General features: G+C 32.0%; 48 protein-coding genes, 2 pseudogenes and 2 riboswitches (2 of these 52 running past the window's edge). Of the genes and pseudogenes, 41 read left to right on the top strand and 9 right to left on the bottom strand.

Annotation, left to right across the window (positions count from 1 at the left end):
* Positions 1-613, bottom strand: partial view of a MerR family transcriptional regulator gene (locus CKL_RS05020; protein ID WP_012101394.1) — the 5' portion only. 590 nt of this gene lie to the left of the window's left edge; only the first 613 of its 1,203 coding nucleotides appear in the window; the start codon lies at positions 611-613; the stop codon falls past the left edge of the window.
* A 201-nt stretch (positions 614-814) separates the two neighbouring features.
* On the opposite strand from CKL_RS05020, the gene CKL_RS05025 reads away from it, so the two are divergent.
* The 6 genes from CKL_RS05025 (at position 815) to CKL_RS05050 (ending at position 9,038) form a co-directional block, all read left to right on the top strand.
* Complete coding sequence (locus CKL_RS05025) at positions 815-1,522, top strand: helix-turn-helix domain-containing protein (RefSeq protein ID WP_012101395.1); 708 nt, start codon at positions 815-817, stop codon at positions 1,520-1,522.
* A gap of 522 nt (positions 1,523-2,044) precedes the next feature.
* The gene (locus CKL_RS05030; RefSeq protein WP_012101396.1) at positions 2,045-3,715 is read left to right on the top strand and encodes a glutamine--tRNA ligase/YqeY domain fusion protein; all 1,671 of its coding nucleotides are present in this window, start codon (positions 2,045-2,047) and stop codon (positions 3,713-3,715) included.
* Positions 3,716-3,895: 180 nt separating this feature from the next.
* Positions 3,896-4,735 (top strand): polysaccharide deacetylase family protein, encoded by an 840-nt coding sequence (locus CKL_RS05035; RefSeq protein WP_012101397.1) that lies wholly within the window; start codon positions 3,896-3,898, stop codon positions 4,733-4,735.
* A gap of 158 nt (positions 4,736-4,893) precedes the next feature.
* Positions 4,894-6,735, top strand: a complete 1,842-nt coding sequence (gene asnB / locus CKL_RS05040) for an asparagine synthase (glutamine-hydrolyzing) (RefSeq protein ID WP_012101398.1) — start codon at positions 4,894-4,896, stop codon at positions 6,733-6,735.
* A gap of 172 nt (positions 6,736-6,907) precedes the next feature.
* Entirely contained in the window at positions 6,908-7,507 is a 600-nt protein-coding gene (locus CKL_RS05045) for a nitroreductase family protein (RefSeq protein ID WP_012101399.1), read from the top strand.
* 154 nt (positions 7,508-7,661) lie between these two features.
* Positions 7,662-9,038 (top strand): ATP-binding protein, encoded by a 1,377-nt coding sequence (locus tag CKL_RS05050; protein ID WP_012101400.1) that lies wholly within the window; start codon positions 7,662-7,664, stop codon positions 9,036-9,038.
* 68 nt (positions 9,039-9,106) lie between these two features.
* Here CKL_RS05050 and CKL_RS05055 read toward each other — a convergent pair whose 3' ends face one another.
* The 3 genes from CKL_RS05055 to CKL_RS21490 form a co-directional block, all read right to left on the bottom strand.
* The gene (locus tag CKL_RS05055; RefSeq protein ID WP_012101401.1) at positions 9,107-10,000 is read right to left on the bottom strand and encodes a DUF2156 domain-containing protein; all 894 of its coding nucleotides are present in this window, start codon (positions 9,998-10,000) and stop codon (positions 9,107-9,109) included.
* A 77-nt stretch (positions 10,001-10,077) separates the two neighbouring features.
* On the bottom strand, positions 10,078-10,632 hold the full coding sequence (locus tag CKL_RS05060; RefSeq protein WP_012101402.1) for a GNAT family N-acetyltransferase: 555 nt from the start codon (positions 10,630-10,632) through the stop codon (positions 10,078-10,080).
* A 119-nt stretch (positions 10,633-10,751) separates the two neighbouring features.
* Positions 10,752-10,874: a hypothetical protein gene (locus tag CKL_RS21490; RefSeq protein ID WP_278184184.1), complete on the bottom strand. Its 123-nt coding sequence runs from the start codon at positions 10,872-10,874 to the stop codon at positions 10,752-10,754.
* Positions 10,875-11,067: 193 nt separating this feature from the next.
* Here CKL_RS21490 and CKL_RS05065 point away from each other — a divergent pair, with 193 nt between their 5' ends.
* From CKL_RS05065 to CKL_RS05215, 31 genes and pseudogenes are all read left to right on the top strand, one after another.
* Complete coding sequence (locus CKL_RS05065) at positions 11,068-11,688, top strand: epoxyqueuosine reductase QueH (protein WP_012620304.1); 621 nt, start codon at positions 11,068-11,070, stop codon at positions 11,686-11,688.
* Positions 11,689-11,747: 59 nt separating this feature from the next.
* Complete coding sequence (locus CKL_RS05070; RefSeq protein ID WP_012101405.1) at positions 11,748-12,923, top strand: MalY/PatB family protein; 1,176 nt, start codon at positions 11,748-11,750, stop codon at positions 12,921-12,923.
* A 54-nt stretch (positions 12,924-12,977) separates the two neighbouring features.
* The gene (locus CKL_RS05075; protein ID WP_012101406.1) at positions 12,978-13,985 is read left to right on the top strand and encodes an asparaginase; all 1,008 of its coding nucleotides are present in this window, start codon (positions 12,978-12,980) and stop codon (positions 13,983-13,985) included.
* Between the two features lie 370 nt (positions 13,986-14,355).
* Entirely contained in the window at positions 14,356-16,104 is a 1,749-nt protein-coding gene (locus CKL_RS05080; RefSeq protein WP_012101408.1) for an ABC transporter ATP-binding protein, read from the top strand.
* 128 nt (positions 16,105-16,232) lie between these two features.
* A riboswitch (SAM riboswitch) is annotated at positions 16,233-16,336 on the top strand.
* A gap of 207 nt (positions 16,337-16,543) precedes the next feature.
* A complete protein-coding gene (gene nifH / locus CKL_RS05085; RefSeq protein ID WP_012101409.1) occupies positions 16,544-17,362 on the top strand; it encodes a nitrogenase iron protein in 819 nt (272 codons plus the stop codon).
* A gap of 24 nt (positions 17,363-17,386) precedes the next feature.
* Positions 17,387-18,967, top strand: coding sequence for a nitrogenase component 1 (locus CKL_RS05090; RefSeq protein WP_012101410.1), 1,581 nt, complete (start codon positions 17,387-17,389; stop codon positions 18,965-18,967).
* A 168-nt stretch (positions 18,968-19,135) separates the two neighbouring features.
* Positions 19,136-20,485 (top strand): nitrogenase component 1, encoded by a 1,350-nt coding sequence (locus CKL_RS05095; protein WP_012101411.1) that lies wholly within the window; start codon positions 19,136-19,138, stop codon positions 20,483-20,485.
* Between the two features lie 106 nt (positions 20,486-20,591).
* A riboswitch (SAM riboswitch) is annotated at positions 20,592-20,695 on the top strand.
* Positions 20,696-20,868: 173 nt separating this feature from the next.
* Complete coding sequence (gene nifB, locus CKL_RS05100; protein WP_012101412.1) at positions 20,869-22,140, top strand: nitrogenase cofactor biosynthesis protein NifB; 1,272 nt, start codon at positions 20,869-20,871, stop codon at positions 22,138-22,140.
* A gap of 29 nt (positions 22,141-22,169) precedes the next feature.
* A complete protein-coding gene (locus CKL_RS05105) occupies positions 22,170-22,997 on the top strand; it encodes an ABC transporter permease (protein ID WP_012101414.1) in 828 nt (275 codons plus the stop codon).
* A 41-nt stretch (positions 22,998-23,038) separates the two neighbouring features.
* Positions 23,039-24,118, top strand: coding sequence for an ABC transporter substrate-binding protein (locus CKL_RS05110; RefSeq protein ID WP_012101415.1), 1,080 nt, complete (start codon positions 23,039-23,041; stop codon positions 24,116-24,118).
* A gap of 12 nt (positions 24,119-24,130) precedes the next feature.
* The gene (locus CKL_RS05115) at positions 24,131-24,961 is read left to right on the top strand and encodes an ABC transporter ATP-binding protein (RefSeq protein WP_012101416.1); all 831 of its coding nucleotides are present in this window, start codon (positions 24,131-24,133) and stop codon (positions 24,959-24,961) included.
* A gap of 99 nt (positions 24,962-25,060) precedes the next feature.
* Positions 25,061-26,131 carry an ABC transporter permease gene (locus tag CKL_RS05120; RefSeq protein WP_012101417.1) on the top strand — a complete coding sequence of 357 codons (1,071 nt, stop codon included), beginning with the start codon at positions 25,061-25,063 and terminating at the stop codon, positions 26,129-26,131.
* 36 nt (positions 26,132-26,167) lie between these two features.
* Positions 26,168-26,956 carry an ABC transporter permease gene (locus CKL_RS05125; RefSeq protein ID WP_012101418.1) on the top strand — a complete coding sequence of 263 codons (789 nt, stop codon included), beginning with the start codon at positions 26,168-26,170 and terminating at the stop codon, positions 26,954-26,956.
* A gap of 93 nt (positions 26,957-27,049) precedes the next feature.
* Entirely contained in the window at positions 27,050-28,567 is a 1,518-nt protein-coding gene (locus CKL_RS05130; protein ID WP_012101419.1) for a nitrogenase component 1, read from the top strand.
* Positions 28,568-28,586: 19 nt separating this feature from the next.
* A complete protein-coding gene (locus CKL_RS05135) occupies positions 28,587-30,098 on the top strand; it encodes a nitrogenase component 1 (protein WP_012101420.1) in 1,512 nt (503 codons plus the stop codon).
* Between the two features lie 47 nt (positions 30,099-30,145).
* Positions 30,146-31,512, top strand: a pseudogene (locus CKL_RS05140) (nitrogenase component 1).
* Between the two features lie 66 nt (positions 31,513-31,578).
* A complete protein-coding gene (gene nifH / locus CKL_RS05145; protein ID WP_012101422.1) occupies positions 31,579-32,397 on the top strand; it encodes a nitrogenase iron protein in 819 nt (272 codons plus the stop codon).
* A 221-nt stretch (positions 32,398-32,618) separates the two neighbouring features.
* Positions 32,619-34,091, top strand: a pseudogene (locus CKL_RS05155) (nitrogenase component 1).
* Complete coding sequence (locus CKL_RS05160) at positions 34,084-35,412, top strand: nitrogenase component 1 (protein WP_012101425.1); 1,329 nt, start codon at positions 34,084-34,086, stop codon at positions 35,410-35,412. The pseudogene CKL_RS05155 and the gene CKL_RS05160 overlap by 8 nt, the downstream one beginning before the upstream one ends.
* Before the next feature lie 150 nt (positions 35,413-35,562).
* Positions 35,563-37,182: an ABC transporter substrate-binding protein gene (locus CKL_RS05165; protein WP_012101426.1), complete on the top strand. Its 1,620-nt coding sequence runs from the start codon at positions 35,563-35,565 to the stop codon at positions 37,180-37,182.
* A gap of 43 nt (positions 37,183-37,225) precedes the next feature.
* Positions 37,226-38,164, top strand: coding sequence for an ABC transporter permease (locus CKL_RS05170; protein ID WP_012101427.1), 939 nt, complete (start codon positions 37,226-37,228; stop codon positions 38,162-38,164).
* Between the two features lie 22 nt (positions 38,165-38,186).
* On the top strand, positions 38,187-39,089 hold the full coding sequence (locus CKL_RS05175; RefSeq protein WP_012101428.1) for an ABC transporter permease: 903 nt from the start codon (positions 38,187-38,189) through the stop codon (positions 39,087-39,089).
* Positions 39,082-40,047: an ABC transporter ATP-binding protein gene (locus CKL_RS05180; RefSeq protein ID WP_012101429.1), complete on the top strand. Its 966-nt coding sequence runs from the start codon at positions 39,082-39,084 to the stop codon at positions 40,045-40,047. The genes CKL_RS05175 and CKL_RS05180 overlap by 8 nt, the downstream gene beginning before the upstream one ends.
* A 17-nt stretch (positions 40,048-40,064) precedes the next feature.
* Positions 40,065-41,033, top strand: a complete 969-nt coding sequence (locus CKL_RS05185; protein WP_012101430.1) for an ABC transporter ATP-binding protein — start codon at positions 40,065-40,067, stop codon at positions 41,031-41,033.
* Positions 41,034-41,103: 70 nt separating this feature from the next.
* Positions 41,104-41,673 (top strand): tRNA 5-(aminomethyl)-2-thiouridylate-methyltransferase MnmM, encoded by a 570-nt coding sequence (gene mnmM, locus CKL_RS05190; protein ID WP_012101431.1) that lies wholly within the window; start codon positions 41,104-41,106, stop codon positions 41,671-41,673.
* Positions 41,674-41,750: 77 nt separating this feature from the next.
* A complete protein-coding gene (locus tag CKL_RS05195) occupies positions 41,751-42,464 on the top strand; it encodes a response regulator transcription factor (protein ID WP_012101432.1) in 714 nt (237 codons plus the stop codon).
* A 12-nt stretch (positions 42,465-42,476) separates the two neighbouring features.
* Entirely contained in the window at positions 42,477-43,457 is a 981-nt protein-coding gene (locus tag CKL_RS05200) for a sensor histidine kinase (protein ID WP_012101433.1), read from the top strand.
* Between the two features lie 255 nt (positions 43,458-43,712).
* Positions 43,713-43,838 carry a hypothetical protein gene (locus CKL_RS21495; RefSeq protein ID WP_278184185.1) on the top strand — a complete coding sequence of 42 codons (126 nt, stop codon included), beginning with the start codon at positions 43,713-43,715 and terminating at the stop codon, positions 43,836-43,838.
* The gene (locus CKL_RS05205) at positions 43,819-44,454 is read left to right on the top strand and encodes a cell wall-binding repeat-containing protein (RefSeq protein ID WP_012101434.1); all 636 of its coding nucleotides are present in this window, start codon (positions 43,819-43,821) and stop codon (positions 44,452-44,454) included. Before CKL_RS21495 ends, CKL_RS05205 begins: the two co-directional genes overlap by 20 nt.
* 17 nt (positions 44,455-44,471) lie before the next feature.
* Positions 44,472-45,128 (top strand): cell wall-binding repeat-containing protein, encoded by a 657-nt coding sequence (locus CKL_RS05210; RefSeq protein WP_242649474.1) that lies wholly within the window; start codon positions 44,472-44,474, stop codon positions 45,126-45,128.
* Positions 45,129-45,216: 88 nt separating this feature from the next.
* Positions 45,217-46,953: a sulfite exporter TauE/SafE family protein gene (locus tag CKL_RS05215; RefSeq protein ID WP_012101436.1), complete on the top strand. Its 1,737-nt coding sequence runs from the start codon at positions 45,217-45,219 to the stop codon at positions 46,951-46,953.
* A gap of 124 nt (positions 46,954-47,077) precedes the next feature.
* On the opposite strand, the gene CKL_RS05220 is transcribed toward CKL_RS05215, so the two are convergent.
* The 3 genes from CKL_RS05220 to CKL_RS05225 all read right to left on the bottom strand — a co-directional run bounded on the left by CKL_RS05220 (position 47,078) and on the right by CKL_RS05225 (position 49,640).
* Positions 47,078-48,226 carry a methyl-accepting chemotaxis protein gene (locus CKL_RS05220; protein WP_012101437.1) on the bottom strand — a complete coding sequence of 383 codons (1,149 nt, stop codon included), beginning with the start codon at positions 48,224-48,226 and terminating at the stop codon, positions 47,078-47,080.
* 261 nt (positions 48,227-48,487) lie between these two features.
* Positions 48,488-48,664 (bottom strand): hypothetical protein, encoded by a 177-nt coding sequence (locus CKL_RS20615; RefSeq protein ID WP_012101438.1) that lies wholly within the window; start codon positions 48,662-48,664, stop codon positions 48,488-48,490.
* Position 48,665: 1 nt separating this feature from the next.
* A complete protein-coding gene (locus tag CKL_RS05225; protein WP_012101439.1) occupies positions 48,666-49,640 on the bottom strand; it encodes an SDH family Clp fold serine proteinase in 975 nt (324 codons plus the stop codon).
* Between the two features lie 184 nt (positions 49,641-49,824).
* On the opposite strand from CKL_RS05225, the gene CKL_RS05230 reads away from it, so the two are divergent.
* The 3 genes from CKL_RS05230 (at position 49,825) to CKL_RS05240 (ending at position 53,213) form a co-directional block, all read left to right on the top strand.
* On the top strand, positions 49,825-50,466 hold the full coding sequence (locus CKL_RS05230; protein WP_012101440.1) for an Hsp20/alpha crystallin family protein: 642 nt from the start codon (positions 49,825-49,827) through the stop codon (positions 50,464-50,466).
* Positions 50,467-50,644: 178 nt separating this feature from the next.
* Positions 50,645-52,126: a spore germination protein gene (locus tag CKL_RS05235; protein WP_012101441.1), complete on the top strand. Its 1,482-nt coding sequence runs from the start codon at positions 50,645-50,647 to the stop codon at positions 52,124-52,126.
* Positions 52,080-53,213 (top strand): GerAB/ArcD/ProY family transporter, encoded by a 1,134-nt coding sequence (locus CKL_RS05240; protein ID WP_242652532.1) that lies wholly within the window; start codon positions 52,080-52,082, stop codon positions 53,211-53,213. The genes CKL_RS05235 and CKL_RS05240 overlap by 47 nt, the downstream gene beginning before the upstream one ends.
* Before the next feature lie 66 nt (positions 53,214-53,279).
* Here the strand turns inward: CKL_RS05240 and CKL_RS05245 are convergent, their stop codons facing one another.
* Together CKL_RS05245 and CKL_RS05250 are read right to left on the bottom strand one after the other, a co-directional pair.
* The gene (locus CKL_RS05245; RefSeq protein WP_012101443.1) at positions 53,280-54,287 is read right to left on the bottom strand and encodes a DUF3231 family protein; all 1,008 of its coding nucleotides are present in this window, start codon (positions 54,285-54,287) and stop codon (positions 53,280-53,282) included.
* 59 nt (positions 54,288-54,346) lie between these two features.
* Complete coding sequence (locus tag CKL_RS05250) at positions 54,347-55,519, bottom strand: iron-containing alcohol dehydrogenase (protein ID WP_012101444.1); 1,173 nt, start codon at positions 55,517-55,519, stop codon at positions 54,347-54,349.
* A 362-nt stretch (positions 55,520-55,881) separates the two neighbouring features.
* Between CKL_RS05250 and CKL_RS05255 the strand changes: the two genes are divergently transcribed.
* Positions 55,882-57,671, top strand: partial view of a DNA topoisomerase III gene (locus CKL_RS05255; protein WP_012101445.1) — the 5' portion only. The gene runs 394 nt beyond the window's last position; 1,790 of the gene's 2,184 nt are visible here — the first part of the coding sequence; its start codon is at positions 55,882-55,884; the stop codon falls past the right edge of the window.

Here is a 57,671-nt window from a genome sequence, read left to right on the forward strand (position 1 = left end):
ATCCCTCTGGAATTTTATCTAAATTTTTTTGCCACAATCGTCCATCACCACAGCCTAATTCCAATATGGAAACTTTATCTGGAAGATTTAGATGATTAAAAAACCACTTCATCCAACCCTGCTTATTGGTACTAAAAAGTTCATGAATTTTTATTCTAGATCTTAAATTAGAGGCATTTTCATATTGTTCCATCCACTTCTGATCTGTGTTTATTATGTTTATTATATTTAAAAATTTATTCCAATTGAATTCTTTTTCACTGTCCATCATGTGTACCGCTTCTTCTATGGACTTGATTACAGCTTCTATGTGATATATCTTTTTTTTCATTATTTTTTTCTGTATTTCAAGAGATTTTTTTAAATCTCTGTGATTTACGTCATAGTTCATTATTTTTGATATATCTTCTAGTGAAAGTCCTATGAATTTAAGCGTAAGTATTTTTTGCAGCTTACTGAAGTCCTCAAAGTTGTACAGTCTGTGGCCATATTTAGTATAAGAACAGGGTTTTAAAAGTCCTATTTTATCATAATATCTTAGAGTTCTTAAAGTAACCCCTGATTTTTCAGCAAATTTACCAATGGTGAATAGATTAGATTTTTGCGTACACATTAGTATCACCTCTACCTAAACTATTGTACCATATGACGTAAGGTAAGGCGCAATAGATTTTTAAAAAGTATATTGTAAAATGAAAAGGTAAATTCTTGTTTGCACTACTTAATTCGTGTTTCGAGATTTTAGTCTTGCACGATATTTGCTACAATGAAACCTGGTTAGTGGATTTCCTCCATAATAACTGGAGGTATAATTATGTGCAAAGTGAAAAAGTTTGATTGTAAACACTTAACTACTACACAACGCATTAAAATTGAAAAAGGGTTAATGGATGGTAAATCCTTTGCATCCATTGCCAGAAGTATTGATAAGCATCCAAGTACTGTTTCAAAAGAGGTAAAAAAATACCGTTACTTTCCACGAAGAAAGGATCCGAAAAAAGTGCTACAGTGTGCTCATTTTAAAAGTTGTCAGATGCGCTTCCTCTGCCAGAATAAAGATTGCGTCAGACCATGTAAACTCTGCTACGATACAAAGCTTGGCATTAGACAGTGTTCCCTTATTTGTCCTGACTATCAAGAAACCATCTGTCCTAAACTTCAAAAGGCACCCTATGTCTGCAATGGCTGCTTGAAATTTCGTCGCCGTTGTGAGTTGCAACATGCACTTTATTCGCCCCAGCAGGCTGATGAATCTTCTCATGACCTTCTGGTCTCTTGTAGAGATGGTATTAATCAATCACCCGCTGACATTGCCTTGCTTGATGAGCTTATTTCTCCCTTACTGAAGCAGAGCCAATCACTCGCTCATATTTATGCTCATCATAGTCATGAAATCCCTTGCAGTCGGAGGACTCTTTACAATTATATTGACAGGGGAGTTTTTACTGCCAAAAATATTGATTTAAGAAGAAGTGTTCGTTACAAAATTTCAGATGCCTATTTGCCATGCTTGAACTCATAGAAACAGACATCTTTTACTTATTATACTGCCAGTTCCAGCTCTGGTAATTAGAAAAAATCTGACGTAAGTTCTGCATTATCAATGGCCCGGTGAAAAGATGAATTTACTTTTTCATTTAACCATATTTTATAAAAATGACAACAGAATAATAAAAATAGGTATCGGATAAATAAAATGGCTTATTATTGAATATAAACTTATTATATGGTAATATCATATAAAAGTAATGGAAGTCTTATATAATAATGTCGGATATAGTATTATTTTTTAAATAAAGAGTTATAATTTAATTAATAAAACTTTTATTATAAACTTTTAGTGTGTTTTTTATTAAAAGAGGGATAAGAGCTATAGCCTTCAAGAGTTTGTATGGTTTTTTAAGAAGGGCATTTGTTTATTCAAAATGCCTTTTATTGCGAGCATAGAATTTAATTCTATAGCTGCAGGTAAATGGTTAATTGTCTATAATTGGGCTGAATTGTCTTAAATATAAAAATAAGTTTTAGAAAAGGAAGGTTGTTTATGGGAGATAATAATAATTCATCAAATTTTATTAAAAATATAATTATAGAAGATTTAAAATCAGGAGAATATGAAAAGGTAGTAACTAGATTTCCCCCGGAGCCTAATGGATATTTGCACATAGGTCATGCAAAATCGATAGTCTTGAATTTCAGCTTGGCAGATGAATTTGAAGGAAAAGTTAATTTAAGGTTTGATGATACCAATCCTTCAAAAGAAGATGTGGAGTATGTAGAATCAATAAAAGAAGATGTAAAGTGGCTTGGATATAATTGGGATAATCTATGTTTTGCTTCTAGTTATTTTGAACGAATGTATGAATATGCTGTTTTTTTAATAAAAAAGGGAAAAGCATATGTATGTGATTTGACCGCCGATGAAATAAGAGAATATAGGGGTACTTTAACAAAACCAGGAAAAGAAAGCCCTTATAGAAATAGGGATGTAGAAGAAAATTTTAAGTTGTTTGAAGGTATGAAAAATGGAGAATTTAAAGATGGGGAAAAGGTTTTAAGGGCAAAAATTGATATGGCTTCTCCCAACATAAACATGAGAGATCCCGTATTATATAGAATAGCTCATGCAAGTCATCACAATACTGGAGATAGATGGTGCATATATCCTATGTATGATTTTGCTCATCCCTTAGAAGATGCTATTGAAGGAGTTACTCATTCTATATGTACACTTGAATTTGAAGATCATAGGCCTCTTTACGACTGGATAATACAGGAGTGTGAAATAGAAAATAGACCTAAACAAATAGAATTTGCTAGATTAAATATGACAAATACAGTTATGAGTAAGAGAAAACTTAAACAGCTTGTAGATGAAAATTTTGTAGATGGATGGGATGATCCACGTATGCCGACCATTGCAGGTTTGAGAAGAAGAGGATTTACTCCAGAATCTATTAGAAATTTTTGCAGGGCAATAGGGGTGTCTAAAGCTAGCAGTATAGTAGATTCTCAGATGCTTGATTATTTTTTAAGAGATGATCTTGAGAAAGAAGCTCCTAGGACTATGGCTATATTAAATCCTCTTAAGGTCGTAATAACTAATTATCCAGAGGGAAAAACAGAAACTTTTAAAATTGAAAATAATCCTGATGATGCCAGTGCAGGAGTTAGAGAAGTGCCTTTTTCAAGAGAAATATATATAGAACAAGAAGATTTTATGGAAAATCCACCTAAAAAGTACTACAGATTGTTCCCGGGGAATGAAGTCAGGTTAAAAAGTGCTTATTTTATAAAATGTACTGAAGCAATTAAAGATAAAGATGGAAATGTCATAGAATTACGCTGTACTTATGATCCTGCATCAAAGGGTGGAAATAGCCCCGATGGAAGAAAAGTAAGGGGTACGCTTCATTGGATAAATGTAGATACTGCAATTCCAGCAGAAATAAGGCTTTATGAGCCTTTGATATTGGAACAGCAGGAAAAAGAAGGAGAAGAAGATTTATTTTTGGATCATGTTAATCCGAATTCTCTAAAAGTTGTAAAAGGTTTTGTAGAACCTGATATGAAACATGTAAAATCTGATGAAAAATTTCAGTTTTTTAGACACGGATATTTTGTTTTAGATGGAAAATGTAGTAAAAATGGTGAATTAGTATTTAATAGGATAGTGTCTCTTAAAAGTTCTTTTAAGATACCAGAGAATAAGTAAATAAATTAAACCATTCACTTAAAAAAATTTAAATTTTGTTTATAATTAATTTAGATAAGAATATGATGAATGGATTATTAATGAAATTATATTTTCTTATGATGTGTATAAAAATGGAATGATATAGGTGTTGGCTCAGGATAAGTCTTTTGTAGCATATGGGGTTGGGAGATAGATGTTATGAATAAATATGAATATAGAATTAAAAAGAATAAAATTATTAGAAGAAGAAATAAGATTCTTACTGCAGCTTTTACTTTAATGGTTTTTTCTTGGGGGTTTTACATAGGAAATAAACTTGCTTCTCAAAAAAATACTGAACAAAACGCAGTAGTGGCACAGACAAAAGAACAGGATGCATTAAAGAAGAGGTTCACTACTTCCCAACCGCCAGGAGAGTACAAGCCTTGGGAATTTAAGAGAGAAGATGGTAAAAAAGTGGCATATTTAACTTTCGATGATGGTCCTTCTATAAACAATACTCCAGAAGTACTCAGAATATTAAAAGAGAATGATATAAAGGCAACCTTTTTCTTAATCGGTCAAAATGCTGAGAAGTATAGAGAATTAGTTAAACAAGAAGTAAAAGAAGGACATGTAGTGGGTAACCATACTTATAGTCATAGATTAAGATATAGAGAAGACCCATCAGTGTTTGTAGGGGATGTAAATAAATGTGATTTAGTGTTAAAATCAATATTAGGACAAGATTACAATTTAAAACTGTTAAGATTTCCAGGAGGATCTTTTACTACAGCACATTTAAATATGCAGCCTTTTAAGGATGCTATTACGAAAGAAGGATATCATTTTGTAAATTGGAATGATATGACGGGAGATGCTAATGGAAATAATTTGCCTGTAGATATTCTTATGAATAATTTGAAGAAGTATACTACTGATAATACGGTGGTGATTCTGATGCATGATGCTCCAGCAAAAACTACCACAGTAGAAGCTCTTCCAGAGGTAATACAATATTTAAAATCTAATGGATATATTTTTGAAACTTTAAATTAGCAATGATATAGTTTATGAATTATTTATATATATGTGCATAAATTAATTAATTTATGCACATATATATTTTTAAATCATAAATTATAATTAAGTACGTAAAATAATGGTAAAACATACTTTAATGTTAATTAATAAATTATTTGGAGGTAACTTCTCTTATGTGTGGAATTGCAGGATGGATTAATCTAAAAGAGGATATTTCTAAAAATAGAGATATAATTTTAAATATGACAAATACGTTAAAGGAAAGAGGTCCTGATGATCAGGGATATTATTTTTCCAAAAATGTGCTATTAGGCCATAGAAGACTTATAGTGGTAGATCCTTCAGGCGGCGCTCAGCCTATGTCCAAAAGTGTAAATGGGAAAAAATATATAATTGTATATAATGGGGAACTTTATAATACTGAAGATTTAAGAAAAGTATTTATAAAACAAAATTATTCTTTCAACTCATATTCAGATACGGAAGTACTGCTCACTAGTTATATACATTGGGGAGTAGATTGTGTAAAGCATATAAATGGTATATATGCTTTTGCAATTTGGGATGAAATTGAAAATAGATTATTTATGGCAAGGGATCCTTTGGGAGTAAAACCTTTATTTTATACAATAAGAAATAACTCTCTTTTATTCGGCTCGGAAATTAAAACACTTTTAGTACACCCTTATGTAGAACCAATAGTAGATAAGGAAGGATTAACTGAAATATTTGCTCTGGGGCCTGCAAGATCTTTAGGGGGAGGTATATTCAAGGATATACATGAAGTACCTCCAGCTAATTATGGAATATATACAGAAGATGGGTTTAAATTAAGAGAATACTGGAAGCCTGAGTGCAGGATTCATAATGAAGATATAGAAACTACAGCGGAACATGTAAGAAGTCTTTTGGTAGATGCTATAAAAAGGCAACTGGTAGCAGATGTTCCCATTTGCACATTCCTTTCAGGAGGGCTTGATTCCAGTGCAATATCTGCGGTGGCAGCTTCGGAATTTAAAAAACAGGGAAAAATTTTAAAGACCTATTCTATTGACTATGAAGATAATGATAAATACTTTGAAGCAAATGATTTTGAACCTACCCCTGATAGAATTTGGGCCTTAAAAATGTCAGAATATATAAATAGCAATCATCATGGAATTATAAATACTAGTGAAAATTTAGCCAATGCATTGTATAATTCTGTAAAGGCCAGTGATCTTCCAGGGATGGCGGATATCGACTCATCTTTATATCTTTTTTGTAGGGAAATTAGAAAAGATAATACTGTGGCTTTATCAGGGGAGTGCGCAGATGAAATATTTGGTGGGTACCCATGGTACAGAAGGCCGGAAGATATTAATGCTCATACTTTTCCATGGTCTAAATCTGTAGGTGCTAGAAAAGAAATTCTATCTCATGAATTAAAGTCTCTGAATCTGGAGGAATATTTAAAAGAACAATATGAAAGCAGCATAAGGCAGGTTCCTCACTTAGAGGGAGAATCAAAATTAGAACATCGTATGAGAGAATTATTTTATTTGAATATTAAATGGTTTATGATTACTTTATTAAATAGAAAAGATAGAATGAGTATGTCAAATAGTCTAGAAGTGAGAGTTCCTTTTGCAGACTATAGATTGGTAGAATATGCTTTTAATATACCTTCTGAAATAAAATTTTATAAAGGCAGAGAAAAAGGATTATTGAGAAAAGCCTTAAAAGGAATATTACCAGAGGATATTATTGAGAGAAAAAAGAGTCCTTATCCTAAAACCCATAATCCTGAATATACTAAAAGGGTTCAAAAATGGATGAAAAATATAATGAAGGATAAAACATCTCCTATTCTTAATCTTATAGATAAAAAATCAGTTAAGACTTTAATAGAAACAGGAGGAGCTTCTTTTAAAGCTCCTTGGTTTGGACAGCTTATGAGAGGGCCACAATTGCTGGCTTATTTAATACAGGTTAATGAATGGCTTAAGGAGTATAAAGTTAAAATAGAAATATAATAAAGATAAAAATATGCGGTGCTTATAGTATTTTAGCTATAAGCACTGCTTGTTTTTTATAAGATTATTTTTCATCATCTAGAAAATAATTTTAAATTACTATTGATTTTTTAAAAAAATGATATATAATAAATGCTAACAGATAATAATTATTGAATAGGAGGTATTTCTAATGGCTAAAAATTTTTATGATGCGGTGAAAAATAGAAGAAGTATTTATGGTATAAGTAAGGAAAAAGTTGTTTCTGATGATAGAATAATAGAGATAGTTGAAGGGGCTTTAAAAAATGCACCCTCGGCGTTTAATTCTCAAACTGCTAGAGTAGTAGTTCTTTTAGGACAAAATCATGATAAATTATGGGATATTACAGAAGGAGAGCTTAAAAAAAGAGTTCCGGCTGAAAGATTTTCAAAAACAGCAGAAAAGATTCAATCTTTCAGAAGCGGTTATGGTTCAGTCTTATTCTTTGAGGATGAAGATGCTGTATCTGAACTTGAAAAGAATTTTCCAAGGTATAAGGAAAATTTTCCAATATGGTCCCAACAAGGTTCTGCAATACTACAATATATAATATGGACTTCATTAGAGGTAGAAGGATTTGGAGCTTCAATTCAGCATTATAATCCTCTTATAGATGAAGAAGTAAAGAAAACATATAATATACCAGATAATTGGAAATTAATTGCACAGCTTCCATTTGGAAAACCAACTATACCAGCCGGAGAAAAAGAAATTAAACCATTAAAGGATAGATTAAAAATATTTAAGTAAATGTAAAAGCAGCTTTCTTACAAAAATTTGGAGGAAGTTGCTTTTTATATGAAATTTCAACAGTATATTTTTATTTTAACAAGTATTTGTTTATGTTTTTATGCCCATTGTGTTAAAATAAATTATAAATCTACATTATATTGGGGGGCATTTTATGAAAAATATACATTTTGAAGTTGGATATGAAATAAAGTATGCAAAGTTAAGTTTAAATTCAATATCTATCTACAGGGAACTACTGAGAGATAGGGTAATCTTGGGATTAACAGATTTTCTTGAACTTATTTGTCAGGGTAAGATACATATAGAATCTGTTATCAGGTTATACAATGAATTCTTTTTTATGTTGGTACATAAAGGATATTCTTCTTTAGAAGAATATATTATAGATGAAATAATTTTTAGTGAAAATCCATTTTCAAAAGGAGCAGAAAACAAAAGTTTTAATAAATTTGAAAATTCCATCAAAAGTGCTGCAGCTAATGATTTAGAGAGTTTAAGGTATATTGCAAGATTGAATTTTTCAAATATAAAACAAATGTTATTGAACTATTTTCAAAATGATGAGTTTAAAGAGATAATAGAAAAACTTCCAGAATTGAAGGATACAAATGATTTTAAAGAACATAATTATGCTAATCATATAAGGAATTTAAAGAAAAAGTTTCATTACAGTAGTAATTGGAGTGAATGTATAGAAGATCTTCAAAAGTTTCATGAAGATTATGGCTGCGGCATGTTTGTTCGCTATAGAGCTTTTATATGGGAATATATTGATGGAAAAGGAGAATTTAAAGGTATTGAAAAGCCAGATCCTATTGGCCTTTCAGATCTTGTGGCCTATGAAAGAGAACGTTCTATAATAATAGAAAATACCATTCAATTTCTTAAGGGCTTTCCTGCGAATAATGTTTTAATACATGGAGATCGTGGAACAGGCAAATCCTCTACAGTAAAAGCTATACTTAATAAATATTATACAGAAGGATTAAGGATGGTTGAACTTCCAAAAGCTTATTTAAAGGATTTTGCGGATATAATAAGAGTTTTGAAGACTAGAACTCAAAAGTTTATTATATTTATAGATGATTTGGTATTTGAAGACAATGAAGGGAGTTATACCGCCCTTAAATCCATACTTGAAGGGGGACTTGAGAATAAATCGCAGAATGTATTAATATATGCTACTTCTAACAGGAGACATCTTGTTAAAGAGTATTTCAATGAAAGAGGTGTATTTCCTTCTCCTAATTTTAGTGAAGAAATTCATGGAGGGGACAGTGTTCAGGAAAAGCTTTCACTGGCAGATAGATTTGGAATAAATGTAGTATTTGTATCTCCAGATAAAAATAAATATTTACAGATTGTAGATGGAATTGCTAAAAATAGGAATTTAAAAATAGATAGGGAAACATTACATAAAGAAGCTCTTAAATGGGAAAGATGGTATAATGGACGTTCGGCAAGGACTGCCAGACAATTTATAGATTGGATAGAAGGTCATGAAAGGACAGAAGATTATAAAGTTTAAAGGTAAAACTCAGGAATCAATTTTAGAATTCCTGAGTTTTATTTTTTGTTTCTATAATAATAAATCTATTATATGTTTATACAATATTTTTCTCCCATTTTTACAGGATAATAGGATCTTTTGGCTTTTCTAAGACCTTCAATGCCTAAATCTTGTTCTCTATTTATATATTTAACGTCGGATAAATAATTTTCTACAAAGGTTTTATTAGTAAAAGTGTATATTCCCCGTATAGAAGAACTTCCCTTTTCTATGTGAATAATTGCCATGTTGGAATTTACTTTTTCCCCTATGGTAAAAGCAGATATTTTGTTATCTACGTATACAGCCATTGCCTTTAAATTTAATTTTTCCATGTTAAATACAATTTCTTTAATACCTTCTAATTCATATTTTAAATATTTATTACCACTGTTTTTTTGTTTATACCAACTTTGGGCTGCACTTATAATGTCTGTTTTAACTTCTGAATCATAGAAATCCTTAACGGTATAATTATAGGTTTTTATAAAATAATTATAATGATTTTTTTTGGAATGAAGCTTTTTACCAGATAAGGTAATAAGTTTTTGAGTGGTGTAAATATAATCAAAATTATTTATATCTGGTTTTGAATGGACAGCCTCCCCATAGATTTCTTTTAAATCACTTAAAAATTTTCCTTCAGCATCTTTAAATAAATAGGGCATATTATTTTCTTCTTTATATTCTGTAAGTTTTTTTATTATATTTTTAATATTGTCTTTGGTATATCCTATAGGCTGCATAAAGTGGTAATTACCATTGAAGTCTTTTTTCTTTATAATAAGAGCATTATCATATATGGTATATGTGATATCACATCCTTTTCTCCATATAATTAGACTGGTGAAAGAATATTCGCTTGTATCAAAATTATAGTTAACTAAATATTTATCAAAAATGCTTTTATCGTCAATAGTTATAGGTTTAAATATAAGCATAAAAATTCTGCAACTTAATAAAATAGTGCATACATTAAAAAATGGAGCACATTATTCTACTAGCAGTATACCTCCTTTTAGTATTTTGTATTAAGTTTCCATTCTGATCTTAGTATGCCATAAAGGTACATATCATACCTAATTCCATCTCTATGAATAAATTCCCTATAGGTTCCTTCTTTTTTAAACCCTAATTTTTCATATAGTTTTATGGCTGGCGTATTATAAGATAGAACAGTAAGTTGTATTCTATGAAAATTTAACTCTTGAAAACCAAATTCCATGGTAAGGTATAGTGATTCTTGTCCTATACCATGTCCCCTAAAGTCATCATCCCCTATACCTATGTATATTGTTGCAGTACCATTATTCCAAAGTATATTTTCAAATCCTGTAATTCCAATTATTTTATTCTGTCTTATAGAGTTCACAGCAAAAATGAATTTATCGGAACTTTCTTTTGAATTTTTTATTATACTTTTTAATTCTTCCAAGCTTTTTGGAAAAGCAGCTGTGACATCAAAGTTTCTTAGAAATAATATGTCATTATACCATTTTTCCAGATAATTTAGATGCTCTTCTTTAAAAGAAGTAAGAAATACATTAGAACCTTTCAGCAAATTTTTAATCAAGACGTACTCACCTCTTATCAAATGATTCGGAGGTTCAGATGGAATTTGCTATAGAGAAATGTTTTTTCCATCTGAACCTTATTAACAGTATTCTTAGTGTCTTTAGCATTTAAAATACGTTATCCTTTAGGGAAAGAATTTATCCGGCTGCGCTTATCTCCCATTTTAAAGACCATGGAAGTATTAGCCATGGCAGCGTTGGGATAAAAATTAGAACTAAATAATAATGACTTTTTTGACATAACTATTATAACTCATAAGCTGTATAAAATTCAATTTTGAAATGAGTGGGATATTGTTTATTTTTTATATATTATAATATATTTTTATTTACTATTATATGAAATTAATATAAACTTTAATAATATGTAAAACCTTTCTAGGTTAAAAAACTTAATTTACTAAATCAATAAGTGATATTTTTATAAAGGGCTGATGTATGTGAATGTAAACTACCAAAATGAATTGAATAAAATCATAGATAAAATTATATATGAGAAAAAAACTCCTTCACTATTGCTTCACAGCTGTTGTGCTCCCTGCAGCAGTTATGTATTAGAATATTTATGTAATTATTTTTATATAACGGTTTTTTATTATAATCCTAATATATATCCTTATGAAGAATATATAAAAAGAGTTAAGGAACAAAGAAAATTTATTCTCAATTTTAATACTAATGATAAAATAAATTTTATAGAGGGTTCCTATGACAGTGAAAAATTTTATTTTATATCCGAAGGACTTGAAAAAGAGAAAGAAGGTGGTCTAAGGTGTTTTAAATGCTATAAATTGAGACTTGAGGAGACGGCAAAACTTGCTAAAGAGGCAAATTATGATTATTTTACTACTACTTTAACCATAAGTCCTTATAAAAATGCACAGAAATTGAATTGTATAGGAAAAGATTTAGCTGATAAATATAAAATTAAATATTTGTACTCAGATTTCAAAAAGAAAAATGGGTATAAAAGATCTATTGAACTTTCTAAGGAATATAATTTATACAGACAAAATTATTGTGGTTGTATATTTTCTAAAAATGAGCTATCATAAGGTATTAATTTAAAGGTTGTTTATAAAAAGTATAACAGATAAGGAATGGAGGAATAAAATTGCAGTATAATTTTGACCAAGTTGTTTCTAGAAGGGATACCCATTGTGTTAAATGGGATTTCAGTAAAAAACAATGTGAGGGAAAATATATTATTCCTATGTCTATAGCAGATATGGACTTTGAAACTGTACCTGAAGTTAAGAAAGCAATAATTCAAAGAGCGAATCAGGGCATTTATGGATATACAAAAGTTAATGAGGGTTATTATGAGTCCATAATGAACTGGATGATGAAAAGGCACAGTTGGGAGCTAAAAAAAGATTGGATTGTTGTTAGTTCAGGGGTTGTTCCTGCTATAAATAATATTATAAAAGCTTTTACTCACCCAGGAGATAAAGTTATTTTACAATCACCAGTTTATTATCCTTTTTATAAAGCTATAGTGAGAAATGGCTGTGCAATAGTAGATAATCCTCTCAAGTTTGTTCAGGGAAAGTATTATATGGATTTTAAGGACTTAGAGCATAAGTTAAAACATCCTCGAGTTAAGCTGCTAATATTATGCAGTCCTCATAATCCAGTTGGAAGGGTATGGACTGGAGAGGAATTAAGAAAGTTAGGAGAAATGTGTATAAAAAATAATGTACTTATAGTATCTGATGAGATTCATTCAGATTTGGTATATAAAAATTATAAGCATATACCTTTAGCTGCAATATCAAATGATATTAGAGAAAATTCTATAATATGTACTGCACCAAGCAAAACTTTCAATTTGGCGGGTCTACAGGTCTCAAATATAATTATACCAAAGGATAAATTAAGACGGGAATATATTATACAACTGGAGAATGCAGCAGCATTAAGTATTAATTTATTTGGTATGATAGCTTGTGAAACAGCCTATAAATATGGAGAAGGATGGCTGGATCAGCTTATAGATTATTTATATGAAAATAAAGAGGTTGTAAAAAAATATGTAGGGGAAAGAATACCTAAACTTAAAATTATTGAACCGGAAGGTACTTATTTATTATGGATAGATTGCAGAGAATTAGGTATGAATGGAATGGAGCTTAAAGATTTTATGCTTACCAGAGCGAAAATTCAGTTTAATGAAGGATTTACCTTCGGAAAAAGTGGAGAGGGTTTTGAAAGAATGAATATTGCTTGTCCTAGGGATGTTCTAAGAGAGGCTTTGGGAAGAATTGAAGAAGCTGTAAATAATTTGTAATAAATTTACAAATAGTATAATTGATTATACTATTTTATTTTTGGAGGGGTTCTTGTGTCAGAAATAGCAGTAAAAGTTACGAGAGGATCTTTAGTTGAAAGTATTCATAGAGCAGATATAGCTGTAGTAAACAGTAAAGGTAAACTCCTTTATAGTTTGGGAAACCCATATAAGATTACATATATGCGTTCTGCGGCAAAGCCAATACAAACTTTAAATGTTATATTGTCTGGAGCCGATGAAAAATTTTCTTTTACGGACGAAGAAATAGCCATAATGTGTGCTTCTCATTATGGAGAGGATTTTCATAGAAAAACCGTAAATAACATACTAAAAAAGATAGGACTTGGCATAGATAATCTGTTGTGTGGTTCCACTTTGTCCCTCAATGAGGAATATGCTGAAAAACTGCTATGGAATCATGTGGAAATAAATCCTTCTTATACTGACTGTTCTGGAAAGCATTGTGGAATACTTTCCATATGTGTTTTGAAAGGGTATGATATAAGTAGCTACAATCTTTTGGAACATCCTGTACAAAAAGAAATAAAGAAAATAGTATGTAAAGTTTGTTCTGTGAAAGAGAACGGCATAATTGTAGGTGTAGATGGATGCACTGTGCCCATTTTTGGAATGCCGCTTTATAATATGGCACTAGGATTTTGTAAAATGGCCAACAGCAGTGTATTTACAGAAGAGTATAAAAATGCTGCTGATAGAGTATTTAAGGCCATGACAAGGGCACCGGAGATGGTAGCCGGAACGGGAGGTTTTTGTACCGAACTTATGAAAAACACCGGAGGCAGACTCATAGGAAAACTTGGCGCAGAGGGAGTATACTGTATAGGAGTAAAAGATATGGATTTAGGTATAGCAATTAAGATAGAAGATGGTAGTACACGAGCTTTATGGCCCACAGCAGTTAAATGTCTGGAAGATTTAAAAGTTTTAAAGGAAGAAGAAAAAAGAACTTTAAGTAAATTTAAAATTAAGGATAATATTAACAATATAAAGGAGAAGATAGGAGAAATATTCCCTGATTTTCGTTTGAATAAAAATTAAAAATTAAATTTTTAATTTTATTGAAGCAAGAATGAAATGTATTTCGTCTAATATGTATCGAGGAAGTATTGTTTTGGATTAAGTGGGCGTTATTATTTATAATATTGCCTGCTTTTGTTTTTATGTAAAAATACATCCTATTAAATTTCATAGAAATTTAATAGGATGTATTTGATGAAATCGGGGGTTCTCATTTTTAAGTAAAATTATTGTACTGTTCAGCTTAGGTTATTATTTTGAAGAGACATTAACTAATATTAATAATAACATAATATCATATGATATTCAATATCATTAAATAATATTATTATAAAAAGAAAAATATATATTATGAATATAGTATAATGTAATTTAGAAAGGTGGGATTAAAGTGAATATAATAACAAGATTTTTAAGTTATTATAAACCATATAGATTTCTATTTTTTACAGATATGGTTTGTGCATTTTTAGTTTCAATAGTAGATTTATCTTTTCCTTTAATTTTAAGTTATCTTTCAAAGAATTTTTTTATTAGGGATAAAAGTGTAGTGTTGGAAGGGCTGATTTACATAGGCATAGCATTAGTGGCTATGTACATATTAAAATATTTTTGCCAATATTTTATAGCTTCCTGGGGACATATTATGGGAGCTAGAATGGAAAATAATATGAGAAGTGATTTGTTTAATCATCTTCAAAAGCTGTCATTTTCTTATTATGACAATAATAACACAGGACAGATGATGTCAAGACTTGTATCTGATCTTTTTGATATATCGGAACTTGCACATCATGGACCAGAAAATGTATTTATATCCCTCGTTAAAATTATAGGTTCTTTTGTAATATTATTATTTATAAATGTTAAAATGACATTAATTTTATTTTTAGTTACTATAGCTATGGTAGTATTTTCAGTATGTAAAAATAAAAAAATGCAGTATATATTTTTAGATAACAGGAAAAAAATGGCAAATATAAATGCATCAGTTCAAGATAGCCTGGAAGGAATACGAGCGGTGAAGTCTTTTGGAAATGAAGATTTGGAAGAAAGAAAATTCAGTAAAAATAACGATGAATATCTAAATTCCAGGGCAGATAGCTATAAAGTTATGGGAGAATTTATTGCAGGCAATTCTTTTTTTCAGGGGATATTATATGTTTCTATAATAGTTTCTGGAGGTATATTTTTCACTGAAGGTTCTTTAAGAATATCAGATTTAGCAGTATATGCATTATATGTAAATATTTTTATAAATCCTATAGATATACTTATTAATTTTGCAGAACAATTTCAAAAAGGTTATGCTGGCTTTAGGAGATTTATGGAGATAATAGAAACTGAACCAGAAATAATTGATAGTAAGGATGCTGTAGTACTTGAGAATGTAAAAGGCGATATAGAGTATAAAAATGTATATTTTAATTATCATAGTAAGCACAATGTGTTGAATAATATAAATGTAAGTATAAAAGCTGGCGAAAATATTGCATTAGTTGGTCCTTCTGGTGCAGGGAAGACAACCATATGTTCTCTGCTTCCAAGGTTTTATGATGTGACAGGAGGTGCTGTAACAATAGATGGAAAAGACATAAGAAATTTAACTATTGAATCTCTTAGAAATTCTATTGGAATTGTACAGCAGGAGGTTTATATGTTTTCTGGTACTGTAAAAGAAAATATAAAGTATGGAAGGCCAGATGCTTCTGATGAAGAGGTAATAAAAGCTGCAAAAGAGGCCAATATTCATGAATATATAATGACATTACCTAAGGGCTATGATACTTATATAGGTCAGCATGGAGTAAAACTTTCAGGAGGCCAAAAACAAAGGATATCTATTTCAAGAGTGTTTTTAAAAAACCCTCCTATATTAATATTGGATGAGGCAACATCCGCTTTAGATAATGAAAGCGAGAGATTTATACAAAATTCTCTTGAAAAACTCTCTAAGAATAGAACTACAATAGTAATTGCCCATAGATTGAGTACCATAAGAAATGCAGACGAGATAATAGTAATTGATAATGAGGGAATCAAAGAGAGAGGAAATCATGAGGAACTTTTAAGAAAAAAAGGATTATATTTTTATTATTATAATATGCAGTTTCAAGGATTAAATTCTGTATCAAACTGAATAAATAAATCATATAATAAAATTAATTCTAAATTATAAAAATTAACTATTGACAAAAGAACTAAAAAATTATATAGTACTATCAATAAGTAAAAGTATATTATGTGAATTAAAATTTAATATAAAACTTCTTATCAAGAGAGGCGGAGGGACTGGCCCTATGATGCCCGGCAACCTGAATGTTATTTGTTCAATGGTGCCAATTCCTGCGGGGTAACCTGAAAGATGAGATATTAAGAAAGAGTTAAACTTCTTACATTTCATCTGTAAGAAGTTTTTTATTGTATAATATTAATTTCGATACCTTAGTTGACCAGACACACTGGAGACTAGGTAAACTGAAGTTTATTCGGTTTACTTGGTCTTTTTTTATATTTAAGTTATGCAGAGAGGAGATAAATTTAATAATGATATTTTCAATTTGAGGAGGAACATATATATGAGACAAGTAGCGATTTATGGAAAAGGTGGAATAGGTAAATCCACAACTACACAAAATTTAACAGCAGGTTTATCGGAATTAGGAAAAAATGTTATGGTAGTTGGATGCGATCCTAAAGCTGATTCTACAAGGCTTCTTTTAGGTGGACTTGCACAGAAGACAGTTCTAGATACATTGAGGGAAGAAGGGGAAGATGTAGAATTAGATTATATAATGAAAACAGGATTTGGTGGAATAAAATGTGTTGAATCTGGTGGACCAGAACCAGGTGTAGGATGTGCAGGAAGAGGAATAATTACATCTATAAACATGCTGGAGAGATTAGGAGCATATACTGATGACTTAGACTATGTTTTTTATGATGTATTAGGGGATGTTGTGTGCGGAGGCTTCGCTATGCCTATTCGTGAAGGAAAAGCCAAAGAAATATATATTGTAGCCAGTGGTGAAATGATGGCCCTTTATGCTGCAAACAATATATCAAAAGGAATAAAAAAATATGCTAAAAAAGGTGGAGTAAGATTAGGTGGAATTATCTGCAACAGCAGAAATGTAGACAATGAAAAGAAATTATTGGAAACTTTTGCAAAGGAATTAGGCACTCAGTTAATTTATTTTGTTCCAAGGGATAATATGGTTCAAAAAGCTGAAATTCACAAACAGACAGTAATACAGTTTGATTCTGATGAAGATCAAGCTGCTGAATATAGATCTCTTGCAAAAGCAATAGAAGAAAATGAATTGTTTGTAATTCCAAAACCTATGAGCCAGGAAAGACTTGAAGAAATATTTTTAGAGCATGGACTTATAGATTAAATAGAGAATAGAAAGGGTGATACAATGTCAAAAAAAACAATAAATCTCAACTTAACGGAAGTAGAAAACCGAGAGACGAGATTAGGAACTATAACCGCTTGGGATGGTTCGGCGACTGAGTTGTGGAGGGAATCAAACTATGAATTGAGAAGCCAAAGAAAACATGATGGTTGTGGAAAACAGAAAGCTTGTCGGTTGTGTGAATTAAATTCACCATTAAATCAACAGACCATGTGTGCTAATGCTATTGTTGAATGCCAAATAGGAAATATTACAGACTGTGTACTTATTCAGCATGCTCCAATTGGATGTTCCGCAGATAATCCTTGGTTTAATCTTGCCTTTAATATGGGACTTGGAAGAAGAAATAAACCACCACAGAATTTACAGATTTACAGCACAAATCTTTTAGAAAATGATATGGTTTTTGGTGCTTCGGATAAACTAAAACAAACAATACGAGATGCAAAGGAACGTTTTAATCCTAAGGCAATTTTTATCTCCATGGCGTGTGCTACTGCTATTATAGGTGAAGATATAGAGAGTGTTGCAGAAGAGATGGAAAAAGAAATTGGAGTGACAGTTATTCCTCTGCATTGCGAAGGATTTCGCTCAAAACACTGGAGTACTGGATTTGATGTTTCACAGCATGGAGTTCTACGTCAAATAGTAAAACGTAAACCTGAAAAGCAAAAGGATTTAATTAACATTGTAGCTTTGTGGGGAACTGATTATTTTACAGAAATGTTAAAACCTCTTGGTCTGAGAGTAAATTATATGATAGATATGGCAAGCTATGATGAACTTGCCCAAGCATCGGAAGCTGTGGCTACTGCAACTTTTTGTCACACACTTGGTTCTTATATGGCTACAGCACTTGAGGAACATTTTGATGTTCCACAGATTGATGCACCTCAGCCTTATGGAATTGCAGGTACGGATTCCTGGTTCAGGGCAATTGGTAAAATTGTTGGCAAAGAAAAAGAAACCGAAGAGTATATAAAGAAGGAGCATGAAAAAGTACTTCCTAAAATTGAAGAATTGCGCAAAAAGTTTAAAGGAATTAAAGGATTTGTTATGACAGGTTCATCTTATGCACATAGTCTTATTTCAGTTTTGCGTGAATTAGGAATAAGTGTTGATGGTTCTGTAGTATTCCATCACGATCCTGTTTACGATGGTGGACATGAGAATCAGGATACGCTGAATGAACTTATAAGCACTTACGGAGATATTCCTAATTTTACAGTAAGTAAAACACAGGCATTCCAACTAAATGCTTTATTTAAACGAGTAAAGACAGATTTTGTAATAATTCGACATCAAGGACTTGCACCTGAAGCGGCAAAACTTGGTATACCATCTTTAGCTATGGGTGATGAGCATTTTCCTGTTGGTTATGATGGAATAATTAGGACAGGTGAGGTTCTATTAGATATTCTTGCAAGAAAGAAGTTTAATGAGGTTCTTTCAAGACACGTTAAAAGTCCATATAATGAATGGTGGCTTAGCCAAGATGATCCATTTTTGCTTGCAAGACATCCTGAAGTGCTTGATGAAAGAGTAAAACTTGAAGTGATTGATGAAATAGTAGAAATTGTGTAAGTAAGTTGCACTGACACTTTGGTTATGGACGGGCAGGACGAAGTTAATTTAGGACACTGTGTAAGCAGGTGATCCTCTAACTATTAGCTCTAATAAAGTAATCAAAAAGTAAAAAACTGCGAAAACGCAGTAAAAAAAATTTCTTAAGAATACATGAGGAGGATTAGAGTGGCTGAGACTAAGATAAATAAAAAAAGTAGTACAATAGTACATCCACATTATGCTTGTGCAGTGGGGGGTGCATATACTGCAGTAGCAATTAAGAATGGTGTTCCAATTGCGAACTGTGGTCCGGGGTGTATGTACAAACAATATTTTTTTATGGGATTTGAAAATGGTTTTCAAGGTTCTACCAGTACTGGTGGAGGTAATGTTGCCAGTGTAAATGTAGGTGAGAATGATATAGTATTTGGAGGTGAAAAAAAACTTGATGATTTAATAAAATCAGTTTTAGCAATTTACAATGGTGAATTATTTGTGGTAGCTATAGGTTGTACTGGAGAACTTATAGGAGATGATGTTGGAGCAATTGTAAAGAAATATCGTGAGGCAGGGTATCCTATAGTGCATGCAGATACAGCTGGCTTCAAAGGTTCAAACCTTATAGGTCATGAAATTGTTGTGGAAGCAATCATAGACCAATTTGTTGGAGATTATAAAGGTGAAAAGAAAAAAGGATTAATTAATTTGTGGTTTGAGACACCTTTTTTTAATACAAATTGGCGTGGAGACTATCTGGAGATTGTAAGGATTTTAAAGAATGTAGGTTTTGAAGTAAATGTGCTTTTTGGACCACAAAGTGGTGGAACTAAAGAATGGAAGGAAATTCCTAAAGCGCAATTTAATCTTGTAATATCACCCTGGGTAGGAGTGAATATTGCCAAACATTTAGAAAAAAAATATGATCAGCCTTATTTGCATATTCCTGTAATACCTATTGGTGAGGAAGCTACTACTGCTTTTATAAGACAATTAATTGAATATGCAGGAATAGATGCTAAAAAATCAGAAGCGTTTATTGCAGAAGAAGCAGAATTATATTATTACTTTTTAGATTCTTTTTCACACTTTTTTGCAGAGTATTGGTATGGTTTGCCTTCTCGATTTGCTGTTGTAGGAGACAGTGCATATGCACTTGCCTATACAAAGTTTCTGTCAGATCAGATTGGACTTATACCTGTAAAGCAAATCATTACGGATAATCCGCCAGAGCAATTTAGAGAGAAAATAAGCAAGGAATTTAGGAATCTATCAGAAGGTGTATCTGTGGAAGTAGAATATATTGAAGATGGTTATCTTGCAGAAAGATCACTTTCAGAAGCCGATTTCGGTTCAGGAGTTCCATTGATATTAGGTTCAACATGGGAATCCGATGTAGCACGAGAAAAAAATGCATTACTAATAGAAATAGATCCGCCTTCTTCTGAGACAGTGGTACTGAATAGATGCCATATAGGATATAGAGGTGCCCTGCAGTTGATAGAGAGAATTTATACATCAACTGTAGGTGGAAAATAAAAAATAATAATTATGATAAATTAACTATTGACAAAAGAACTAAAAAATTGTATAGTACTATCAATAAGTAAAAGTACATTATGTGAATTAAAATTTAATATAAAACTTCTTATCAAGAGAGGCGGAGGGACTGGCCCTATGATGCCCGGCAACCTGAATGTTATTTGTTCAATGGTGCTAATTCCTGCGGGGTAACCTGAAAGATGAGATATTGAGAAAGAGTTAAGCTTCTTACATTTCATCTGTAAGAAGTTTTTTATTGTATAATATTAATTTCGATATCTTAGTTGACCAGACACACTGGAGACTAGGTAAACTGAATTTTATTCGGTTTACTTAGTCTCTTTTTATATTTAAGTTATGCAGAGAGGAGATAGAAAAACATGAGCATAGATTTTGCAAAAAGCGTAGAAGAGAGGACATTAACCCATCCCTGTTACAACTGTATTGCCCATAAATATGCAAGAATGCATATTCCTGTAGCGCCAAAGTGTAATGTAAGTTGTAATTTTTGTAATAGAAAATACGATTGTGTGAATGAGACTAGACCGGGTGTTACCAGTGAAGTTTTAACTCCCGAGAAAGCCAGAGATAAATTTAATATAGTAAAAGACAAAGTGAAAAATTTGACTGTGGTAGGTATAGCAGGCCCGGGAGATCCGCTGGCAAATTTTGAAGAAACTAAAAAATCTATAGAACTAATAAAAAAAGAGTCACCAAATATTACATTTTGCCTTTCAACCAATGGGTTGATGCTGCCTTTTTATGCAGATGAGATAATAAGACTGGGAGTAACTCATGTCACTATAACTATAAACGCAGTGGATCCTAAAATAGGCGCAAAGATATATAAATTTGTTAATTATTTAGGAAGTGTTCTTGAAGGAGAAGAGGCAGGAAATGTATTGTTAAATAATCAATTATCGGGTCTTAGGTATATTGCTCAAAAAGGTATAATATGCAAGGTAAATATTGTTATGATAAAGGGAATTAACAGCAGCCATATTCCAGAAGTAGTTAAAAAGGTTAAAGAATGTGGAGCATATATGACAAATATTATGCCTCTTATACCGGTTAAAGGTAGTGTGTTTGAAAATATGCCTACTGTAAGTGATCTGGAATTAAATCATATGAGGAAAAAATGCGAACTGGATTTAAAGCAGATGTATCATTGTAAACAGTGTAGAGCTGATGCAATAGGAACTTTAGAGAAGGATATATCTAGTGAATTTAGAAGTGATACTGAAGATGATTTTAAAGGGAAAAATATAGTTAAGCTTGACGGTAAAGAGAAAATTTATAAGGAGAGTAAGTATAGATTTGCAGTTGCAACTAAATCTGGTGTAAATGTGGATGCACATTTTGGACATGTGTCACAATTCTATATATATGATGTAGTAAACAAAAAGATTGAACTTAAAGAAAAAAGAATTATAAATAAATACTGCGGTGGTATAAGTGAATGTGATGGCCATGATGATAAAATATCAAATATTTTAAAAAGTATAGAGGATTGCAATGCAGTACTTGTATTGAGAATAGGTTTTGAGCCTTTGGCCATGTTACATGAGAAGGGAATAAAGGTATTCCAGATGTATTTTAGTATAGAGCAGGGTATAAAAAAGGCCATAGAATTACTTGAAAAAGATTCATAAATATTCAAGTACAAAGGGGAAGGGTAAATATGAATACAAAAAATGTGACAAAAGATATAAGAATTGTAAATAATAAGAGCGGTTTAAATGAATTGTTAACTAAAGTTTTCAGAAAAAGCCTAGCCATTGTATTGTTTCTGGTTTTTTGGCAGATAGCCCCTATAGTAGGTATAGCTGATCACCAATTTATACCTACTTTTTCAGAAACCATCAGTACAATTTGGGATCTTATATTTAAAAATGAAATGATAGTACATGTTAAGGTAAGCCTTATGAGAGCCATAATAGGGTTCATGCTGGCGGCAGTTATAGCACTGCCATTAGGTTTTCTACTTGGAGGAGGATTTAAAAAAGTTGAGGAATTTTTAGATCCCCTACTTCAAATTTTAGCCCAGGTAAATCCTTTTTCTCTGCTTCCAGTTTTTATTCTACTCTTTGGAATCGGAGAGGTAGCCAAAATATCAATAATATTTTGGGTTTCAATATGGCCTATATTGTTTAGTACCATAACAGGAGTAAAAACTATAGATCCACTTCTGATTAAAGCCGCCAGAGCTATGGGTACATCTAAAGTAAAATTGTTTTGGAAAATCATTTTGCCGGGTTCAGCACCTAATATATTTGCAGGATTGAAATTGAGTTCGGGAAATGCGTTTCTTATGTTAATTGCAGCTGAGATGATTGGTGCAAGTGCAGGACTTGGATGGATGGTGTTAAATTCAGAGGTTAATTTTCAAATTAATAGGCTTTTTGCAGCAGCATTTACAATTGCAGTGTTAGGAATACTTATAAATAAAACAATAACTTTTATAGAAAGGAAAGTTATTGTCTGGAAAGAAGAATCTTTTACAGCTTAAAAATATTAAATAATAAAACACTTTTAAGGGGGAAACTAAGAATGAAAAATAAAAAATTAGCTTTAATATTAAGTACTGTATTTTTATCAACACTAATTTTTTCAGCTTGTGGCAGTAAAAAAGATGAAGCATCTAATGCCGATAAAAGTAAAGAGTTACAAGTTGTTAAAACCTGGAGCAGGAAAGATTGTACAGCAGCACCTATTGTAATAGCGGATAAACTTGGATATTTTAAGGAGCAGGGTTTAAAAGTAGAATATACAGGTGATACCCAGCCTGCGCAAAGGCTTCCATCTATATTAAATGGAAATAATGATTTTGGAGATGCACATCCTAATAATCTAGCCATTGCTGCACAAGGAGGAGCTAAGATAAAAGCTGTAGCAAGATCTATTGTAGAACCATCAAAAGATACAACTGACTACGAGCATCTTCAGCACATGTGGTGGGTAAGTAATAAGAATGGAACTATAAAAACACTAGCGGATATTAAAAATTATGATGGAAAGGTTAAGGTTGGAACCAATTCCAGAAATTCTTGTGTGGATTATTTGTCCTATAAATTGTTTGTTGAACAAAATAATATACCTATAGATAAAATTGAATGGATCCAAATGCCTGATGTAGAACAAGTTTTAGCTTTAAAGAAAGGACTTATTCAAATTGCCGTAGTTCATCCACCATATTATAAATCTATTGAAGACAGCGGAATTGGCAATATACTCACCACAAGCGAACCTATAGCTGGTGAAAATGGAGGAACTTATCTTTACTATTTTTCAGATAGCTTTATAGAAAAACATCCAGAAGAGGTTGAAAAGTTTATAGTGGCAGTTAAAAAAGCAGAAAGATATATAAATGAAAGTATTCCAAATGCGGAAGAAAGGGCTAAAGTAAATAAAATGGTAGAAGAGGCTATAGGAGTACCTGTAAGTGCCAATCATTACTATGCCATTGATGGAACTATAAAAGATAGTGATATACAAGAGTGGATAGATGGGAGTATAAAGAGCGGAGCACTTCCTCAGGATACAAAAGTGAAAGTTAGTGATATAGTCACTCATAAGTTTGATAAATATACTAATTTAGCTTCATCACCAAATTTTATAGTTAAAAATTAGGGGGAAAATTAAATGAGTAAAGTAATTGAAAAATCAAGGCCTGATAATTACAAGATTATAGTTAAAAATGTACAAAAATTCTATGATATAAAATCTGAAAACGGCGAAAAAAGTGAAAAATTTTTGGCACTGGACAACTTTAATTTAAAGATAAAAAAAGGAGAATTTATAACCATTGTAGGGCCTAGTGGATGTGGTAAATCAACATTTTTAGATATTTTAGCTGGCTTATCTAAACCTACATCCGGGGAACTATATATAGATGATAAGTTGATTGAAGGACCAGATCTGGACAGGGGTATTATTTTTCAAGGGTATGCATTATTCCCATGGAGAACTGTAGAACAAAATATTGAATTTGGCCTTGAAATAAAAGGCATACCAAAAAATGAAAGAAAAGAAATAAGTAATAAATTTATTAAACTTGTGGGATTAAGCAATTTTCAAAATAGATATCCCCATGAGTTATCAGGAGGTATGAAACAGAGGGTGGCAATTGCAAGGGCATTGGCATATGATCCGGATGTTTTACTTATGGATGAACCTTTTGCAGCAGTGGATGCTCAAACTAGAGAATTACTTCAGGAAGAGTTGTTGAATATATGGGAAGATACCAATAAAACTATTGTATTTATAACTCATAGTATTGAAGAAGCAATATTTTTAGCAGATAGAGTAGTGGTAATGACCCCTAATCCAGGCAAGATTAAAGAGGTTATTGAAATAAACTTTCCAAGACCTAGAAGTACTGTTAATGTGAGAATGTCTCAGGAATTTAGCTCTAATAGAAATAGGATATGGGAACTGCTCCATGGTAATGATGATAAAAAACATGTAATTTAAAAATTACAATTCCAAAGTCTCTTTACAAATTCAATTTAATTTCTTTCTAAAAATAATATTATTTTTAGAAAGAAATTAAAAATCTTAAGGAGTGTTACAGTGAATAAAGTAGAAAAATATAATAGTTATATTCAATATTATATTTTGAGATATTTAGGTGTGGCAATATTTTTGTTGCTATGGGAAGTTTTCCCTAAATTTGGAGTTTTGGATTCTCAATTTGTTCCACCTCTTTCAAAAGTCTTAGAACAGGTATATAATTTGTGGTTTCATAATGGATTATTTATTCATATTATGGTAAGCCTCTGGAGAGTTTTAATAGGACTTTCAATAGCAATTGTTATTTCTGTTCCACTAAGTTTTTTGCTTGGCGGGTGGTTTACTGGTATTGCAGATATTTTTGATCCTCTTTTTAGGATTCTATCTCAAGTAAATTCTTTTTCATTAATGCCCATATTCATTCTATTTTTTGGAATAGGTGAAGGTGCAAAGTTGGCAGTAGTTACTTGGGTTTGTATATGGCCTCTTTTATACAATACTATATCAGGTGTAAGAAGAGTGGATCCTATTTTAATTAAAACTGCACTATCTATGAAAATAAATAATTTAGATATGGCTAGAAAAGTACTTCTGCCCGGTGCAAAACCTTCTATTTTTCTAGGACTTAGATTAGGTGTTGAAATGTCATTTTTTATGCTTATTGCTGCAGAAATGATTGGTGCTACTGCAGGAGTAGGATGGCTTTTTCATAATTCTGCTATGAACAACCAAATTCCAAGGATGTATGCGGCAGGTATATGTGTTGTAATTCTCGGCATAATTTTAAATAGATTTTTAATTTATATTCAAAACAAAGTATTTTTCTGGAAAGAATCTACACACATATTTAGTTTTGCAAAATGGAAGAATGTTGTAACTAAATTTAAAAAAGCTGAAATTGTGACTATAGTTTTAAGCCTGATTGTAATTATAGGAGTGGGTACTTATCAAGTAAAACTTGCACAATATTCAGATAGTGGGGGCAATTTTCATATGGACATAAATAAAGATACTAAGAATATGGAAGAACACATGAATATGGATAAAGATGATAAAGATATGGAAAAGCATATGGATATGAATAAAAATAATGAGGATATGGAAGAACATATGCATATGGATGGCAAATAAAGCTGTAGAATGAAATTTTTATAGGAGAATGATTTGATGAAATTTAATAAAGATACATTTTATAAATTTTTAGTTTTGTTTATATTTGTTATAGTATGGGAAATAGTCAGCAGATCCAAATTAGTAAATCCTTTGTTTATTCCACCTTTCTCCACAGTAGTGGTGACTCTATGGAATATGTTCGTATCAGAAAATCTTATATTGAGTGTAGCCATAAGTGTGGAAAGAGCATTATTAGGATTTATTATTTCAATTATAATTGGCATACCACTGGGGTTTTTCCTTGGAGGATGGTTTTCTAAATTGGAGCTTATAGCGGAGCCTGTTATAGAGATTTTCTCTCAAGTTAATCCATTTATATTATTCCATGTTGCATTGTTGTTCTTAGGCATTGGAGAGATTACTAAAGTAGTAGTAATTGCATGGACATGTATCTGGCCTATAATGTTTAATACAATTTATGGTATTAGAAATATGGATTCTCTAATACTAAAAGCAGCAAGGGGGTTTGGACTTAAAAGATGGAAACTTTTTTATAAGGTAGTAATACCCTCAATATTACCTTCAGTTTTTGTAGGTATTAGAATTAGTGCTGGATATTCATTTTTTATGCTTATTGCAGCGGAAATGATGGGGGCAAGTTCAGGACTTGGATGGCTGATTCTAAATAATCAAGAAAATTACGCTATAAACAAAATATTTGCAGTGGCCATTGTTATAGCCATTCTTGGGTTGTTTGTGGATATAATAATAAAATTTATTGAAAGTAAGCTTATAGTTAACAAGAATGAGGAGGTATTTAATGGTATTAACTTAAGTATATGATTTAACAAAAATCGTATTTTATTAGCTAAGGTATCTTCAAACTTTGACTTATTATTTATTTTCAGATACCTAAATCAAGGGAGGATATAATATATGAAGAAATTTAATCTTAATACTTCTGTAGTAGATACACGTGAACAGCGTCTTGGAACTATTATTGGCTGGAAAACTGGAAAGGCATCAGAGCTTTCTAAGGATTCTGCATTTACTTGTGCAGGATGCAAGGGAAATGGAGGCAAAAGGCTTTGTGAGGCCACAGGACCTTTTACTCAAGGTTCTACTTGCAGTGAACAAATGGTAGAATGTCAGGCTGGAAATGTAAGGGATGCAGTTTTGATTCAACATGCACCAATAGGCTGTGGAACAGGACAGGTAGCTTACAATTCCATATATAGAAATGGGCTTGCCATTAGAAATTTGCCTATACAAAATATAAAGATAATCAATACCAATATGAAAGAAACAGATATGGTATTTGGTGCACTTGATAAATTGGAACAGTCTATAAGGGATGCATGGAACAGACATCAGCCTAGAGCTATATTTATTGGAACCTCCTGTGCCTCAGGAATAATTGGAGAGGATGTGGATAGTGTAGCCAGTAAAATGCAGGAGGAACTCAATATTCCCGTTATTCCTATGTATTGTGAAGGATTTAGATCCAAGCACTGGAGTACGGGGTTTGATGCCACACAGCATGGAATTTTAAGGCAGCTGGTTAGAAAAAATCCTAAGAAACAGGAGAATTTAGTAAATATAATTAACCTCTGGGGCAGTGATGTATTTACGCCTATGCTGGCAGAGTTAGGACTTGAGGTTAACTATGTTATAGATTTAGCTAAAGTGGAAGATTTAGAAAGGCTTTCAGAAGCTGCAGCTACTGTTACTTTCTGTAACACGTTGGGTTCTTATATGGCGGCTGCTTTAGAAGAACATTTTGGAGTACCTGAAGTTAAGGCACCTCAGCCTTATGGAATTGCAGGAACAGATGCATGGTTAAGAGAACTGGCAAGAGTTACCCATAGAGAAAAAGAAGCGGAAATATATATAGAAAAAGAGCATAAAAGAATAGCACCTAAGATAGAAGAACTTAAAAAATTGTTAAAGGGTAAAAAGGGCTATGCAGCTACAGGTTCAGCTTATTCTCATGGACTTATTGCAGTACTTAAAGAACTTGGAATTCAGGTGGATGGATCCTTAGTATTTCATCATGATCCAGTATATGATAATAATGATCCCAGCAAGGATACTCTGAAATTCTTAGTAGATAATTATGAGGATGTTGCTAATTTTAGTGTAAGTAACAGGCAGCAATTTCAGTTTTATGGGCTGCTTAAAAATGTAAATCCAGATTTTATTCTTATTAGACATAATGGGTTGGCTCCATTAGCTTCACGAATGGGAATTCCTGCAGCTCCATTGGGGGATGAACACCATGCTATAGGTTACAGCGGAATTTTAAATTTAGGTGAAACCATTTTAGAAATACTTCAGCATAAAAAATTCCATCAGGATTTAGCAGAGCATACTAAATTGCCTTATACAAAATGGTGGCTTGAGCAGAGGGATCCTTATATACTTGAGAAAAGTAATTTTGTAAAAATAGAATAGTTATTAGGGGATGATATATATGAAAGTTGATTTAAATACATCTGTGGTAAAGACAAGGGAACAACGTCTTGGTACTATAATTGGATGGAAAACTGGGAAAACTTCAGATCTTTCTAGAGATTCTGCATATACCTGTGGAGGATGTAAAGGTAATGGAGGAAAAAGACTTTGTGAAGCTATAGGTCCCTTTACTCAGGGTTCCAGCTGTAGTGAAAGAATGGTGGAGTGTCAGGCAGGAGAAGTGAGAGATGCAATTTTAATTCAACATTCTCCCATAGGTTGTGGAACCAGCCAGGTGGCCTGTAATTCCATATATAGAAATGGTCTAAAAAATAGAAAACTACCTATAGAAAATATGAAGGTAATTAATACCAATATAAAAGAAACAGATATGGTATTTGGAGCACTTGAAAAATTGGAACAGTCTATAAGAGATGCTTGGGAAAGACATCATCCTAAAGCAATTTTTATTGCAACCTCCTGTGTTACAGGTATCATTGGAGAAGATATAGATAGTGTAGCAAGCAAACTGCATGAAGAGTTTAAAATTCCAGTTGTTCCTATGTATTGTGAAGGCTTTAGATCAAAACACTGGAGTACAGGTTTTGATGCTACCCAGCATGGGATTTTAAAATATATAGTTCGTAAAAGTTCTAAAAAACAGGAAGATCTAGTGAATGTAATTAATCTTTGGGGAAGTGATGTATTTACTCCAATACTAGCAGAATTGGGACTTAGGGTTAATTATGTAGTAGATATGGCAACTGTAGAGGATTTAGAACAGCTTTCAGAAGCTGCTGCTACTGTTTCGTTTTGTCACACCTTATCTTCTTACCTGGCAGCTGGTTTGGAAGAACAATTTGGGGTTCCAGAAGTTAAAGCACCGCAACCTTATGGAATCGCAGGAACAGATGCGTGGATAAGGGAGCTGGCAAGAGTTACGCATAGGGAGAAAGAAGCAGAAGCGTATATAGAAAAGGAGCATAAAAGAATAGCACCGAAAATAAAAGAACTTAAAAAATTATTAAGTGGCAAAAAAGGTTACGCAGCCACAGGTTCAGCTTATTCTCATGGACTTATAGCAGTGCTTGGAGAGCTTGGAGTTCAAGTAGACGGTTCTTTGGTGTTTCATCATGATCCTGTATATGACAATAATGATCCCACTAAGGATTCTCTAAAATTTTTAGTAGACAATTATGGTGATGTTCCTAATTTTAGTGTAAGCAATAGACAGCAGTATCAGTTTTATGGACTGCTTAAGAATGTTAATCCTGACTTTATTATTATAAGACATGCAGGGCTTGCCTCTTTGGCATCCCGTATGGGTATACCGGCAGTTCCTCTTGGTGATGAACACCATGCTGTAGGTTATCAGGGGATTTTAAACTTAGGAGAAACTATATTAGATATACTTGCACGTAAAAAGTTCCACAAAGATTTGTCCTCTCATGTTAAACTGCCTTATACGAAATGGTGGCTTGAACAGAGAGATCCTTATATATTAGAAAAACAACATTATGTTGTATATTAAGAAAATAGCAGTGACTTTATAGAATAGGAGTGGATATAGTGTCCAGTATAAAAGCAGAATTAAAAGATATAAATAAAAGTATAGAAAAATCAAATTCAATTGAACAGATTAGATATGGATGCGCCCTAGGGGCCGTACACAGTGCTTTTGCAATTCCAAGAGTAATTCCAATTGCCCATTGTGGTCCGGGATGTGTGGATAAACAAACTTCTAATCTGGCTTTTTATAACGGATTTCAGGGGGGAGGATATGGAGGAGGTTCTGTTGTCCCAAGTTCCAATATTTATGAAAAGGAAGTTGTATTTGGTGGTGAAGACAGGCTGAGAGAACTTATAGATGCAACCTTTAAAGTTCTGGATGCGGATTTATTTGTAGTTATGACAGGATGTATTCCAGATACTGTTGGAGATGATGTTGGAGCTGTAGTAGGTGAATTTCAGGATGAAGGTCGTCCTATAGTGTATGCAGAGACAGGTGGATTTAAAGGAAATAATTTTACAGGACATGAATTGGTTACAGAAGCTATCATCGATCAGTATGTAGGTGATTATGATGGACCTTTAGAAAAGGGACTTGTAAATGTGTGGTCACTTCTTCCTTATCATAATACTTTTTGGAGGGGAGATCTTACAGAAATTAAAAGAATCCTAGAGGGTATAGGTTTAAAGGTTAATATATTATTTGGACATGAAAGTGCAGGGGTTTCAGAGTGGAAGAATATTAAAAAAGCACAATTTAATCTGGTATTATCCCCATGGTTGGGTCTTAAAACTGCAGAAAAATTGAAGAAAAAATATAAACAGCCTTATTTGCATATTCCTACAATTCCAATAGGAGCAAAGGAAACCAGTAGTTTTTTAAGAAAAGTAGTAGAATTTTCAGGCATTGATAAAGTTAAGGCAGAAAAATTTATTAAAGAAGAAGAAAAGAAATATTATGAGTACCTAGAGGATTTTTCTGATTTTTATGCAGAGTATTGGTGGGGATTACCAGCAAAATTTGCGGTAATAGGTGATAGTGCATATAATTTAGCTCTCACAAAGTTTTTGGTAAATCAACTGGGGCTTATACCTGCCATACAAATTATTACGGAAGATCCACCTGAAAGATATAGAAGTGGTATTCGGGAGGAATTTAAAAATATAGCAGAAGATGTTTCAGTAGATATAGAATTTGAAGAAGACAGTTATACCATTCATGAAAAAATAGAAAAACAGATTTTGGTCATAAACCCCCTATTATTTTTGGGACTACCTGGGAAAGGGATCTTACTAAAGAATTAAAAGGATCCATAGTTGAAGTGGGCTTTCCGGCATCTTATGAACTGGTGCTTTCGAAATCTTATGTAGGTTATAGAGGAGCTCTTACTTTGCTTGAAAAGATATACACTACTATAGTTGGAGCTAGTGCATAATTTTAATGTAAATGTAGTTTAAATAAATTTAATAATCATATTTTCAATTTGAGGAGGAACATATATATGAGACAAGTAGCGATTTATGGAAAAGGCGGAATAGGTAAATCCACAACTACACAAAATTTAACAGCAGGTTTATCGGAATTAGGAAAAAATGTTATGGTAGTTGGATGCGATCCTAAAGCTGATTCTACAAGGCTTCTTTTAGGTGGACTTGCACAGAAGACAGTTCTAGATACATTGAGGGAAGAAGGAGAAGATGTAGAATTAGATTATATAATGAAAACAGGATTTGGTGGAATAAAATGTGTTGAATCTGGTGGACCGGAACCAGGTGTGGGATGTGCAGGAAGAGGAATAATTACATCTATAAACATGCTGGAGAGATTAGGAGCATATACTGATGACTTAGACTATGTTTTTTATGATGTATTAGGAGATGTTGTGTGCGGAGGCTTTGCTATGCCTATTCGTGAAGGAAAAGCCAAAGAAATATATATTGTAGCCAGTGGTGAAATGATGGCTCTATATGCTGCAAACAATATATCAAAGGGAATAAAAAAATATGCTAAAAAAGGTGGAGTAAGATTAGGTGGAATTATCTGCAACAGCAGAAATGTAGACAATGAAAAGAAATTACTGGAGACTTTTGCAAAGGAATTAGGCACTCAGTTAATTTATTTTGTTCCAAGGGATAATGTAGTTCAAAAAGCTGAAATTCACAAACAGACAGTAATACAGTTTGATTCTGATGAAGATCAAGCTGCTGAATATAGATCTCTTGCAAAAGCAATAGAAGAAAATGAATTGTTTGTAATTCCAAAACCTATGAGTCAGGAAAGACTTGAAGAAATATTTTTAGAGCATGGGCTTATAGATTAGTGTAAATAAAAGTAATTTTAACATTAATACAGTCAGATACCTAAATACATGTTACTTTGATGTAGAATTAAAGATTGTGGAAGGGTATCTGACCTAATAAATGTGTATTGTCAATTCAATCAAACAAACGGCATATCATCAATATCTAAAGCATAACTTTATTTATTCTTGCTTTACATGAATTGTTTTTCTGGGTGGAATTTCAGAAGGGGGTAATAGTTTTGAGGGTAAATATAAAGTCACCAGAAGTTGAAATTAGAGAGAGAAGACTTGGTTCAATTACGGGATTTTATGGAAGTGCATCTGAACTTTGTAATAAATCAAAATCAGGAAAACTTTGTGATAGAATGCATTCTTTTAGCCAATGCTTAGGATGCAGCTCAGGTAATGCATTGTGTCAGCTGGCTTTAATACTGGATGCTGTGGTTATAAATCATGCTCCACTGGGCTGTTCGGCTGATTTTTCAGATTTTAACTTTATAAATAGAGTAGAAAGATAAGCAAGAAATATTCCAGTTGCAAATGCAAATTTATTAAATACAAACTTAAATGAGGAAGATACTATATATGGCGGAGGACAAAAATTGGAATCCACTATAGAAGAAGCATATTATAGATTTAAACCTAATGCAATATTTATAACAACTTCCTGTGCATCTGGAATTATAGGTGATGATGTAGATACCATAGCCCAGGAAGCTGAGAATAAATTTAATATTCCGGTTGTATATGTTTCATGTGAAGGCTTTAGATCTAAAATTTGGACCACTGGTTTTGATGCAGCATATCATGCAATAATCAGAAAGATAGTAAAACCACCAATTAAAAAAAGAAAAGATACAATAAATGTGATTAATTTTTGGGGTACCGATATTTTTACTGATTTATTTGGAAGGATTGGTTTAATCCCCAATTATATAGTACCATTTTCTACAATAGATCAATTGCAAAAAATATCTGAAGCAGCAGCTACAGTGCAGATTTGTCCCACACTGGGGACTTATTTGGCTGCATCTCTTGAACAGGAATATGGAGTGCCGGAAGTTAAAACTCCACCTGCTTATGGAATAGAGGGAACGGATGCCTGGTTTAGAGAACTTGGCAGGATAACCGGCAAAGAAAAAGAAGTGGAGGAATTAATTAAATCAGAAAAGGAAAGGATATATCCTGAACTTGAAAGGCTGAGAGAAAAATTAAAAGGGAAAAGAGTTTATATTACAGCAGGTGCTGCCCATGGACACAGCATAATGTATATTTTAAGGGATTTGGGCGTTGAAATTGTAGGAGCATCCATATTTCATCATGATCCATGTTATGACAACAGAGATGATAAAGGAAAGAGTTTAGATCACTTAGTTGAAACTTATGGAGATATAAAACATTTTAATGTATGTAATAAACAATCATATGAACTTATAAATTCCCTTAATAGATTAAAACCGGATGTATTTGTGGCACGTCATGGCGGCATGGCTATATGGGGAGCCAAGCTTGGTATACCAACATTTTTGATGGACAATGAACAATTTGGATTAGGGTATCAAGGATTGTTGAATTATGGAAACAAAGTTTTGGATGTACTTGAGACTCCAGAATTCATAAAAAATATTGCTGCACACACTAAACTCGCATATACGGATTGGTGGCTTAATCAAAAACCTGATACTTTTTTGGAGGTAAACAAGCATGAGTAAAATATTGGAACAGCCTAGACATTATTGTACTCTTGGAGCACAACAATCAGTAAATGCAATAAAAGGTGCAATACCAATAATTCATTCAGGACCCGGATGCGGTGTAAAACTCTTTAGAGGGCTTAGTACAAATTCTGGTTATCAAGGTACAGGATATTCTGGAGGAGGAACAATCCCATGCACCAATTCAACTGAAAGAGAAGTTGTATTTGGAGGAGAAACAAGGTTAAGAGAGGTAATAGATGGAACTCTTAAGGTGTTAAAAGGAGAAATTTTTGTAGTTCTTACGGGGTGCACTGCGGATATAGTAGGAGATGATGTGAGTCAAGTAGTAAAAGACTACAAGGATCAGGGAGTACCCATAGTATATGCTGAAACAGGCGGATTCAAAGGTACAAATTTTAAAGGGCATGAGATAGTAATCAAAGCCATAATAGATCAGTTTATAGGGGAAAGAAGTCCCCAAATTAAAAAAGGTCTTGTAAATGTTTGGTCGTCAGTTCCCTACCAAGATAGCTTCTGGTCAGGAAATCTAAACCAGATAAAATATCTTCTAGAGAATATAGGGCTTAAGGTCAACATATTATTTGGGCCAAAATCCAGAGGATTACAAGAGTGGAATTCAATACCAGATGCTCAATTTAATATTGTAGTTTCTCCCTGGGTTGGAATTGAAACAGCAGAATTTTTAAAAGAAAAATATGGTACACCTTATTTGCATTATGCGCTGCCTCCTATAGGTGCTGGGGAAACCAGTAAATTTTTAAGAACAGTTGGAGAGTTTGCTAATTTGGACTTTAGTAGAGTTGAAGATTTTATTAAAAATGAGGAAGATAATTTTTATTATTATTTAGAGAGAGCAGCTGACTTTTTTCTTGAATTTAGGTATAGTATACCAGATAGATTTTTTAATATAACAGATTCTTTTTATGCACTTGGTATAAGTCAGTTTTTATTAAATGAACTGGGCATTCTTCCAGGCGAACAATATATAACAGATGATACACCTAAGAAATATCAAAATGATATAATAAATGAATTTAGTAAAATTTCATCTACTAGAAAATTTGAAGTGTTTTTTGAATTAGATGGAGGAAAGATACATGAAAGGCTTAGAAAGTATAATTTGGGAATGCATATTCCGTTAATTTTAGGAAGTTCATGGGATAGAGACATAACCAGGGAATTAAATGCTTTTGGAATAAATATAACTCTTCCTGTTATGCATAGGCTCATACTAAATGGAGGGTACCTGGGATATAATGGTGGTTTAAGACTTATTGAAGATATATATGGAAACATATTAGAAACATATAAATAAATATAAGTTATAGTTATATTAAATATGCTGACTAGAAAACTAGAGGTTGTATCTTATTGAGATTCAGCCTTTTTATTTTTGTAAAATGAACTAATTAACTTCAAAGTATAACAAATTAGCCGTTTATATGGTGAATGGAAGTGATAATTAATGGAAAAATTAGTAAAACTAGCTACATTTATATTGGCAGTTTCAATTATATTTTCTACATTATTTACAGGATGCGGAAATGGTGAGAATAATACAGATAGTAAAAAAACAATTTTCAATGTTGCATTATCGGGTGATATTAAAGCAGTAGACCCCGCATTTGGGTATGATCGTAACACAAATGCAGTTGTTCTCCAGGTCACTGAAGGTTTATTTTATTATGATGTAAATAATAAAATTGTTCCCAGATTAGCAAAAAGTTACAAGGTTGTTAATCCAACTACTTATGTTTATGAGATTAGAAATGATGTGAATTTTTCGGATGGGACTCCTTTAACTGTTGATGATGTGGTGTTTTCATTAAATAGATATAAGGAGCCTTCTACTGCTTCAGAGGTTGCGTGGATGTTTGCCAATGTCACTTCAATCACAAAAACTGGTGATTGGGAAGTAACTGTGAAGCTTAGCAAGCCGGATGCTCTATGGGAACAGACATTGGCTACTACTGCTGGACATATATATAGTAAAAAATATTATGAGGAGCATAAAAGTAATTTTGGTAAACCAGATGGGGGTATTCTTGGCACAGGACCCTTTGTTTTTAAAAAATGGGTAACAGGCAGCGAAATTGATTTAGAAAGGAATACTAAATATTGGGACAAATCTGCCAACATTGCTATTGATAAAATTGTATATAAAATTATACCAGACAGTACAACGAGAGTTAAAGCTTTAACCTCAGGACAGGTGGACTATTTGAGTAATGCTCCAATTGATCAGCTTGATCAGCTTAAGGCTTCTAAAAATACAAGTATTTCAAAGGTCAATTCCTTTACTATAAATTTTATAGCATTTAATACTGAACGAGAACCTTTTAATGATGTCAATGTAAGAAAAGCAATTTATTATTCTATTGATGCTAATTCTATTGTAAGCAATATATTTAAAAATACAACAATACTGTCTAATTCTTTACCTATAAATGATGCTATAGTTTCTACTGAAAAAGATTTGTGGTCTTCTTATATTAAAAATGCACCTGATTACAAATATAATATTGATAAAGCTAAAGAATATTTGAGTAAATCAAGTGTACCAAATGGTTTTAAATTTACACTTATAGTGAATGATGAACCAGCATATTATTCTAGTGCATTGTTACTTCAACAAGCTTTGAAACAAATTAACATAGATGTAACTGTTCAAAAAGTTACGTGGAGTGAAAACAGTTCATATCAATTTGGCAGCAGATTTGATAAGGATGGAAAAAGAGATTATGATGCATTGTTAACTAGATGGACTGCTGATTTTCCAGATGCGGATGGTAATCTTACTCCGTTATATAAATCAGCTAACAAGGGTAAAGGAGGTTCAAATTCAGCTGCATATACAAATGCAGAAGTTGACAAACTCCTAGATGAACAGTCTTCAGCCACAGATAAGGGGGAAAGGGCTAAACTTCAGCAGCAGATTTTAAATATATTGTCAGATGAGGTTCCGTATGCCATTATTTCTTATCCTCAAACTATCTTTGCCATAAATAAAAATATTAAATATACCTTTGGTGCATCATGGCTTTATAATATCTTCTTTAAGGATTTTGAATTTACAGATAACTAAATGAGGAATTAGCATTAATTTAAGAAGGATAAGGATGAGTGTAATGTTGAGATATATTATGAAACGTTTATTACAATTTATACCCATTATTTTTATAGTTTCTATTATTATATTTGGTATGGTTAGAATACCTAAAATTGATCCAGTTGCTGTTATCGTTGGCGGAGGCCAGGCCAGTCAAGAAGAGATCAACAGCATTAGGGAAAAGTATAATCTTAATAAGCCTATGGTTATACAGTATTATATATGGATTACTGGAGCGTTAAGGGGTAACTTTGGTCTAAGTATTAATTATCAGCAGCCAATAACTTCTTTGATTAAGGAGAGACTTCCGGTTACACTGGGACTTACCTTGTTAGGAACATTATTTTCTATTCTAATGGCAATACCTGTGGGGGTGGTTACTGCTGTTAAAAAAAATACATGGGTGGATCGATTTTTATCAATTATTATTTTAGTTTTGGTATCCTGTCCGGTATATTTGACATGTATATTAATGATATTGGTTATTTCAGCTTTTTTCCCCAGCTTTTCATTTACAGGAACCTTTACAAATTTCAGTGAGTACATTCAACGTATAGTACTTCCAGCCATAGCACTTGCTTTTGGTATGATTGCATTATTGGCACGTGTCACTAGAAGCAGTATGATAGAACAGCTTCAGTCAAATTATATAGTGACAGCTAATGCAAAAGGATTGCCATTTAAAGATGTTATATTCAAGCATGCGTTAAAAAATGCTGCAGTACCTATAATTACTATTTGCAGCATTCAAATTGGTGTAATGATAGTTGGTTCGGTATTAGTTGAAAGAGTGTTTTCTCTTTCGGGTATTGGAAGTTTATTAATAGATGGTATAAACAATAGTGATTATCCTATTGTTCAGGGAGTAACTCTCCTTTTAGTAACTGTTTTTTTGTTATTAAATTTGATTGCTGATATTATTTATGCATTTATAGATCCAAGAATCAGATATAAATAGATTTTGTGGGGAAGGGTTAATTATGGGAATAAAGTATTTTTTAAGGAATAAAAAGAAAAATTATGGAACATTATTTACACCAGCGGTTGTTATATCATTTTTAGTATTAATAGTAATAATTACATCGGCAATATTGGCACCATTAATAGCACCCTATGATCCAAATAAAATAGATTTATCTCTATCACTGCAAAATCCATCTCATTTACATATTTTAGGTACGGATAAAACAGGACGAGATATATTTTCAAGAATGATTTTTGGAGCTCGTACAACATTATTAAGTGCAGTATATGTTGTTTTGATATCTGTAGTAATAGGAATTCCCTGCGGCTTGATCTGCGGGTATTATGGAGGTAAAATTGATGCTTTGATAATGAGAATATGGGATATAATCCTTTCATTTCCATCATTACTTTTAGCATTTATATTTGTTGCAAGTTTTGGCAGGGGAATGGGAAATGCAATTGTTGCCATTGGAATAATATATATTCCAATGATTTCTCGTCTTACTAGATCGCTTACCCTTGTGGAAAAAAATAAAACATATGTAGAGGCGGCACGATCTATTGGATGTTCTAGTAGACGAATACTTTTTGTACATATTCTACCCAATTGTATTCCAACTTTATTAAGTGAGTTAACTCTTGATTTAGGCTATGCCATGCTTGATTTAGCAGCATTGAGTTTTCTTGGATTGGGTGTACAACCTCCAACTTCCGATTGGGGTGCAATGTTGGAAGAGGCAAGGGAATTTATACAAAATAAACCTATGCCTGCTGTTGCACCAGGAATTGCCATAATAATAACAGTAGTTTCCATTAATGTGCTCAGTGATGGAGTACAAATGTATTTGAATCAAAGTCAGAGAAAATTACCTTCATTTAAAGAATTTAGAAAATTAGCAGGTGATAAAAATGGATAATGTTATTTCAATAAAAAATTTAAAAATTGAATTACTTTCTGCAAAAGGAATTATCCATGCCGTAAGGGGGATAAATCTGGATATAAAAAAAGGAGAAATACATGGTTTAGTTGGAGAAAGTGGATGCGGCAAAACAATGACTGCTAAAGCTTTGCTCCGTCTCCATGATGATTCCAGGACTGAATATTCAGGTGAAATACTTTTCAATGATGAAGTAGATATATTAAAGCTTAAGAAAAAGGATATTCAAAAGCTTCGCGGTAATGATATATCCATGGCTTTTCAGGATCCCACCACTTCTCTTAATCCCTTAATAACGGTAGGTGAACAAATATGTGAAATGATGAAGGTTCATGAAAATATGGATGTAAAACGAGCATATGTAAAAACATTATGGCTGCTTGAAAAGGTTGGAATTCATCCTGCAGAAAAACGATTTAAGCAGTATCCATTTGAGTTAAGCGGAGGAATAATTCAGCGTATCATGATTGCAATTGCTATTTCCTGTAACCCAAAATTTCTAATAGCAGATGAAGCTACTACAGCCCTTGATGTAACAATCCAGGCACAAATACTTCAGCTGTTTAAAAATTTGCAGAGGAATTTGGGAATGACTATTATGCTTATTACACACAATTTTGGAGTAGTTGCAGAGGTATGTGACAGGGTATCAGTTATGTATGCAGGTAAAATTGTAGAAACAGGAGATGTAAAAGACATTTTTACATCTCCTGTACATCCATATACAATGGCTCTGATAAATAGTATTCCAAAACCAGGATGTCACAGCAAGCCATTAGAAACAATTCAGGGGAGTCCTCCTGAACTCTTAAAAAAAATAAATGGCTGTGCATATGCACCACGCTGTAAATTTGCCGCAAAAAAGTGTACTGAAGTAATACCCGAAATTATATACAGTAAAAATGGTCACACAGCAGCTTGTCATTTAGAACTATAAATTGGGGAGAGAATTTTATGGCTGAACAAATTATTAAAGCAGAGCATTTAAAAAAATATTATGAAGTAAATGGAACTGGATTCATAAAGAATGATACTGAATACCTGCATGCGGTGGATGATGTATCTTTTGAGATCAATAAAGGTGAAATTTTTGGCATTGTTGGAGAGAGCGGATGTGGCAAATCTACACTTGGACGCTGCATTTTGCGATTGATTGATAGTATCGGAGGTAATATATATTTTAAGGGAAAGGACATAACTCACATAAGTCAGCGTGACTTAAAAAGTCAAAGAAGGTATATGCAGATGGTCTTCCAAAATCCTTATTCATCTTTTAATCCCAAAATGACTATAGGCAAATCTTTACACGAAGTAGGTAAAGTATATAAAATATCAAAAGATGATTCCACAAGAAGAATTAATCAGCTGCTTGAATATATAAGATTATCTGAGGATATGATCAATCATTACCCCAATGAGCTCAGTGGAGGTCAATTACAGAGACTGGCAATAGCGAGAGCACTTTTTTTTCAGCCGGATTTTATTATTGCAGATGAGCCAGTATCTGCGCTGGATGTTTCAGTGCAGGCACAGATTCTCAGTCTTATTTTAGATTTACGTGATAAACTTGGGCTGACCATGATATTTATATCACATGATTTAACAGTAGTAGAATATATTTGTGATGTTATTGCTGTTATGTATTTGGGCACAATTGTTGAAAAATCACCTAAAAAAGATTTATTTAAAAATATCTACCATCCATACACTGAAGCACTTATATCTGATGTACCAAAAAGTGATCCAAAACAGCAAACTTCAAGGATTGTATTAAAAGGAGACCTGCCAAATGCCATTGATATGCCAAAAGGATGCCGCTTTTCCCCTAGATGTCCTAAATTTAAGAAGGGAAAATGTGATGCTGAGGTACCGGCTTTGAGAGAAATATCGGAGGGACATTTTGCTGCCTGTCACTTTGTTTAATTAGAAAATATGATATACTTTAATCATATAAAATTAAGAAATCTATATAATTATTGGAGTTAACAGAGCCATGAATGAAAATTATTTTACTAATGCAGTTGCCATTGCTAAAGATATATGTATAAAGAAGCTGAAAGAAGGAGACATTGCAGTAGATGCCACTATGGGGAATGGAAATGATACTGTATTTTTGGCGGAAATTGTGGGACAATCGGGAAAGGTATATGCTTTTGATATACAACAGGATGCTATTAAAAATACACAAAAAAAGATAGCTTACAAAAATCTTTTTAAATATGTAAAGCTTATAAATGATGGACATGAAAATATGGACAATTATATAAGTGAAAAGGTGAAGCTTGTTATTTTTAACCTTGGGTATTTACCCAAAGGAGAACATTCCATTACAACTAGGGCAGATACTACACTGATAGCACTTAAAAAGGCATTGAATTTAATTGATAAAAATGGAGTAGTAATTTTGGTAGTATATTATGGCCATGAGCAGGGGAAATTTGAAAAAATGTCTTTGGAAAGGTATGTAAAAACATTACACCAAAAGAAATATAATGTGGTTAAAATAAATTTTATCAATCAAATTAATAGCCCACCTATGCTTATTATAATTGAGAAAAGGTAGAGGAATTTCTAGCAGCAAGGAGATGTTTGTAAAAAAATCCTTGCTATTTTAAGTCTTAAATGGTTACGGTGAAAGGAATGAACATTATTGTGAATAAATATGAGAAAAAAATATTTGTGGTAGATGATGAAGTAAAGATTACAGAGGTTATAAAATCCTATCTTGAAAATAGTGGATATGCTGTATATGTGGCATATAATGGTGTGGATGCCATGAATTTATTTAATAAAATAAATCCCGATCTTATAATTTTAGATTTAATGCTTCCTGATATTTGCGGAGAAGATATTTGTGAAATGTTAAGAAAAAGATCAAAGGTTCCTATTATAATGCTTACGGGGAAAACAGATGAAGAAGATATACTTAATGGACTTGATATAGGGGCAGATGATTACATGACAAAACCTTTTAGTCCGAGGCAACTTGTAGCTCGGGTGAAAGCTTTACTTAGAAGAACTGAGGATGAACTTGGAGAAAAGAATTCTTTGTTTTCACTTAATGATAATGATTTAATAATTAATGATTTAAATTATGAAGTTAAAAAAGCAGGTAATATAGTTAACCTCACACCTATTGAATACAATATATTAATAACTATGATTAGATATCCTGGAAAAATTTTTACTAGGGAAGAGTTAATCATTGTTACATTGGGACAGAATTTTAAAGGCTATGATAGAACTATTGATTCTCATATAAAAAATTTAAGATACAAAATAGAAGATAATCCTAAAGAACCAGAGTATATTGTAACTATGAGAGGCATAGGTTATAAATTTGGAAGTGTTTAGGAGGCATTTTATATGAGAGATAGTTTAAGAAGTAGATTGACCCTATCCTACATACTTATTTCTCTTGTATGTATATTGACTATAAGTATTCTCACAAATGTATTTCTTGAAAAACAATTTAGGGAATACACTATTCGTAACCAGGAACGTAAAAATGAAGAAATAGCTGACTTGATAGGCAAGCAATACGGTAATAATGGAGTATGGAATTATACTGCTATTGAGAATATGGGAGTTAATGTTATTGAACAGGGAATGATTATAAGAGTAATAGATAATTATGGCAGGGTAGTATGGGATGCAGCTGTCCATAACAATGGGCTATGTAAGCAGATGCTAGATAACATGGTTAACAAAATGAGCAGACATTATAATAATTGGGATGGAAAATACCGGGTTAAGGAATATTCAATTTATCATAATAAAAATAAAATAGGAAATGTAGTAGTAGGTTATTATGGCCCATTTTACTATAATGATAATGATTTTGCTTTTATTCATGCACTAAATAAGTTCCTTATAGGTACTGGTGTATTTTCTCTATTTTTTGCACTAATATTAGGGGGATTTATGGCTAAATGGTTAAGCAATCCTATTGATGTTGCACATGAATTGAGAACTCCCCTTGCAACCATTCAGAGTTATATAGAAGCAATGATAGATGGCATATGGAAGCCAGATAGGGAAAGATTAATGAGCTGTCATGAAGAAATAATGCGGATAACTAGATTGGTTGGAAGAAGAGAAGATATGGTAAAAATAAGTGTAAAAGATACGGGAATTGGAATTTCTCCAGAGGATTTGCCCTTTGTTTTTGAAAGATTTTATCGTGCTGATAAATCCAGAAATAAATTAACAGGTGGTTCTGGAATAGGATTAACAATAGCTAAAACTATTGTAGATTTACATAAAGGTAGAATAACAGTACAGAATAATTTTGATAAGGGCACAGAATTTATAGTTTTATTACCTAAGGCATCTTCCAATAAATAGATAGTTAGTAAGTATGTTTGTATGTAGTTAAAAAAATATTAACATTTTCTCCATGACATCTCCATAGTATTTTTATAAAATATAGGTTTTATATTGACAAACATATTAAATTGTATTAATATAGTAAAAAAATAATAATGCTAGTATATTATTTGAGCTAACTAGAAAGCTAGAGGCTAACAGTTCCTTTTAATTAAAGGGAGTTGTTAGCCTTTTTTAGTTAGTTTTAGTTGATGATTTTAAGGAGGTAAAGGTATGAATAAGAGAAGAGTATTATCCATAGTACTTACATTTGCACTGGCAATAACAGCTCTAGGTACTAATATGAGTTTATCTACTGTTAGAGCAATCTGGAGAAGTAATGAGAACAAGTGGTTCTGACAGGTACCAGACGGCATCTCAAGTTGCTGTAACAAATTGGACAACCTCAGATAATTTAGTATTAGTGTCAGGTGAAGGCTATGCAGATGCAATAAGTGCTTCTGTACTGGCTAAAAAATTGGATGCACCTATACTTTTAACTACTCCAAAAGTTTTTAATTCATACACAAAAACAGCACTGGATACATTAAAACCAAAGAACGTATATGTCATTGGAGGTAATGCCTCTGTTTCTAAAGAAATTAGAGACTTTTTAAAAAGTTCCTATAATATTATTGAACTTGGCGGTGCTAATAGATATGAGACTAATGTGGCTGTGGCAAAAAAACTTGTGGAATTGGGAGTAGACCCATCTAATGCAATCTTGGCTAGCGGAGAAGGATTTTCAGATGCTTTTACAGTTGCTTCAATTGCAGCTGTAAAAGAACAAATATTATTACTTGGTACTAATGATTTAAGCTCTATAGAATTAGTTAAAGATTTTATAGATGATCATAAGTCAAGTATTATTGTGGTAGGAACTGATTTTGTCATTAATGATAATACTTATAAAGCTGTTAATGGAGTAAAGAGAATAAGTGGAGGTATAGGTTTGATACAAATCTTAAAGTTATAGATGCTTTTAAGGGCGATATAAAAACATCTAAATTTTATGTAGCAAATGCAAGTGGCGATGGTTATGCAGATGCTCTAGTTGCTTCAGTGTTGGCAGGAAAAAATGAGGCACCGCTGGTGTTATTAGATAATGAAGTATCTGAATCTACTGCCGATGCCATTGAGTATATAAAGACAAATTTAACTGATTCATCAAAAGTCGAAGTTTTAGGTGGAGCTGGTGTTATTCCAGAAAACATTGTTACAAAAATAAAGGGGTATATATCATCAGCTGGCAGTGAAACCAATCCGGAGACTTCAACCACTGTACAGACTTTTACAGGATATATTCAAGATCAGGATTGTTTTATTAGCTATGCTCCAAACTACGGTGATGATACAAAAATGTGTTTATCAATGAAATCCTGTGCAGCTAATGGATATGGAATAACAGCTCTTGAAAGTGACGGCAGCTATAAATTCTACTATTTTGATGGGGATTTTGCAGCTTTTGCTGATGGAAAAACCTTTGATGGTACTGGTTCACAGCTATCTGCATGGAATCTAATACAAAATACTATAAAGAAAAATAATATAACTATAACCGTAAAAGGTAAGTTGAATGGAGAAATAAAGACTGCATCAGACGGTAATACTTATCCGGTAATTACAGTAACATCTTTAGCTGAAAATTAATTTCTGATCTAAAATTGGGTATTAAGAAAACATAGGTAAGTATTTTTTAATACCTTTTTAAATAGATAGAATATGAGGGGGGAAAATAATGGAGAATCATCTACTGCTTTTTTTAAAAGATCTTTTTTATTTAAAGTACCTTCCGTCACTTGGAAATAACGCCAGCTTTAGTTTGATTTTTTTATTTGGAATACTAACTTCAATCCATTGTATTGGTATGTGTGGAGGTATTGTTCTTACGCAATGTATAAATAAGAATGAAGCTAAAACAGCTGATAAAAAACTTAGTAAAAGTACATTTTTACCTATTACAATCTATAATATTGGCAGAATAATATCCTACACTATTATTGGAGGTATAGTTGGAGGTATTGGACAGGTACTCACCCTATCAGGTGTTTTTAAAGGGATCATTCCAATTATAGGTGGAGTATTTATGATTATTATGGCTATAAATCTTCTTGGTATTTTTCCTGTATTAAGACACTTAAATATTTCAATGCCTAAATTTGTTGCAAAGAGAATTATGGGGAAAAATAGCAGTACAAGTCCTCTGATTGTAGGATTATTAACGGGTTTAATGCCCTGTGGACCTTTGCAGATGATACAACTTTATGCTCTTAGCACTAGAAGTGCCATCTATGGAGCAGTTTCTGCATTTATATTTACATTAGGTACTATTCCAGGTATATTTGCATTTGGCACATTTAGTGCAATAATCAATAAGAAGTTTTCAAGATATATTTTAAAGTTCAGTGCTGTTTTAGTAATTATTCTTGGTATTGTAATGATTGGGAGAGGTCTTGCACTTACAGGTGTCGTATTTCCATCATTTGTAGATTCTAACAATAAGGCAGGTGACTATGAAGTTTCTGTTATACATGGAAATATACAGATAGTGACTACGAGCATTGGACAGGATTATTTTCCTCCAATTCAAGTTGCAAAAGGAATTAAAGTTAGATGGACTATAAAGGTTGATAAGGCGGTCTATTCTGATTGTAATAATGCAATACAAATACCTGTTTATAATATAGAAAAGAAATTTGTTGTAGGAAATAATATAGTAGAATTTATTCCAGATAAAGAAGGAGAGTTTATTTATACTTGCTGGATGGGAATGATTAAGAGCAAAATCAAAGTGGTATCAAGGGAAGAATTAAGACGAGCATCTAATTCTAATAATTTAACTAGTCCAATAAAACAAGTACCTAATTCAAGTACTCAAACTTCAAAAAATACATCACAAGAGGAGAATTCATCTAAAGTATCAAATGTAAAGGGTAGTACTGCTGGTAATTCAAATAATGAATTATCGGAAAACAATTTAAAAACTAGCCAATCAAAATCAGAAGATTCTAATACTGTGCCGGCACAGGTACAAACACCAGCACCGGCACAAACCACAACAGTTACTTTAACAGGCTTTATTCAAGATGAAGATTGTTTTGTTCAGTACGTAGATTCAGATACTGGTAAAGCAAAACAAGATCCAGGTAATGACACAAAAGATTGTTTATCAATGCAGGCTTGTGCAAACAGTGGATATGGAATGACAGCACTTCGAAGTAATGGAACTTATAAATTCTATTATTTTGACGGAAAATTTGCAACTGGAAAAGGAGAAAGCTTTATACCAGGGACTGGTACCCAGGCGTTAGCATGGGAATTGATTAATAATACAAATAAACAAGATCATATTACTGTTACTGTTACAGGGACTTTAAATGGAGATACAAGAACTAATACAAATATTGATTTTCCTGCCAATGTAGATGAGAAATATTATCCGATTATAACTGTATCACAATTGTACGAGAATTAAAGTACTTGAAAATCAAGTGATTAGTTAATTATTTCTAAATATCTAATTTTTTAGCAGTAAGGAGATTTTTATAAAAATTCCTTACTGCTCTTAAAATATGTCTGCAATAATACATAATATGTATTTAAAGAGTAGTTGCAATTTTATTTAATTCTTCAGAGGATGAGGTTATTTCCTCTATACTGGCTGTAATTTCTTCCGTAGCAGCAGCTTGTTCTTGACTGGCAGATAAAGAAATTTGACTTTTCTTATTTGATTCATCTACTTTTTCTTTTATATTATCTGTCAATTTTGTAATCTTAGGTATGGTATCCTTAGATTGCTCAGATAATCTTCTTATTTCTGCAGCTACAACTCCAAATCCTTTACCAAATTCTCCTGCTCTTGCTGCTTCTATTGAAGCATTTAAACCCAGCATTTTAGTTTCATCTGCAATTGCCTTTATAAATTCGGATACCTTATTAATTTCTTCTGATAAGGCAGTTATCTCATTAATAGTAATACTAAGATTTTGTTGGTTAGAGTGTATTTCAGAAGCGGAGGCTGCTAATTCCTGAATGGTAGATGATATTCCAGTAAGGCTGTTTTCCAGATTGGCAGACATGTTACGCAAGGTTACAGCAATTTCCTTTGGAGTAGTAACACTAAAGGCCCCTACAATTTCATTGGTGTCTTCGTCAAATAAAGGATAGGCTGACAATCTTACCGGAACTCCATACTCTAAGGTACTTATTTCTTGTGATGCAGGCTTCTTAGACTGTATTACTTTACTTTCAATATAATTTTTATCAAGAGCAACCCCTTCTTTTAAAAAAGGTATATCAAATTTTTTGGAAGATTGAGTACCTACAATTTTATTTAAGTCTGCTATTCTAAGTTGAACACCTTCAGAAAACATTTCAGATAACATTGGCGCAAAGTCAGGAAATGCCTTTAGTACAGAGTGTACTTTGGGTATCGCAAAAGAAAAGGCTCCTACAGCATTATCTTCTTCATCAATAATTGGAATTGAAGATATGTGTAATCTAGTGCCATAAACAGAACGGGGTATATTCTGAGATATAATTCTTTTTTCGCGGATAGCAAGCATGCTTGTACTATTTTTATCCAGTTTAAGTCCAATATAAAATACATTAATATCAAGGGAATCAGATTTTTTTACCCAGGTCATTGTATCTCCTTCTATAATTCCATACACAATACCTCCAGGTATTAAATTTGCTTCTATTTCAGCCAAGGCTTTTAAGTCAGATAATGACTTCATAGAAATCATGACAACAACTCCTTTTTAAGTTATATTTTTACTGTAGTCTATATATTTATATAAATATTTAACTCAATAATAATTCGTATTTAAATTTCAAAACTTTAACTATTTATTTTAAATTATTTTTGCCGATATTACATTTTGTTGATTAATTGTATAAAATTAGAATTACAGTTGAATAAAATTAGCTTGTTGAATAATTAAACATATAATAAATGTTTAATTATTCAACAAGCTAATTTTATTTTATAGAAAGGGTTGTTTTTATTATCTGTTAAACTTCACTTTATTAATGTTAAATTCACCACTTATTTCATCCTGTTCATATTCTATATGTGATATTTCCAGGTCATTATTGGATATCTTATAATTTGAGGAAACGCATCCTGAGTTGTTGTATATATTTCTAAATCGCTTTAATTGTTTATTAGATTTTAAATTCATATTATATTCTCCTCCAAGCTTGATTTACAATATTTACATTTGCATATCCGTTTATATTACCCTCTCCCATGTTATGAATTGCTCCGTCAAAAATGTAGCCATAACTCATATCAGCTGTTTCAATAATTCCTGAACATACAGAAAATTTACCTAAGGAATCTGCTGCTTCTTCAGGAGAGAATGGGATATTAAAAGAAAAGTCTTTTTCGTAAGTTTCATAAAGACTCCATAATTTTTTTTCTAATTCATCAGAACAATTTTCTATAGGAAGTTTAATTATGTTCTTAGCTTCCCTCCTTGTTATCATATAGCTGTGTGATTGCAGTTTTTCTGTTAAAATATTTACAACTTCATTTATTTTATATTCATCCTGATAGTTCATATGCATAAGAAGCAGTTCTTTTGCGACAGTTCTTATCAGAGCATGACTTCTGAATATACTTCCAACAGCTAAAGGATGAATATGTTCTGTTAAGTTAGTAAAGACTTTAATTAAAGTTTCATCAGTTTTAAGACCTATTACATCTTTGGCAATAGAAAAGAAAGAATACACATCCTCCACATTAATAGGAAGCTTCATATTATTGGCATCCTCAGGATTAAAAACGCTGGTTATATTAGGATCTACAGGACTTAGTTCTCCCATCTTAGTCATAATTATTTCAGAAGCACCAAGGCATATTAAAGTACCTGCGCTATAAGCTTTATAGGGTACTAATACTGAAAATTTGCTGCAGTATTCGTATATGAGTTCAACTAAACGGAGAGATGTCAGTACATCTCCTCCCTTAGTAAAAATAAATAGATCTATTTTATCTGTTTTTCCCAAATGCTCAAGCAGTTTATGAAAGATTGGAATAATATCTGGGGCCACTCTTATGTTGACATTTTGCCTGTCACCACAGAAGTAGCATATTACTTTGGAATTACGTTCTTCTGATATATCTTTAATTAATTTATATCTATTTTCATTCATTTTAATCACATCCCAAAATTGAAAATTAAAATTTAGTTAAGATTATTGTTTGAATTTGGTCTTATATATATTCAGATTAATGGAGTTTTATTTTTAAATATTTTAAAAAATTTTTCGAATAATTTTTCCTTTAATATACAATAATAAGTACTGTAAAAAATAAAAAATTAGGAGGTACATTATTATGCAAATTAATACTAATACTTCAGAACAGCAGGGAACTAACATACAACAGTTGAGGTTTGTTCCAATATCTTCAAATGTTTCATGCATGGGTACTACTGTTAACTATGGAATTGGTACACATTCAGGAGTGGCGATAAATGCTTTTTCTAATAATTCCCAGCCTATGACTGGCTGGGCTATTAGTCCACAGGTAGGGTATGTCAATGCTTCTCAAATGACTAATACCACACCTTGCATTTCAGCATCTCAATTTGGTCAAATGGGAAGCGGAACTTTTAACGGTATAACTTATAACACTCAAATTCCTATGGGAAGAAACCTTATGATTCAGCCTACTGTAGATATTTCAGAAACATCCAGTGATATTATGGTATCTGCTTATGTATCGAACTCTGCAATAAATGATTTGAAACTTAATGTTACAGATGATTCATTAACAATATCAGGTACTTTATTAAATGGCTCCAATCAATTTGTATTAAATAGAACAATTCCACTTTCAACAAGTGTAAGGGCAGAAGCCGTGGAAGCTACGCTGCAAAGTGGAGTTGTTGAAATAAGATTACCAAAGACAGAAAAATTTAATAGAGCATCCCATACATTGGGGAAAGATACCGGAAATGTAATGATAAGTAAATAATATTGTTACTATAATTAAATCACTTTCACATTGAATAAAAGAGTACCCTTGAACTGCTGACAAAATATGTTTGTCAGCAGTTTTTTACATAGGTAAAGACCACTGGACATAATGTTTAAATAAATATTTTTTACAGATTAGGGGAAATATATTTATTATATAGATTGGGGTGATATAAATGGATAACAAAGAATATAACATAGATCACAACATTGAAAATATAAAGAATTTATTAGGAGAACAAACTGAAATGGTAGTAAGAAACCTACTTATAGGAAAAAATAATTGTATAGAAGCTGCCATTATTTATTTAAACGGTCTTATAAATAAAGACGTTATAGATAGAGATATATTGAATCCATTAATGTTACATGTGAAAGAAGACTTTGCAGGAAAAAAGGACATAGAAGATTATATACAAAAAAGATATATTGCTGCCAGTGATTCTTGTATTGAAAGAGATATAGGTAATGTTATAAACAGTATTAAAAGGGGAAAAACTGTGTTAATAATTGAAAACTGCTGTAATTTTATTATAATAAATACCTCAGGAGGGAATTATAGAGCTATATCTGAACCGGAAAATGACCTTTCCTTAAGAGGACCAAGAGAAGGTTTTGTGGAGAATTTAGAAACTAATATAAGTATATTACGGAGGAGAATAAAAGACAGAAATTTAACTACAGAGAAATTTACATTGGGAAGAAGATCTCAAACAGATTTAGTAATTATGTATATAGATGATGTGGTAGATAAAGAGTTCCTTAAAAGGATGAAAGATAAAATAAATAAAATAAATATAGACTTTATTCCAGCAAATAGTATTATTGAACAGTGTATAGAAGAACATCCCTATAGTGTTTTGCCTCAAACCAGTGGTTCTGAAAGACCTGATGTAATAGAAGCAGGCCTGATGGAAGGGAAAATAGCTTTTTTACTAGAGGGTACACCCTATGTTACAACTTATCCTTCCATATTTATAGAATTTTTTCAGACTGCAGAGGATTATTATGGTAGGACATTACAGGCATGGTTTATAAGATTTGTGAGAATTATAGCTGTATTTATAGTGATATCTGTTCCTGGAATATATATAACATTAATTAAATTTAATCCAGAACTTATTCCTGTTGAATATATTAAGTCTCTTATAGAAGCAAGGCAGGGTATAGTGTTAACTCCTTTTATGTCCCTGCTGGTTATGCAGTTAACTATAGAATTTTTGAGAGAGGGTGGACTTAGGATGCCGGGAAAAATAGGCCAGACAATCAGCGTAGTAGGAGGTATTATAATCGGAGATGCTGCAATTCAGTCAAAAGTTATAAGTTCGCCTACTTTGCTTGTGGCGGGAATTACTACAGTGGCTTCTTTTGTAATATCTAATTATCAAATGTCTATTGGAATAAGAGCTTTAACGTATCCCATGCTTATATTGGCAAATTGGCTTGGAGTACTTGGCATAGTTATAGGATGGTTTTCTATATTGGCCTATCTTTGCTGCTTGGAGAATTTTGGAGTACCATACATGGTATTCCACAAGAGTGACATGAAAGATATATTTATAAGGGCACCTATATGGAAGATGAATAGGAGACCTAAAGCCATTCCAAATAATGATTCCACTAGACAAAGCAACTTTGGGAATGAGAAAAATGTATAAGTCAAAACATGCATTCTTAACCCCCAGTCAATTTACATTTACATTAAAATCAGCTATGGTAGGCATTGAAATTATGTATATACCTAATAGTATTATAAAATTTGCAAGGCAAGACAGCTGGATCAGTTGTATATTAGGAGCAGTATATCCTTTGTATATATTGCTCATAGCAAACTATTTATGTAAAAAATCTTATAATGAGGATATATTGGCGTTAAGCAAAAAATGTTTTGGAAATATTTTAGGCAGTATTTTAAATTTTATTTTTATATCTTACTTTTTATTCATGCTTACGTCAGAGTTTTCAGGATATATTCAGGTGTTTAAAATATATGCTACCGGATTTTTGCAGAACTATCAAATGGTATTTACTTCATTGATTCCTGTAACCTATATTGTTTATAATGGCATAAAACCTTTAGGTAGGTTAAATGAGGTAGGTTTTTACTTAACTATAACTTTACTCGTTATTCCTATAGGGATATTAGCTTATGGAACTTTCTTAAATTTAATGCCCGTATTTGATAATGGTATAGGTAATATATTAAAAGGTTCTATGCAAACATTTTTTCCTTTTTCAGGTATGGAAGTTATACTATTTATCTATCCTTTTTTAAAAGACAACAAGAATTTGTTGAAATGTGGTTTAAAAGCAATTGTTATTGTAACATTTATTTATACATGGACAGTTTCTGCAACTATTTACTATTTAGGTATTGAAATTTCCCCTAAATATATATGGCCCGTTTTGACATTGGCTGATAGTGTACATATTCCTATTGTAAATAGCTTTAGATTTGTATTTATAGCCCTGTGGTCCATAGTACAATTTAAATGTATGGCTACTCATTATTTTTCAATTTCTTATGGTTTAAATCAATCTATAAAAAAGATATCCCCTCAGACATTTACATTGCTATTATATCCTTTAATAATTATTATAACTAGTTTATATGGAAATCCTACAATAAGGAGAAGTTATACAGATAGAATAATCAATGTATATGCAGCATTTAATATTATGTATGTTTCTACAATAGCAATTTTAATTCATTTTAAAAAGGATAAAGGAGTAGAAAAAGCTTAAGTGTAGAATTATAAAAACTCCTTATATACATCATTATTTGTATTCAGGAGTTTTTATATTATTGGATTATTTAATTCCTGCTAAATTTTTATGATCTATGGCTTGTGGTGGTTGTTCAAATAGTTTTTTACTTATCATCATATCTAAAATGTCTTTAGTATATTTTATAAGTTCCTCTGTGAATTTAATGTAAATATTTTGCAAGTCATTTCTCTTGGCATCTGATAGGGCTATTCCTATGCTGCCTATTTTGGTGGAACACATTATCAATATTTTGTTCATTATTAATTTTTCTGAAAAAGGCGAAACTGTAGAATCAGTCACATACATATCAGAAGAAGATGGCACAGGAATATCTTCTTTTTCTAATAAAGAATTTAAGATATCATTTTGTTTAGAAGCTAATTCTCTTCCTCTTAATATATACTCAGAAATTTTTTTATCCTTATAAACTTGAGCAAAGGCCGTAAAAAGAGTTTTTCTTATTATAGTTCCAAGAGCCATAGAAAAAATATGCGTTATTTCACTGGTAAGTAGGGGTCTCTTTTTTCCAAACCAGTTTAACATGAATTGCTCACTTTTCACATATTGAATACTTTTAGGTACTTCCACATGAGGTGTTCTTATAAAAATACCTTTTGATAATTTTAATTCTGTAGATTTATTATAAAGATCAACATAGTCTAAGGTGCATTTTGAAAAATAATCTCTAATGTCATTACGAGCTATTTCATTTAAAGTTGAGGTATAATTCTGCATACCAACTTTTGATACATAACATAAATATTGTAGATAAAAGTTATCTGTGAATAAGCGTGGAGCATTTATAGTAACATCTTTTTCATTAAAACCATCTGGTATAGGTAATTGCTCTCCAGTAAATATGTCCGATAATATTTTGATACGGCCGTTACATAAATCTAAATTTTGCTGTAAAAGTTTTTTTATTTCAACATCTTCAACTGAATTTAAAAAATACTGAAATTTACATGCCAATAAACTTTCAGCTATGTAGGAGTTCCAGATTCCTGTTATTTCCGATGAGACTAAGGGTATTTGTGTAATATTTGACATAAGTATAACCTCCTAAATATAAATATTTTTTGTTAAAGTAAAATTATATTGTTAAATGTTCACATAGCAATTTTAAAAATATTAAATACATCTTCTGCGGTTGCCTGCCTAGGATTTGTAAACATAGCTATATCTTTTACTGCATTATTTGAAAGAAATTCTAAATCTTCTTCTTTTACTCCTATATCTTTTAGATTTATGGGAACATCCAGCTCCTTAGATAAAATTTGAATTTTATTCTTAATCTTGCAGAGAGCTTCATGTTGATTTAATGCATTTTCTCCCATAGCGCTGCACAGCGTAAGAATCCTTTCCTCAGGTATGGAGGAAGAATTAAATTCAATTACATAGGGTAAAAGTACTGTATTACATATTCCATGAATTTGCTGATAAAAACCACCTATTTGATGAGTCATTGCATGAACAAGTCCTAACCCTGCATTGTTAAATGCCAATCCTGCCATTATATTGGCATACATCATCTGTTCTCTGGCCTCTAAATCATTTCCATTATCGTGAGCTCTTTTTATATAGGTGAATACTAGTCTTAAAGCAGCTATGGCTAAAGCATCTGTAGCAGGAAAGGCTTCAGTAGAAATAAAGGATTCTATGGCATGGGTAGCCACATCCATTCCTGAACTAACAGTTACATCAGGAGGCATAGATGACATAAATATTGGATCATTTACAGATATTATAGGTGTCATTTTAGGGTCGCCTATATCTATCTTTAATTTCCTACTTTCATCTGTCAGAATTACAAAGTGTGACACTTCTGATGCAGAACCAGAAGTAGTATTAATAGCTATAAGCGGCAAGCAGGGTTTTGTCATTTTTTTATATCCTTCATAATCTGCTATTGAGCCTCCGTTAGTTGCCACTATTGCGATACCTTTAGCACAATCATGACAAGTACCGCCACCTACAGATATAATAAAATGATAACTTCTTTTTAATGGATTCAACCCTTTTTTGAAATATGTTAAACCGTCTTCTACAAATGAAATTGTAGAATTGGGATGTAGTACACCATCAAATATGTCATAAGAAATAAATAAATGTTTCAATATCTTTTCAACCATTTCCACGTAACCAAGACTTATTATGTTTTTATCTGTAACGATTAGAGCCTTACTTAGTTTATGGGGCATTAAATAGTTTGGTAAATTTTTTAGTGCACCTGTACCGATAAGGTTAATTGATGGACATAAAAAATTATGAGTATTTTCCAAGATTTATCCCTCCCATACTCAAGCATATTAAGTGGATAGACAATTATATTTAAATATCTTAAAATATAAGATGAATTTTATTTCAAGCCTCAAATTATTTGATACCCCAGCTTTCTAAGAAGTGGGGGATAATTTTTTAGGTTCCGATGGTGAAAATGTTTTTTCTGGGGAAACTCTATTTAAGATTCTGGATCACTTGATGAATTCAATATGTGTATAGTATGTACTATAGTTAATATAATTATTCCAAGAGGATTATGTAAATAAATATTTAAGTACAAAGTGTATGTGGTATACTAGGGTAAAAAAGCATTTTAACATTATGGATACTATAAATTTAATAAAAATGAAAGGAAATGAATATGAGTAAGATATTAGTATTGGCTGAAAAACCGTCTGTAGGAAGAGATTTAGCAAAAGTACTTCATTGTAACAAAAAAAACTTAGGCTATATAGAAGGAGATAAATATGTTGTGACCTGGGCATTAGGCCATTTGGTAACTTTAGCAGATCCTGAAGATTATGATGAAAGATATAAAAGCTGGGTATTAGAAGATCTGCCAATGCTTCCTGATAAATTAAAACTTGTAGTTATAAAACAAAGCGGCAAGCAATTTAATATAGTAAAATCTCAGATGAATAGAAAAGATATAGGAGAGATAATAATTGCTACAGATTCAGGAAGAGAAGGAGAATTGGTAGCCAGGTGGATAATAGAGAAAGCTAGAGTTAAAAAAACAGTTAAAAGATTGTGGATATCTTCTCAAACAGATAAGGCCATAAAAGAGGGATTTGCAAATTTAAAAAATTCTTCAAAATATGATAATTTGTATAAAGCCGCCAGATGTAGAGCAGAAGCAGACTGGGTAGTAGGATTGAATATTACACGTGCCCTAACTTGTAAATATAATGCACAGCTCACTGCAGGAAGGGTTCAATCAGCAACGCTTGCTATGATAGTTAATCGTGAGGAGGAAATAAAAAATTTTAAGGCTAAGGATTATTTTGTGATTAATGCAAAGACAAAGGAATTTACATTAATGTGGAGGGATAAAAATAATAATAGTAATATTTATGAAGAAAATAGGGTAAATAAAATTTTAGCCATTACTAAAGGAAAAGCAGCCAATATAATTGATGTTAGAGAGAGTTATAAAAAACAGTACGCGCCTGCACTTTATGATTTGACAGAATTACAAAGGGATGCCAATAGAATTTTTGGATATTCCGCTAAGCATACACTTTCTATAATGCAGAGATTATATGAAAATTATAAAATTTTAACTTATCCTAGGACAGATTCTAGATATATTTCTACGGACATAGTGGACACGTTGAAAGAACGTTTAAAAGCAATTTCTGTAGGCAGTTACAAAATATATGCAAGTGAGTTATTAAAAACCAGGATAAATGCACATAAAGGTTTTGTGGATAACAGTAAGGTAAGTGATCACCATGCTATAATTCCTACGGAAGAGGTATTAACACTGTCACTTTTAAGCAGCGAAGAAAAAAATATTTATGATCTGGTAGTAAAAAGGTTTTTGGCTGTTATGTTACCTCCTTTTGAATATGTGCAAACTAGTATAATTACTGACATTAATGGAGAAAATTTTATAGCAAGGGGTAAAGTTGTAAAATCAAAAGGGTGGAAAAAGGTATATGACATTGGAAATCAGGTAATTGAAGACGATGAAAATGAAAATCAAATATTACCTGAGTTGAAAAAAGGTGATAGTATAGATATAATATCAATTGAATCCAGGAGATTAAAGACTAAGCCTCCGGCAAGATTTAACGAGGGAACTTTATTGTCAGCTATGGAAAAACCACAAAAATATATATCTATAGACAAACTATATGCAAAAACTCTTGGTGAAACCGGAGGGATAGGAACGGTGGCTACAAGGGCTGATATTATAGAGAAACTCTTTAACATGTTTTATGTAGAAAAAAATGGTAAAGATATAATTCCAACTTCAAAGGGAAAACAACTTATAGAATTAGTACCAGAAGATCTTAAATCTCCTCTTTTAACGGCGCAGTGGGAAATGGACTTAGAACTTATTAGTAAGGGAAAAAAGGATCCTGAAGTTTTTATAAGAAAGATGAGGGAATATGCCGGAACATTAGTGGAAGATGTTAAGGAAAG

It is taken from the genome of Clostridium kluyveri DSM 555 (genome assembly GCF_000016505.1).
Classification (GTDB): domain Bacteria; phylum Bacillota; class Clostridia; order Clostridiales; family Clostridiaceae; genus Clostridium_B; species Clostridium_B kluyveri.

Bases quoted from the DNA above. Each gene is read 5' to 3' on its own strand.
- CKL_RS05025 (WP_012101395.1), top strand. From the start codon at position 815: ATGTGCAAAGTGAAAAAGTTTGATTGTAAACACTTAACTACTACACAA.
- CKL_RS05030 (WP_012101396.1), top strand. From the start codon at position 2,045: ATGGGAGATAATAATAATTCATCAAATTTTATTAAAAATATAATTATA.
- CKL_RS05035 (WP_012101397.1), top strand. From the start codon at position 3,896: ATGAATAAATATGAATATAGAATTAAAAAGAATAAAATTATTAGAAGA.
- asnB (WP_012101398.1), top strand. From the start codon at position 4,894: ATGTGTGGAATTGCAGGATGGATTAATCTAAAAGAGGATATTTCTAAA.
- CKL_RS05045 (WP_012101399.1), top strand. From the start codon at position 6,908: ATGGCTAAAAATTTTTATGATGCGGTGAAAAATAGAAGAAGTATTTAT.
- CKL_RS05050 (WP_012101400.1), top strand. From the start codon at position 7,662: ATGAAAAATATACATTTTGAAGTTGGATATGAAATAAAGTATGCAAAG.
- CKL_RS05055 (WP_012101401.1), bottom strand. From the start codon at position 10,000: ATGCTTATATTTAAACCTATAACTATTGACGATAAAAGCATTTTTGAT.
- CKL_RS21490 (WP_278184184.1), bottom strand. From the start codon at position 10,874: ATGTCAAAAAAGTCATTATTATTTAGTTCTAATTTTTATCCCAACGCT.
- CKL_RS05065 (WP_012620304.1), top strand. From the start codon at position 11,068: ATGTATGTGAATGTAAACTACCAAAATGAATTGAATAAAATCATAGAT.
- nifH (WP_012101409.1), top strand. From the start codon at position 16,544: ATGAGACAAGTAGCGATTTATGGAAAAGGTGGAATAGGTAAATCCACA.
- CKL_RS05090 (WP_012101410.1), top strand. From the start codon at position 17,387: ATGTCAAAAAAAACAATAAATCTCAACTTAACGGAAGTAGAAAACCGA.
- nifB (WP_012101412.1), top strand. From the start codon at position 20,869: ATGAGCATAGATTTTGCAAAAAGCGTAGAAGAGAGGACATTAACCCAT.
- CKL_RS05105 (WP_012101414.1), top strand. From the start codon at position 22,170: ATGAATACAAAAAATGTGACAAAAGATATAAGAATTGTAAATAATAAG.
- CKL_RS05110 (WP_012101415.1), top strand. From the start codon at position 23,039: ATGAAAAATAAAAAATTAGCTTTAATATTAAGTACTGTATTTTTATCA.
- CKL_RS05115 (WP_012101416.1), top strand. From the start codon at position 24,131: ATGAGTAAAGTAATTGAAAAATCAAGGCCTGATAATTACAAGATTATA.
- CKL_RS05125 (WP_012101418.1), top strand. From the start codon at position 26,168: ATGAAATTTAATAAAGATACATTTTATAAATTTTTAGTTTTGTTTATA.
- CKL_RS05130 (WP_012101419.1), top strand. From the start codon at position 27,050: ATGAAGAAATTTAATCTTAATACTTCTGTAGTAGATACACGTGAACAG.
- CKL_RS05135 (WP_012101420.1), top strand. From the start codon at position 28,587: ATGAAAGTTGATTTAAATACATCTGTGGTAAAGACAAGGGAACAACGT.
- nifH (WP_012101422.1), top strand. From the start codon at position 31,579: ATGAGACAAGTAGCGATTTATGGAAAAGGCGGAATAGGTAAATCCACA.
- CKL_RS05160 (WP_012101425.1), top strand. From the start codon at position 34,084: ATGAGTAAAATATTGGAACAGCCTAGACATTATTGTACTCTTGGAGCA.
- CKL_RS05165 (WP_012101426.1), top strand. From the start codon at position 35,563: ATGGAAAAATTAGTAAAACTAGCTACATTTATATTGGCAGTTTCAATT.
- CKL_RS05170 (WP_012101427.1), top strand. From the start codon at position 37,226: ATGTTGAGATATATTATGAAACGTTTATTACAATTTATACCCATTATT.
- CKL_RS05175 (WP_012101428.1), top strand. From the start codon at position 38,187: ATGGGAATAAAGTATTTTTTAAGGAATAAAAAGAAAAATTATGGAACA.
- CKL_RS05180 (WP_012101429.1), top strand. From the start codon at position 39,082: ATGGATAATGTTATTTCAATAAAAAATTTAAAAATTGAATTACTTTCT.
- CKL_RS05185 (WP_012101430.1), top strand. From the start codon at position 40,065: ATGGCTGAACAAATTATTAAAGCAGAGCATTTAAAAAAATATTATGAA.
- mnmM (WP_012101431.1), top strand. From the start codon at position 41,104: ATGAATGAAAATTATTTTACTAATGCAGTTGCCATTGCTAAAGATATA.
- CKL_RS05195 (WP_012101432.1), top strand. From the start codon at position 41,751: ATGAACATTATTGTGAATAAATATGAGAAAAAAATATTTGTGGTAGAT.
- CKL_RS05200 (WP_012101433.1), top strand. From the start codon at position 42,477: ATGAGAGATAGTTTAAGAAGTAGATTGACCCTATCCTACATACTTATT.
- CKL_RS21495 (WP_278184185.1), top strand. From the start codon at position 43,713: ATGAATAAGAGAAGAGTATTATCCATAGTACTTACATTTGCACTGGCA.
- CKL_RS05205 (WP_012101434.1), top strand. From the start codon at position 43,819: ATGAGAACAAGTGGTTCTGACAGGTACCAGACGGCATCTCAAGTTGCT.
- CKL_RS05215 (WP_012101436.1), top strand. From the start codon at position 45,217: ATGGAGAATCATCTACTGCTTTTTTTAAAAGATCTTTTTTATTTAAAG.
- CKL_RS05220 (WP_012101437.1), bottom strand. From the start codon at position 48,226: ATGATTTCTATGAAGTCATTATCTGACTTAAAAGCCTTGGCTGAAATA.
- CKL_RS20615 (WP_012101438.1), bottom strand. From the start codon at position 48,664: ATGAATTTAAAATCTAATAAACAATTAAAGCGATTTAGAAATATATAC.
- CKL_RS05225 (WP_012101439.1), bottom strand. From the start codon at position 49,640: ATGAATGAAAATAGATATAAATTAATTAAAGATATATCAGAAGAACGT.
- CKL_RS05230 (WP_012101440.1), top strand. From the start codon at position 49,825: ATGCAAATTAATACTAATACTTCAGAACAGCAGGGAACTAACATACAA.
- CKL_RS05235 (WP_012101441.1), top strand. From the start codon at position 50,645: ATGGATAACAAAGAATATAACATAGATCACAACATTGAAAATATAAAG.
- CKL_RS05240 (WP_242652532.1), top strand. From the start codon at position 52,080: ATGATTCCACTAGACAAAGCAACTTTGGGAATGAGAAAAATGTATAAG.
- CKL_RS05245 (WP_012101443.1), bottom strand. From the start codon at position 54,287: ATGTCAAATATTACACAAATACCCTTAGTCTCATCGGAAATAACAGGA.